Below are 40,975 nucleotides of genomic sequence, written 5' to 3' on the forward strand. Positions count from 1 at the left end.
GCCGTCATCATCTCGGTCACCCCGTGGCGCGAGATCAGCGCCGACCGCAGCCCGTTCGTCGCCATGTTCAGCCTCGCGGGGCTGGGTGTGGCCGCGTCTGTGGTCAACTTCGTGGTGCTCACGTCGGCGACCTCGTCGGCCAACTCCGGTATCTACTCCACCTCGCGAATGGTCTACGGCCTCGCGCAGGAAGGTGACGCGCCGTCGGCCTTCGGCAAGCTCACCTCGCGCCATGTGCCTGCCAACGCGCTGTTCCTGTCCGGGGTGTTCCTGCTCTCGGGTGTGGTGATGGTAGCCGTCGGTGGCTCGATCATCGAGGCGTTCACCATCGTCACCACCATCTCGTCGCTGTGCTTCATCTTCGTCTGGACGATCATCCTGACCAGCTACCTGGTGTATCGCCGGCGGCGTCCTCACCTGCACGAGGCGTCGAAGTTCAAGATGCCCGGTGGCATCGCGATGTGCTACGTGGTGCTGGCGTTCTTCGTGTTCCTGGTCTGGGCGTTCACCCAGAAGGCCGACACGCTGCACGCGCTGCTGGTCACGCCGGTGTGGTTCATCGTGCTCGGCATCGCCTGGACGGTGCTGCGGAGCAGGCCCCGCCACCTGGCACGGGAGGCCGCGTTCCGCGCCGAGCTGGAATCCCAGGACAACTCGGACGAGTGAGCCGACGCCATGGCCTTCGACCCGGACCTCGCTGACCGCATCCGCGAACTCGTCGCCGCCGAACGCGGCGTCGAGGAGAAGCGCATGTTCGGCGGACTGGCGTTCCTGATCAACGGCAACATGGCGATCGCGGCCAACCGCGGTGGCGGCCTGCTGGTACGGGTGCCTCCGGAGGACGCCGAGCAGTTGCTGAGCCGAGAACACGTCGAACTGATGGTGATGGGTGGACGCGAGATGCGCGGCTGGCTCCGCGTCGACCCGGCCGGGGTGCGCACCAAGCGGCAACTGCAGAGCTGGGTCGCGCGGGGCGTCGGTTTCGCCAAGGGCCTGCCACCCAAGTGACACCGCGTTTCCGCGACGCAGCAGCGGGTACGCGGACGGCATGGCCAAAGACGATCTGGTCCGGCGCCTGCTCGACACCGCCGGGACGACATACGCCGAGCAAGCCGGTATTCACCTGCGGGACAAGCCCATGCCACTGTTCGAACTGCTCGCGATGTGCATGCTCGCGAGCAAACCGATCGACGCCGGGATCGCGACACAAGCCGCCCGCGAACTGTTCAGCCGCGGGTTGCGCACGCCTCAGGCGGTGCTCGATGCCGACCGGCAGACGATGATCCAGGCGTTCGGCCGGGCCCACTACGCCCGCTACGACGAGAGTTCCGCAACCCGGATGTCCGCGATCGCGACCGCGGTGCGCGACGGGTACGGCGGAGACCTGCGTCGGCTCGCCGACAAGAGCGAGCACGACACGGGCGCGGCCAAGCGATTGCTGATGCGGTTCAAGGGAATCGGCGATACCGGCGCAGACATCTTCCTGCGCGAGGTGCAGGACACCTGGCCGTGGGTGCGCCCGTATTTCGATGATCGCGCGCTGGCCGCCGCGGCGGATCTCGGACTGCCCGCCAGCCCCGCGGCCCTGGGCCGGATGGCGCCGCGCGATACCGCGAAACTGGCCGCTGCCCTGATCCGGGTTTCGCTGGATTCCGGCCTGCAAGCCGAGCTGACAGACGGCGCGACGTCGACCGCATGACATAGCCAATCTGGCCGAACCGCACCGCCCCCGCCAGAATGGCCATTAACATAGGGCACGACGACGGGGGTGACCGGTTCATGCTGACCGCAGTACGCAAGATCTTGGGCTTTCAGATGACGATCGCCGAGTGGATCGGCACCGCGATCATCCTTGCCGTCCCCTACCTGGTCATCGGCGTGGCGTGGTCGGTGACCCACGTGGATCACCTGCACGGCATGGACCGCACCGACGCTGTCGTGTCGTTCCTCGGTTCCATCGTGTCGTGGCCGGTGCTGTTGTTCGCCAACGTCTGTATGACATGAAGGGATCCGCATCCATGCCTGTGGGCAACGACGTTCTCGCCACCCGGATCTCGGTGAAACGCCGCACCTCCCGGTGGGACGACTACCCGGTCAGTGTCGCCGACGCCATGGACTTCTGGGCCTTCGCGGCGGGCGCGGCCAACGTCATCATGCAACTGGCCCGCCCGGGCGTCGGGTACGGAGTGGTGGAAAGCCCGGTCGACTCGGGCAACCTCCTCAAGCATCCGTGGAAGCGGGCCCGCACCACGTTCAGTTATCTGGCCGTCGCCATCCTCGGCAGCCCCGAGGACCGCAAGGCATTCCGCGCCGCCGTCGACGTCGCGCACCGGCAGGTGCGATCAGGTCCGTCAAGCCCGGTGGCCTACAACGCCTTCGACCGGGACCTGCAGCTGTGGGTGGCGGCCTGCCTGTTCGTCGGGTTGGAGGACACCTACCAGCTGCTGCGCGGCGAGATGTCAGCCGAGCAGGCCGAGCAGTTCTACCAGTCCGCGGCGACGCTGGGCACCACACTGCAGGTCACCCAGGAGCAGTGGCCTGCCACCCGCGCCGAGTTCGACACTTACTGGGACACCGCCTGCGCGCACGTGGCCATCGACGACGTCGTGGGCGCCTACCTGCACGACCTGGTCGCCCTGAAGATGGTGAATCCACTGCTGCGCGTGCCGTTCCGGCCGTTGCTGCGGTTTCTCACCGCGGGTTTTCTGGCTCCGGTGTTCCGTGATGCGCTGGGGGTCGGCTGGGGACCGACGCGCCAGCGGCTGTTCGAGTGGCTGTTTCTGCTGGTCGCGTTCGGCAATCGGTTCCTGCCGGTGTTCCTCCGGCAGGGCGGAAGCTATCTGCTGCTCGCCGACGTGCGCCGCCGGGCCCGCTCCGGCCGGCCGCTGATCTGATGCTCCGCCGGGTCCTCGGCCGCCGGGTCAGCGTCGAGCAGTTGCTCGAAACCCTGATGTGGCTGGCCATCCCGTACCTGGTGGTCGGCCTTGGCTGGAGCTTCTTTCACGCCGAGCAGGTCGGGGCGATCGAGAAGGCGCTGCTGACGCGGCTTCCCGCGGGCGCGAACCTGGTGGCGTTCGGCGTGGAGACTGCGCTGTGGCCACTGTTGCCGTTCGCCGGCGACATCTGCGTGACGCCGTGAGCCGGCCGTCAGGCTATGGTTGCGCGTCGTGAGACGTTGTGCGGTCCTGATTGCGGCAGCTGCGGCCCTGGCCGGGTGTACGTCCGGCACAGTCGTCAACACCGGCGAGGCACCCCCGCAAACCGCCACAAGCACTTCCACGCCCGTGCCGCAGTACGGCACCGCGAACCTGGTCGACAGCTCGGCTTACGCCACCGAGGTCAACGGCCGCACCGGCTACTACTTCAGCACTCCCAGCGGACGCTGGCGCTGCGCGATCCTGCCCCGCGACAAGGCGGGCTGCCAGTCGGCAAGCGGATTGTCGACCATCTCCGTCCCCGGCGCGCCGACCGCCGTACCCGACGGCAGCGGCGGAACCAGCGCGCCCAACGCGGTTGCCGTCGACCGTGACCACGACGCCGGATTCATCGCGCTGACCGAACCCGATTTCTCGGTCGACGGCGCCAAGCCGCTGCCGTTCGGCAAAGTGCTTGCGGTGGCAGGTTTTCGGTGCAACGTGCAGCAATCGTCCGGCGTGTCGTGCGTGCGGGAGCTGACGGGCAAAGGATTCACGTTCTCGGGCGACGCGTTCGTCCCGCAGTACACCGACGTCCCGTGACTACCGTGGAGACCGCGGACGCGAGGAGCAGGTATGGCCATGATCCGGATCGGCACGTCGGGCTGGTCGTATGACCACTGGACCGACGTGCTGTACCCGACCGGGACGCCGGTCTCGGCCCGGCTGGCCCGCTACACCGAGGAATTCGACACGGTCGAACTCAATGCCAGCTTCTACCGCTGGCCCCGCGACACCACGTTCGCCGGATGGCACCAGCGGCTGCCCGCCGGATTCACCATGTCGGTCAAAGCCCACCGCGGCTTGACCCACTTCCGCCGGCTGCGCTCCCCCGAACCGTGGATCGAGCGGTTCGACCGCTGCTGGACGGCGCTGGGCGACCGTGCCGAAGCCCTGCTGGTCCAGACCCATCCGGCTCTCGAACGGGACGACGACCTGCTCGCCGGATTCCTCTCGCAGCTGCCCGCGCGTATCCCCGCGGCGATGGAACTACGGCACCCGTCGTGGCATGAACCCGCGGTCTATGAGCTGCTGGAGCGGTTCGGCGCGGCGTATGTGGTGATGAACGGACCGGGGTTGCGGTGTGAACCACGCACCACCGGTCACCTGGCCTACGTCCGGCTGCACGGACCCGCCGACGCCACGATGTACGCCGGCTCCTATCCCGATGACGAACTGGCCCAATGGGCCGAGAGGATCCGCGCATGGGATGCCGAGGGCCACCGCGTCGTCGTGTACTTCAACAACGATCTCGGCGGTCATGCAGTGCGCAATGCCCGAACCCTCAAGCGGCTACTCGCGGCACGAGTACGCTGAGTTGGCATGACTCAGTCTGCGTCACAGTCATCCAGGTTCGTGATCGTCGGCGGTGGCCTGGCCGGCGCAAAAGCTGCTGAAGCACTGCGGGACAAAGACTTTGGCGGCCATGTCACCCTGTTCGCCGCCGAGGAGCCGCTGCCCTACGAGCGCCCGCCGCTGTCCAAGGAATTCCTGGCAGGCAAGAAGGCGCTCACCGATTTCACCGTCCACGACGCCGACTGGTACCGCGACCACAACATCGACCTGCGGCCGGGCACCACGATCACCGCCATCAATCCCAGCGACCACACCGTCAGCCTGCCCGACGACAGCACCGTCGCCTACGACAAGCTGCTGCTGGCCACCGGGTCCGCGGCGCGGCGCCCACCCATCCCCGGCAGCGACGCGGAAGGCGTGCACTACCTGCGCACCATCGACAACGCCACGGCGTTGCGCGACACGCTGACCGAGGGCGCGTCGCTGGCCATTGTCGGCGCCGGCTGGATCGGGCTTGAGGTCGCCGCAGGCGCTCGGGAACGCGGTGTCAACGTCACCGTCGTCGAGTCGGCCCGGCTGCCGCTGCTGGGTTCCCTCGGCGCCGAGGTCGGCGAGGTGTTCGCGCAGCTGCACCGCGATCACGGGGTCGACCTGCGACTGAACGAATCGGTGCAGGAGATCACCGTGGCCGACGGACGCGCGACCGGTCTGCGGTTGGGTGACGGGTCCACCGTGGCAGCCGATGCCGTGTTGGTCGCGGTCGGCGCCGCGCCCAACATCACGCTGGCCGAGCAGGCAGGGTTGACCATCGCCGACGGCGGCGTGCAGGTCGACGCGACGCTGCGCAGCAGCGATCCCGACATCTACGCCGTCGGCGACATCGCCGCCGCCCAGCACCCGCTGCTGGACACCCGCATCCGCACCGAACACTGGGCCAACGCCCTCAAGCAGCCCGCCACCGCGGTCGCGGGCCTGCTCGGCAAGCCTGCCGAATACACCGAGCTGCCGTACTTCTTCACCGACCAGTACAACCTCGGCATGGAGTACGTGGGACACGCCCCCGAATACCACCAGGTGGTGTTCCGCGGGGACGTCGCCAAGCTCGAGTTCGTCGCCTTCTGGCTGTCGGCGGAGAACCGGGTGCTGGCAGGCATGAACGTCAACGTGTGGGACGTGCTCGACGACATCAAGACCTTGATCCGGTCACGGGCCCAGGTCGACCCGCAACACCTGGCCGATCCGCAGCGGTCACTGGCATCCGGTTAACTGGTCCCCGAGACCATTTCGACGGCTGGGCCCGAACTCGGCGCACCGCGCGGTGCGCCGCGCGGGCCAGGGCCCCGGCGCGAGCCGATCCCGGCAGGAAGGTGACACCCCCGGTGAGTGTGAGCCCCGACGAGCTGACCGGCACCGAGCAGGCAGTTCTGCTGGTGTTGATGGCAGAGTCCCGCCCGGTAGCCAACCCGGAACTGGAACGGCTCGGCCCGAAGCTCGACAAGCCGGGCCGCGACCGGCTCAACCGCCTCGGCCTGATCGAGACCACCGCCGGACGACCCCTGGTGCACGAGCTCACCGACGCGGGCTGGGCGGTGGCCCGTGAGCTGTTCGGCGCCGACGCCCCGCCGCGATCCCAGGGCCAGGGCCGCGCGCTCTACACGCTGCTGCACGCCCTGCGGCGCTACTTCGACCACGCCGACCTGGTGCCCGCCGACGTGTTCCTGCCGCCGGACGACGGCGCACCGGAGGTACCCGCACGCGCCGAGCCCGACGGTGTCGAAGACCGGCTGCGTGCGGCGTACACGCGGCTGGCCGCCCGGCCCGGCGGCTGGGTCAGCCTGCTGCGGCTGCGCGAGGAGGTTCCCGACGTCACACGCGCGACCGTCGATGCCGCACTGATCAGCCTCTACCAACAACCCGGCGTCAGCCTGATCCCGGAGGAGAACCAGAAGGTGCTCACCCCCGCCGACCGCACCGCCGCCGTGTCCATCGGCGATCAGCACAAGCACCTGATCGCGATCGAGTCCTGATGGAGTTGCAACACCGCGAAGCACTCAGCGCCCTCCGCCTGACCTGGGCACCCACCGCCGACGATCTCTGGCACTCGCAAGGTTCGCTGCACGTCGGCGGACTTCACGACCGACCGATGGCCGACGTGATGGCGGCGTTCGGCGGTGCCCAGCGCGAAGCCGATTCCAGCCCGCTCGGCGTGGTGGTCCGAGGCCCCGCCGGGTCGGGCAAGACGCATCTGCTCGGCCAGGTACGCGAACAGGTGCAGCTGGCCGGCGGGTACTTCTTCCTCGTCGAACTGCTCGATGCGGCCGGCTTCTGGCAGTCTGCCCGGTCAGGCATCCTGGAGAGCCTGGGCCGTCCCGGCGGCGAACGCGACACCCAGCTCAAGGATCTGCTGTGGGAGCTGTCGTCGGTCGCCCACATCTCGCGAGCCAATCGTCGGGCCACCATCGGCGACGATGAGCTGACCCCCGAGATCCTCAGCGACTTCGTCAACGCCCTGCACAAGGCGCGCCGCGAGACCGTGCGCCGCACCCACCACACCGTGCGGGCGCTGGTGCTGCTGGCCGCCGCCGACCTGGAGCTGCAGGACATGGGCGAGGCGTATCTCACCGGTAACGACAGCTCAGGACGCGACGAACGCGCAGTGTGGGGCCTGCCCGCGCCGACGCTGACCGCGCAGGAATCCGTGCGCGACATCTCCCGGATCATCGCGCTGGCCGGCCCCGCGGTGCTGGCCCTTGACCAGATCGACACGCTGCTGGCGCAGGCCGTCGAGCGCACCGACATCGACGCGGACGTGCCGTCTCCGGAGAAGCGGAAGGCCGCCGAGGCGGGCAACCGCGACCTCGAGCACGTCGCGCACGGGCTGATGGCGATCCGCCAGACGATGCGCAGGACCGTGTCGGTGGTCGCGTGCCTGCCCGCGGCGTGGGAGGCCATCCAGGACCGGGCCACCGCGACAGTCCACGACCGCTTCCGCACCACCGCGCTGCTGCAGGGCCTGCCCACGCCCGACGTCGGCCGCGCCATCCTGGAACGGCGCTTCACCGCCAGTTATCGGGCCGTGGGGTTCGCTCCGCCGTATCCGAGCTGGCCGATCCTCCCGTCGGCGTTCGATGACGCCACCCAGTACACGCCGCGGCAGTTGCTCAAGCGGGCCGACGCCCACGTGCGGCGCTGCCTTGAGCGCGACACGGTCGAGGAGCTGGCCCGGTTGACCGGTGAGGTGGCCGAGGCGCACGAACCGTCGAGTGGGGATGCGCCGCGCGGCGACACCGGCGAACTCGACCGCCGGTTCGCCGAGTACCGCAGGCGCGCGGTGCCCGCGGCCGCCCTCGATCCCGACGGCGAGGACACCACGATGCCGGGCCTGCTGACCGCGGCACTGGAAGCGTGGATCACCGAACACGGCGAGAGCGAGCAGACGTTCCGGCCCGACCCGCCACCCGGCTCCCGAGTGGTGCTGCACGCCCGGTTGCGCCAGAGCCTTGATGCCAGCACCGACGACGAACGGCACTGGGCGTTTCGGGCCATCGCATCGGGCAACGCCGTCGCGGTGCTCAACAGGATTCGCAAAGCTTGCGAGGCAACGGGTTTGAGCAGCGACCGGGCCGACCGGCGCCGGCTGTTCCTGCTGCGCAACACCGCGTGGCCCAACGGCGCCAAGACGGCCGCGATGCTCGCCGAGTTCGAAGCGGCAGGAGGCAAGGTGCTGCCGCTCAGCGAAGACGATCTGCGCACCATGACCGCGCTACGTGATCTGATCGACGACAACCACCCCGACCTGCCGGAGTGGCTACGTCAGCGCAGACCCGGGCACGGCATCGCGGTGTTACGCGCCGCGCTCGGCGATCAGGCCGGTGAGGCGCCGCCGCCCATCCCGGCACCCGAGACTGCCGCCGCCAGGCCGATCCCCGCCCCCGTCGAGGTACCATCCGTCCCCGTCGAGCACTCCCCCACAGCCATCACGCTCGGCGTGGATGCCGTTTCGGGACAATCGGTTTCGGTCGACGTGGCGGCGCTGCGCAAGCACACCGCCATCTTCGCCGGCTCCGGGTCGGGCAAGACGGTCCTGATCCGCCGCCTGGTCGAGGAATGCGCGCTGCGGGGTGTGTCGTCGATCGTGCTCGACCCCAACAACGATCTGTCTCGGCTGGGCAGCCGCTGGCCGGAACCGCCGCCGGGCTGGAACCCCGCCGACGACGAGCGCGCCGAAGATTACTTCGACAACACGGAAGTGGTGGTCTGGACGCCGCGGCGGGCGAACGGCCGGCCGCTGAGCTTCCAGCCGCTGCCCGATTTCGCCAGCGTGCTCGATGACGAGGATGAGTTCGGCGACGCGGTCGAATCGGCGGTCGCCGCGCTCGAACCGCGGGCACTGATCTCCGGCAACACCGCCAAGGCCACTCAGTCACGGGCCGTGCTGCGGGAAGCGTTGCGGTACTACGGCGCTCAGCATTCGGTGACGCTCAGCGGCTTTCTCGACCTGCTCAGCAACCTGCCGCTTGAGGTCAGCGAGCTGGGCGAAGCCCGCAAACTGGCCGCCGCGCTGAGCCAGAACCTGCGGGCCGCGATCGTCAACGATCCGCTGTTCGGCGGGGCCGGGACAGCCGTGGATCCCGGAGCCCTGCTGACGCCGTCACCCGGTTATCGCGCCCGCGTCTCGGTGATCAGCATGGTGGGCCTGACCAGTGAGCAGCAGCGGGAAGGCTTCGTCAACCAGCTGCAGATGGCGTTGTTCGCGTGGATCAAGCGCAACCCTGCCGGCGACCGGCCGCTGGGCGGGCTGCTGGTGATGGACGAGGCCCAGAACTTCGCGCCGTCCAGCCACACCACGGCGTGCACCCACAGCACGCTCGCGTTGTCGTCGCAGGCCCGCAAATACGGGCTGGGCCTGGTATTCGCCACCCAGGCACCGCGCGGCCTGCACAATCACATTCCCGGCAACGCCACCACCCAGTTCTACGGCCTGCTCAATTCGCCGGCCCAGATCGCCGTGGCACGCGAGATGGCAAGGGTGAAGGGCGGTTTGGTGCCCGACATCAGCAAGCTGCGGTCGGGGAATTTCTACCTGGCCGCAGAAGGCGAGGCGTTCAACAAGATCCGCACGCCGTGGTGCCTGTCGTATCACCCGCAGAGTCCGCCGACCGCCGACGAAGTACTCGAACTGGCCCAGCGAGAACTGGCCGCCCGGTGACGCGTGCGGGGCCGGTCCACGTAGGACCGGCCCCGCCGCGCATCAAGGCTGCTTCTGGCCGGGGATACCTTCGTACGCGATGTCGCCGGTCTGCAGATTCTTGTTGGTGAGCTCGACGAGGCCGTCGAGGAACTTCTGCCGATCGGTCACCACATGCGCCAGTGCGACATCCACGTTCTCCTTGGTGATCGCGGGCATCACGTAGACCGGGTCGGTCTTCACGTTCTGCTTCTTCACCAACGCGTTGGCCACCGCCAGGCCCGCCGACAGCTCGACGGTGCCGTTCTGCAGTGAGGTGCCGATGAACTCACCGTTCTTCACCGCGTTCAGGCCGTCCTCGATGCCGTCGATCCCGACGATCGGCACCCCGTTGCGGCCTGCCTCCTTGAGCGCCTGCAGGGCACCCAGGCCCATGTCGTCGTTCTGCGATACCACGCCGTCAATCTGGTTGCCGAAGCTGGAGATCCAGTTCTTCATCTTGTTGACGGCCTGGTCGCGCTTCCAGTTGGCGGTGTCCTTGGCCAGCACCTTGATGCCTGGGTACTTGGCGAGCACCTGGTCGATCCCCTTGCCGCGGTTGATCTCACCGGATCCGCCGAGCGGCCCCTGCAGGACGACGATGTTGCCCTTGCCGCCGAGCTTGTCGGCCATCATCTGCATCTCCTGGGCACCGGCCGCGACATCGTCGGGTTGCACGTTGCCTGCCAGGTCCGGGCTCTGCAGCTCGGCGTTGACGGCCAGCAGCGGGATCCCCTTGGCCTTGGCGGCGGCGACCTGCGGTGCCAGCGAATCCGCCTGCACCGGAACGACGATGATGGCCTCGACGCCCTGGTTGATCAGCGAGTCGACCTGGCTGGCCTGTGTCGACACGTCGTCGTTGGCCGAATTCCACACGAGCTCGATGTCGTTGGCCTTGGCGTAGGTGTCCATCCCCTCTTTACCCGCGGTGATGAACGAGCTCATGTCGTACACCGTCACGCCGATGCGGTGGGTGGACTTGTTGGCGTTCGGGTCACCCGCACCGCATGCGGTCATGCCGAACCCGAGTACGCCGACCGACGCGATCACGCCCAGCTGCCTCGACAGTCTCATCTGGTTGTCTCACTCTCTACTTGATGGGTTGGTCTGCTGAGTCCTGCTGGGCCGGTCATGTTCGGCGCCGGGACGACCACACGTCGACGGCGACGGCCGCCACGATCAGCACGCCCTTGATCACGTCCTGCCAGTACGCAGGCACGACCAGGATGTCCAGGCCGTTGTTGAGCGTCTGAATCATCAACAGACCCAACGCCGTACCCCAGATCGTGCCGCGTCCACCCATCAGGCTGGCACCACCGATCACCACCGCGGCGATCGCGTCGAGTTCGTAGCCGCGGCCCAGGTTGGGCGGGCCGGAGATGACCCGCGAGGCGAGCATGACGCCGGACAGGCCGGCCAGCACACCGGAGAAGGCGTACACGCTGAACAACACGTTGCGGGCGTTGATGCCTGCGATCTCGGCGGCGTTGCGGTTGCCGCCCACGGCGTAGACCCGCATGCCGTAGGTGGTGCGCTTCATGATCACCGCCAGAGCGATGATGCCGACGATCATCAGCAGCACCGGGATCTGCAAGCCCAGGATCTTGGTGTTGGCGATCTTGCCGAACTCGGCGGGCAGCCCGTTGATCGGTGCCCCGCCGCCGATGACGTACGCCATGCCCGATCCGGCGGTCAGCGTGCCGAGGGTGGCGATGAACGGCGGAACGTTCAAGCGGGACACCAGAAGTCCGTTGACGCAGCCGACGGCGAGCCCGACGAGGATGGCCACCAGCACGGTCAGCCAGACCTGGCCTGGATTGGCCTTGGCGGTGGCGGCCGCCGCCATCGCCGAGACTGCGATGACACTGCCGACCGACAGGTCGATACCGCCGGTGAGGATCACCAGCGTCTGGCCGAGTGCGATCAGCGCGAATGGTGCCGCGGCCACCAGGATGGTGATCAGATTGTCCGGTGTGGCGAATCGCGCACTGCGGTAACTGAAGTACGCGATGACCAGCAGCATCACGATCACCATGGCGTAGCGCACGGCGATCCCGCCGAACCACTGCGGGGAGAACAGCCGCACGGGCTCGCCGGTGGTCGGCGAGGCCACCGTCGCGGCGGGCTCTTCGGATGTGGTCGTCACGATGCTTCCTCCTGCTCAGCGTGGTCTTCCCTGGCGGCGAGGGCGGTGGCCATCCGGAACACCGACTCCTGCACCTCGGGGTGGTCGAGGTCCTCGCGGTCGAGCTCGCCGACCAGCGCGCCGCCGCGCATCACGAACGCGCGGTGCGACAGGCCGACGACCTCGGGCATGTCCGAAGACGCCATCAGCACGGCCATGCCCTGTGCCGCGAATTCGGTGATGATGCGGTAGATCTCGCTGCGGGCGCCGACATCCACGCCGCGGGTGGGTTCGTCGAGCAGCAGCACGTTGACCTGGCCGGTGAGCCAGCGCGCCAGCACCACCTTCTGCTGGTTACCGCCGGAGAGCGTGCCGACCTCCTGTCCCAGCCCGCGGCTGCGCAGCCGTACCGACGACATCACCTCCGAGACGGCCGTAGTGCGGGCCTTGCCGCGCAGCCAGCCCGCCACGCTGAACGACGACATCCGCGGCAGCGTGCCGTTGTCCAGCACGCTCATCGACAGCACCGCGCCCGAGAGTTTGCGATCCTCGGGAACCATGGCCATCCCCGCGGTGATCGCCGCCGCAGGCTGATTGCGTTTGACGGCCTTGCCGCGCACCGTGACCTGTCCGGTGCTGCGCCTGGCCCCGAAGATGCCCTCCAGCAGTTCGGTCCGCCCAGCCCCGACAAGACCTGCGAGGCCGACGATCTCGCCGGCCTTGACGCTGAACGACACGGGCCCGGATGCGCCCTCGACGTGCAAGTCCCGAACCTCGAGCACGGTATCGGTGCCGGGCTCACCGCGATCGGGAAACAACGTGTCGAGTTCGCGGCCGATCATCGCGGTGACGATGTCGTCGTCGGAGACGTCGGCGATCGCCTTGTCGAGGATGAGCCCGCCGTCGCGCAGCACCACCACGCGGTCGGCGATGGCGCGGATCTCGGCCATCTTGTGGGTGGTGTAGACCATCGCGACACCCCGGTCACGGAGTTGCCGCACGATCTTGTACAGCCCCTCGACCTCACGCTCGGAGATGGCCGAGGTGGGCTCGTCGAGCATAACCACCTGGGCGCCTGTGCGAGCGGCCTTGACGATCTCCACGATCTGACGCAATCCGACGGGCAGGCTGCCCATCCGGGCCGTCGGCGGGATCGCCACGTCGAAAACCGCGAGGGTCTCCTTGGCCTCGGCGATCATCGCGCGCCGGTTGAGGAACGGCCCGCGCGTGAGTTCCCTTCCGACGAACAGGTTTTCGTAGACCGTCATGTCCTCGATCGAGGCCAGCTCCTGCGGCACGATGGCCACGCCGTTCTTGACCGCATCGCGGGTGCTGCCCGCCGTGAGGTGATTACCCTGCACCGACACGGTGCCGTGGTCGGCACTGTACTGGCCGGAGACGATCTTCATAAGCGTCGACTTGCCCGCCCCGTTCTCGCCGGACAGGGCCGTCACGGTGCCCGGTTCGAGCCGCAGGGTGATGCCCTTGAGCACCGGAACCCCGCCGAAACTCTTGCGGATGTCCGTGCATTCCAGCAGCGCCTGGCTCACGACGGCCCGCCCGCGCCGACGGTGACGAGCACCTTGACGTTCTCGGCGTCGGAAGAGGCCGTGAATGCCGCTGCGGCATCGGCCAGATCGAACTCCGCACTGATGATCTCGTCGACCGGGACGGCGCCCGACGCCAACAGGTCGAGCGCGGCCAGGAAATCCTCCCGCACGTACATGAGGTTGCCGATCAGCGCGAGCTCGCGGTCCTGGATCAGCCCCAGCGGCACCGGCGTCGCACCCTCGGCCACCCCGACGATCATCACGGCGCCGCCCTTGTCCACGAGGTCCACCGCCTGGGCCATCGAACTTTCCCGCGACACGCAGTCGATCACCACCGCGGCGGGCCCGCCCATGAGGCCCAGTGCGGTGTCGACGGCATCGGCGGTGGTGGGATCGAATGTGCCGATTGCGCCGAGCCTTTCGGCCCTGGCCCGCTTGGATTCCAGCAGGTCTGCGACGATCACGCGGGCACCGGCGTGGCGCGCGGCCAGCAGTGCGAACAGGCCGATGGGGCCCGCGCCGAGCACCACGACGGGCCGGCCGGCCAGATCACCGACCGCGGCCGCGGCTCGGCGCACGGTGTGCACCGGGGTGGCCAGCGGCTCGATCAGGATGGCGTGCCGATCATCGAGCCCGTCGGGCAGCGCCACCAGCCGGTCGGCGGCGATGGTGAACGAATCGGCCAGCGCACCAGGGGTTTGGCAGCCGAACACCAGCAGCTCCCGGCAGATGTTGTACCGGCCCTCGGCACACTGCGGGCACTTTCCGCAGGCCAGGTTCGGTTCGACGGCCACCCGGGTGCCGACCCAGCCGCCCTCGACACCGGGGCCCACCGCGTCGACGACCCCGACGGCTTCGTGGCCGGGCCGGTAGGGCAGCTCGATGAAGGGATGGCGGCCGCAGGCGGCGTGCAGATCGGACCCGCAGATGCCGACCACGGTGGTGCGGACCCTGACCTCACCGGGCCCCGGTACCGGCTCGGGGGTGATCTCCAGAGCCACGTCGTCGAGTGAGTTGACCACGACTCTCCGGTTGGATGCGCCGGTTTCTACCATGTGGTGTAGCCCCCGTCGGCCACCAGCACCGAGCCGGTGATGAACGACGCCGCGTCGCTGGCCAGGAACACCACACTGGGCGCGATCTCCTCGGGCAGCGCGTAGCGCAGTTGCGGGGTGTCATCGATCCAGTGCCGCTTGAACTCCGGCCGGTCGACGGGCGCCATATCGGTCTTGACGTAGCCGGGGGCCAGCGCATTGACCCGGATACCGAGCGGGGCCCATTCGGCGGCAAGCGATTTGGTGAGATGGTGCACGGCTGCCTTGGAGGCGTTGTAGGCCGGCTGCATCTGCGGCCGGTTCACGATGATGCCCGACATCGAGCCGATGTTCACGATCGAACCGGAGCCCCGCTCGCGCATGTGCGCGCCCACTGCGAGCGAACAGGCCCACAGCGCTTTGACGTTCAGGTCGAACACGTCGTCCCACTGCTGCTCGGTGACGTCCCACGACTCGGCGTGGTAGCAGGTTCCGGCATTGTTCACCAGGATGTCGATATGCCCAAGGGCGGCAATGGCTTCGGCTGTCATGCGCTCGACGTCGGCGGCCTTGGTGATGTCGGCGGTGATCGCATGCAGCTGATGACCCGCGGATGCGGTTTCAGCGACGACCTTCTCGTTACGCTCGGCGTTGCGGCCGGAGAACGCAACGCGCGCACCGGCTTCGGCGAGCCCGACGGCAAAAGCCTTGCCGAGGCCCTGGTTGCCGCCGGTCACCAGCGCGGTGCGGCCGGTCAGGTCGAACGGGGATGTCTTGCTCATGGCGGGTTTCTCACTCACTGCGGTCGGACGATGGACTTGAGGCTGGCCGGGTCGGTGTCGCTGTCGAGGGCTTCGCCGACGTGTTCGAGGTCGTAGCGACCGGTCACCATGGCGTCGAGGTCGACGGCTCCGCTGGCCGCCAGATGGATTGCGGCGGGCCAGGTATCGGTGTAGCGGAACACCCCGGTGACGTTGATCTCGAGGTTCTGGATATGGCTGACGGGCAGCGCGTACTCGTCGGCGCCCATGCCGACCAGCACCACGTGACCGGCCGGGCCGACGGCCTTGATACCGCTCACGACCGCGACCGGGACACCGGTGGCGTCGACGAACGCGTCGACCGGTTCGATGGCCGACACGTCGACGGCCGTCGGGTCGAGCACCTCGGTGGCGCCGAACTGCAACGCCTTCTCGCGGCGCGAGGCGACCAGATCGGTGACGACGATGCGGGCCGCACCGAACGCGCGTGCGGCCTGCGCGCAGATCACGCCGATGGGTCCCGCGCCTGCGATCAGGATCGACGAGCCGGGCACGACGTGCGCCTTGCGCATCGTGGCGATGGCGACCGACAGCGGCTCGAGCAGCGCGGCGGCCTCATCGGACACCGAGTCCGGTACGGCATGCGCCATGTCGTCGTCGATGGTGACGTAGCGGCAGAACGCGCCGTCGACGGGCGGCGTGGCGTAGAACTTCATCTCCGGGCACAGGTTGTACCGCCCGGCCAGGCACTGCTTGCAGCGGCGGCACGGATGCTGCGGCTCCACCGCGACGCGCTGGCCGACCCGGTCGGGATCGACGCCATCGCCGACGGCGACGATGCGCCCGGACAACTCGTGACCCAGGATCATCGGTTCCTCGACGACGAAATCGCCGATGCGGCCGTGCCGGTAGTAGTGCACGTCGGAGCCGCACACGCCGACCGCGGCGACCTCCACCAGCACCTCATGGGCTGCGGGTGACGGCACGGGCCGGTCTTCGATCTGCAGGGTGCCGACACCGGTCATCACGCTCGCGCGCATGGTTGTGGTCATCTGACTGTCTCCTCTCGGTGGTCCTGGTCGGGGGTGAGCAGCGCGTGCCCGCCGGAATCCAGAAGCGGCGAGCGGGCCACCTCGGCCCACCTGGCTCGAAGCGCGGTGAGGTCACGGCGGCGGCGCCGGGGTGCGACGCGTGCCCGTACCGGGGGTTGCCAGCGCTTGGCCAGGTCGACCAGTCCCGCGACGTTCATCTCCCCCGCTACCGCAGCCGCCTGGACACACGCCCCGCGGGCGGTCGCCTCATCGGCGTCGAGCACGGTCACTTCGTCAGCGAGCAGGTCGGCGAGCAGCTGCAGCGTCGCCGGCGAGCGGGTGCCGCCACCAACCGCGACGGCAGCGCCGCCGAGGTTGACGCTGCACTCGCGCAGGTGATCTCGCGCGTTCATCAGAGACAGCAGCGGACCTTCGACGAAGGCTCTGGCGAGTTCTTCGCGGGTGGTGTGACTGGTGACGTCGACGAGGCCGCCGCGCGCCTGCGGGCGGTCGGGTTTGCGCTCGCCGTCGAGAAACGGGACCAGCACCGGACCGGGCGTATCCCCGGCGGCCAGCGCGAGCTCGGCCAACCCGGCCAGGTCGGTGCCGAGCAGCCGGGCGGCGACCTCGCTGACCCGGGCCGCATTGAGAGTGCTGACCAAGGGGAGGTAACCGCCGGTCAGGTCGGCCACGCCGTCGACCATCCCGGTCGGATCGAAAACCGGTGCGCGCCGCGACGTCGCGACCACGCCGGAGGTGCCGATGCCGATGTACTGGTCACCGTCTTCGAGGCCGAGACCCAGATACGCCGCGTGCTGATCACCGCCGCCGGGCGCCACGGTGGTCCCGGCTTCGAGGCCCAGCGCTGCCGCGGCCGCCGCGGTGAGGGTGCCGGCAGGCTGGCACGGCGCGAGGACCGTCGGCAGCATCGCCGACCAGTCCCGCGGTCCGCCGGCCAGATCCAGATATCCCGGGATCCATTGCCCGGCATCGGTGTTGAAGTAACCGGTGCCTGACGCATCGGAACGGTCGGTGACCCGCGCGCCGGTCAGCCAGTAGGTCAGGTAGTCGTGCGGCAGCAGAAGAGTGGCGGCCCGATCGAGCGTGCCGGGCTCGTGCGCGGCCAACCATGCCAGTTTGGCGATGGTGAACGCCGCGGTCGGCAGTGAGCCGACACTGCGGATCCAGCGTCCGGACCCGATGCGTTCGATGAGCGCCGCGAGGTTCGGCGCTGCGGTGGTGTCGTTCCAGAGCTTGGCGGCGCGCAACGGTTCGCCGTGCGCGTCGAGCACTACCAGGCCGTGACACTGGGCGGCCACCGAGATGGACCGGATGGCCGGGGCGACCGGGCATGCGGCCAGTGCGGCGTGGGTCGCTTCGATGAACGCGCTGACCCAGTCCTGTGGATGCTGTTCACTGCAGGGCGGGAACGCGGGCGGGTGTGCGGCCGAGCCGGACCCCAGCAGCCGTCCGGTGGCCAGCTCGCGAATCTCGACCTTGCACGACTGCGTGGACGAATCCACGCCCAGCACAGCATCTTCGGTCATGCCAGCACCAAGGGATCGGCGGATTCCTGCGACAACACCGCACCGGCCGGGGCGACCGAATCGGTCTCGTCCTCGACGGTCATCCGCTGGTCGCCTCCGCTCATCTGATATTCATGACCCTCATCTGATCGACTGTGACTCGGATCATGCAGTGCTCTATGCTCATATGTCAATGCGGCTGCACATATGTGCATCGTGTCGGCCGCGCGAGTCCGGAAGGGGGGGCAAGCGTGGGGCCGGACGAGCTGTTCCAGCGGGCGATGATCGCCCGGCGCTACTACCTGGAGGGCCGCACCCGCATCCAGATCGCCGACGAACTCGGCATCTCGCGGTTCAAGGTGGCACGCGAGCTCGACGAGGCAGTCGCGTCGGGGATGGTGGAGATCAAGATCCACGACCCCGGCTCCATCGACGTGGCGCTGTCCTCGGCGCTGCAGAGCAGGTTCGGTTTGCAGCACGCCTATGCCGTCACCTCCGCCGACTCGGGCGACCGGGTCGAAGCCGTGACCCGGGCGACCGCCGAACTGCTGCAATCGATTCTGCGAGAGGGGGACGTGATCGGCGTCGACTGCGGCCGCACCCTGGCCCGCATCGCCGACCACCTCACCACACTGCCGGCCTGCGACGTCGTCCAGCTCACCGGCATGGCCGGCGCGATCACGCACAACGGCGCCGATCTGGTCCGGCGGATCAGCGAGGTCAGCGGCGGAACCCCGTGGCCGCTGTACGCACCGCTGGTGGTCTCCGACGCCCGTACCGCCGCCAGCCTGGCCGGCAACCAGCAGATCCAGGACACCTTCTCCCGCTACCCGCAGGTCAGCTGTGCGCTGGTGTCGGTCGGCGCATGGAGCCAGGGCGCCTCCCAGGTCTACGCATCGCTGTCGGACGACGAGGTCCGCGAGTTCACGGCGGGCGGTGTGTGCGCCGAGACATGTGCACTGCTGCTCGACGCCGACGGCCGCCGCCTGCCCGGCCTCGACGACCGGCGCATGGGCATCGACGAGACCACTCTGCGCGCCATCCCCACGGTCATCGCGCTGGCGACCGGCGCAGAGAAGATCGCCGCCACCCGCGCCGTGCTGCGCTCCGGGATGGTGTCGGCACTGGTCACCGATTCCGAGATCGCCGCCGCGATCCTCGGCTGAGCGCGCTCAGATCAAGTTCGCGGTGCCGTCGGCATGGACGGTGACCTTGGCGCCCGCGACGTCACCGGCCACCGTCGCAGCCGCATCGGACGAGTCGGTGATCAACGCAAGGGTGCGCGCGTCGTCGGGCGTCCGCACGGCCAGATAGGCCTTCTCGGGTGTGCCGTCACGCTGAAACGGCGTGGTCCACGATTCGACCGTCCCCACACCCGACCACTCGACCGCCAATCGGCGGACGGGCTCGCGGTCAACGGCGGATTGCACGTCCTCCCAACGGAATTCACGACTGGGCGGTTCGGTCCCGTAGACCCCGAAACTGTGCTTGGTCAGGTAACCACCGTTGGCGGTGATCAGGCCGCGCGTGCCCGGGCGGGCCACCAGTTGCTCGGCCATCGTCGCGATCGAATGCGTGACGTAGTTGTTCCACGGCCCGCCCGCGAAGGTCAGCCCGCCGGTGACGGTCAGCGGCCGCGCCGGATCCCCCAGCGGCAGACCGAGTTCGGCCGCGGCCACCTGCACCGCCGACGGGAAGCACGAGTACACATCGATCAGGTCGAGCTCGTCGACGCCGAGTCCTGCCAACTCGAGCACCCGGCGGCCACCGATGCGGATCGCCGGGGACCGGTAGAGTTCCGCGCGCTCCCCGATCGCGTACGTATCGTGCGCATCGGTCCCCGCGTACGGGAAAACCCAACGGTCCCTGGGAATCTGGAGATACTGCGCCTTCTCAACCGACGTGACGATCAGCGCCGCACCCTGATCCACCATGTTGTTGGAGTTCATCAACTTGGTATAGGGCCAGCTGATCATCCGGTTGTCCGGACCGGGTTCGGCGATCTGCTCGGCCGTGAACCGTTCGGTGGTCCAGGCGTGCGGATTACCTGCCGCCACCGTGCTGAATTGCGACCACAGTTCGCCGATGCGCCGCTGGTGGACATCCGGGGCCTCGCCCGCCGCGATCCGCACCGCCTGCTCGAACATCGGATACACGTACGCCGGGCGGTCGAGCATGATCCGGATCTCGGCGTCGCCTGCCATCGGCACGCCGTCGTCGCTGCCCGGCGCCAACGGCACCGATTCGTCCTGATGGGTCCAGTCGGGCTTGACACCGCGGGCCCGCAGACGGCTTCGCGTACGCCAGGTTTCGGCACCCGCGATCAGCACCGCATCGGCCCGCCCTGCCATCACGTCCCGGCTCGCCTCGTTGACCAGGGTCTGGGGCACGTTGCCGCCGATGCCGGTGTAGCGGGTGGACGCATTGCGGGCGCGAATCCGCTGCGCCAGCAACTGTCCCGGATCGCGATAGCGCCACGACAACAGGTTGACGATGCGGACGGAGTCCACGGCCTCCAGGACCCGCGGGTCGGCGGCGTTGCGGGCCGCGGCCACCATGAGGTCGACCGGTTCCCGCGCCGGATCCTCGTCGCGCTGATTGACCTGGCCGTACCCGACGAGTACCGGCGTCCTTGGGTCGGTGGGCATCGGTGCACCATATCCGGCTCGCGACGGCGACGATTCGCGACATTGCCGCCGCCGGCGTCAATAATTCTCACCCGCTGTTCACCGATCGGGGCCATGATGGGATAGATGACTGCACAGGCGCTCACCCCTACGCTGTCCGATGCCGAACTGACGCTTATCGATTCTTACTGGCGCGCCGCCAATTACCTGTCGGTCGGCCAGATCTACCTGCTGGACAACCCACTGCTGCGCGAACCACTGGTGGCCGACCACGTCAAACCCCGCCTGCTCGGCCATTGGGGCACGACGCCGGGACTGAACCTCATCTACGCCCACCTCAACCGCATCATCCGCGAGCGCGACTCCGACGTCATCTACATCACCGGGCCGGGTCACGGCGGCCCGGGACTGGTGGCCAACGCCTACCTGGAAGGCACGTACAGCGAGGTATACACGGGCATCGGAGAAGACGCCGACGGACTGCGAAAGCTGTTCCGGCAGTTCTCTTTTCCCGGCGGCATCCCCAGCCACGTCGCGGCCGAGACACCGGGTTCCATCCACGAGGGTGGCGAGCTGGGCTATGCGCTGGTGCACGCCTACGGCGCCGCCTTCGACAACCCTGATCTGGTGGTGGCCTGTGTGATCGGCGACGGTGAGGCCGAGACCGGACCACTGGCCGCCAGTTGGCATTCCAACAAGTTCCTCAACCCGGTGACCGACGGCGCGGTGCTGCCGATCCTGCATCTCAACGGCTACAAAATCGCGAATCCGACTGTGCTTGCCCGCATTCCGGCCGAGGAACTCTACGCCCTGCTCTACGGGTACGGCTACCGCCCCATCACGGTCGCCGGTGACGATCCGGCAAACGTGCACCAGCAGCTGGCCACGGCCTTCGACGAGGCCTTCGACCAGATCGCCGCGATCCAGCGCGCTGCCCGACTCGACGGCGAACCCGGCCGCCCGCTGTGGCCCATGATCGTGCTGCGCACCCCCAAGGGCTGGACCGGCCCGAGCGAGGTCGACGGCAAACAGGTCGAGGGCACCTGGCGCTCGCATCAGGTACCGCTGTCGGAAACCCGCACCAATCCCGAGCACCTCGCCCAACTCGACGAGTGGCTGCGCAGCTATCGCCCCGAGGAGCTGTTCGACGACACCGGGGCATTGCGGGAAGAGCTCCGGGCCGCCGCACCCACGGGCGGGCGGCGCATGAGCGCCAACCCGCATGCCAACGGCGGATTGCTGCTGCGTGACCTCGACCTGCCGACCTTCACCGACTACGCCGTCACCGTCGACCAGCCGGCGGCCGGCACCACGGAGGCGACCCGGGTTCTGGGCGCGTTCCTGCGCGACGTCATCGCCCGCAACCCCGACCGGTTCCGGCTGATGGGCCCCGACGAAACCGCGTCCAACCGGCTGGCGTCGGTGTTCGAATCGACCGACCGCGCCTGGCAGGCCGAGATCGAACCCGGCGACGACCACCTGGCGCCCGACGGCCGGGTGATGGAGGTGCTCTCCGAACACCTGTGCCAGGGCTGGCTCGAGGGCTATCTACTGACGGGCCGCCACGGCCTGTTCAACTGCTACGAGGCGTTCGTACACATCGTCGACTCGATGCTCAACCAGCACGCCAAATGGCTGTTCAGCAGTTCGCACCTGCCGTGGCGGCGTCCCATCGCGTCGCTGAACTACCTGCTGACCTCGCATGTCTGGCGCCAAGACCACAACGGCGCGTCACACCAGGACCCAGGGTTCATCGATCACGTGGCCAACAAGCGGCCCGAGGTGGTGCGGGTGTACCTGCCGCCGGACGCCAACACCCTGCTGTCGGTCGCCGACCACTGCCTGCGCAGCCGCGACTACGTCAACGTCATCGTGGCGGGCAAGCAACCGGCGCTGAACTACCTGACCATGGACGAGGCCATCGCCCACTGCACGCGAGGGCTGGGCATCTGGGAATGGGCCAGCACCGGATCCGACGAACCCGACGTGGTGCTGGCCTGTGCCGGTGACATCCCGACGCTGGAGACCCTTGCCGCGGCCGACATCCTGCGCCACCGGCTCCCCGACCTGAAGGTCCGGGTGGTCAATGTCGTCGACATCATGCGGCTGCAACCCGAGTCCGAGCATCCGCACGGCATGTCCGAACGCGAATTCGATTCGGTCTTCACCACCGACAAGCCCGTCATCTTCGCCTACCACGGCTACCCGTGGCTGATCCACCGGTTGGCGTACCGGCACGCCAACCACGACCAACTGCACGTCCGCGGATTCAAGGAACGGGGCACCACGACGACACCGTTCGACATGGTCATGCTCAACGACCTGGACCGGTTCCACCTCGTGATGGACGTCATCGACCGGGTCGATGGGTTGTCCAGCCGCGCCGCCGGGCTGCGACAGGAGATGGTCGACGCCCGGCTGGCCGCCCGCAGCTACACGCGCGAACACGGAGAAGACGATCCGGCGATCTCCGGCTGGACCTGGGAACGGATGTGACCTGGGGCATTGCGTAGCGCCCGTATGATGGGCAAGTTATGTCTGACCACGCCGCGGTAGCCGAGCATCCCCTGGTGGGCCAGCTGTCGGCGTTGCATCACTTCCGTATCTACGCCGATATCGGTGTCGTGGTCGTGGTGTTGACGCTGACGAATGTGATCGCACACTTCACCACACCGTGGGCCAGTGTCGCGACCGTGCCCGCTGCGGCGCTCGGATTGCTGGCCCTGGTGCGGGCCCGCGGCCTGGGATGGGCCGAGCTCGGTCTGAGCCGCGAGCACTGGCGATCAGGCGCCGGTTACGCGCTGGCGGCGGTCGCCCTGGTGCTGACGGTAATCGCGATCGGCGCCCTGTTGCCGTGGACGCGGCCGATGTTCATGAACAACCACTACGCGACCATCTCGGGCGCACTGATCGCATCGATGGTCATCATCCCCTTGCAGACGGTGATTCCCGAGGAACTGGCCTTCCGTGGCGTTCTGCACGGCGCGCTCGACCGGGCCTGGGGTTTCCGTGGTGTCGCCGCTGGCGGTTCGCTGCTGTTCGGCCTGTGGCACATCGCCAGCTCCCTGGGCTTGACCAGCGGCAATGTGGGATTCACCCGGCTGCTCGGCGGCGGGTTCTTCGGCATGGTGGCCGGGGTCGTGATGGCCGTGGTGGCCACCGGCGTCGCCGGATTCGTGTTCACCTGGCTGCGCCGGCGCAGTGGCAGCCTGCTCGCGCCGATCGCCCTGCATTGGTCATTGAACGGCCTCGGTGCATTGGCCGCAGCGGTCGTCTGGCACCTGTCGACCTGAGCTCGCGGCAGCTCAACTCGCGCCTCCGGCGCGGCAGCTCAACTCGCGCCTCCGGCGCGGCAGCTCAACTCGCGCCTCCAGCGCGGCGGCGCGCCCGGAACTCGCGGTTCTTCAGCTTGTTGCCACAGTCGGCCATATCGCACCAGATGCCGCCGTGGTTGCGGGATCTGTCGTAGAACGCCCACGCGCATTCATCGTTGGCGCATGCCTTGAGCCGTGACCAACTGCCGTCGCGCTGAGCGTCGCGCATCACCACCAGCAGCTCGATGAGACGCTCGCGCAGGCTGTCTCCGGACGCGGACAGTGTGACCTGCCCCTCGGCGTCCAACCCGGCCTGCGCAGGGGCTCCTTCGGCAACTTCACGCAGGGCCCGCAGAGCGCGCGGCCCGGGTGCAGCGCCTCCGGCGTTGTGAATCAGTAGCGCCCGCAGCGCTTCCCGAACCTCGCGGAGGAACACCAATTCGTCGGCGGTCGGGCTGGCGCCCGCTTTCAGCAGACCGTTGTCGATCAGCCAGGGGGCGGCATCGTCGGCGCGCGCCAGCCGGTCCGGGCCGTCGGGCAGTTCGACGGTGTTGACCAGAGCTTGAACCCGGGCAAGGGGCCAGGGTGCGGGTTTCGTCTCGTCCTCCGCGGGCCACCGCACACGCGAATCGCCCGGCGTACGCGAATCGACCCGCGCACGCGAGGAGCGCACATCGACCTGAGTCATGGCACCACGGTACCGCAGAGTGACCGGTTAAATCAGTTGACCAGTCACTCATGACCGGCGTAGCGTTTTTACCAGTCACGCTTTTCCAGACCCGATATTGAGCAAACTACGAGGTAGCCGCCATGACCGACAACCGATTTTCTGCGCCGTCAGTCCCCACCCACACGCCCGCCGCAGATCCGTCGACCATCGCACAGCCCTCGACCCGGGCCCGCCTGCTCGCGCGCCTCAACGCGGGAAAGCTGGATGCGATGTTGGCCGTGGGGGCTCCGACCCCGGCAGGCAGTGCGATCGCCGTGCGTGCGGCCCGCCTGACGTCGATCCCCGAACGCGAGGAATTGGCCCGGGTTCTGCGCGAGATCGTCGAGCAGGCCAGCGCTGACGTGAACGCGTGGTCCGCGCGAGTCCCGTTGCACTACACCAACGTCGCCGCCGCAGCGGACGTCGTCGACGCAATCAGGTTGCGGCTGCACGCGCCGCTCCCGGTCAGCGCCCGTGGCATGGCGCGGTTGAACCGGGTGCTGACCGACGGCTGCGGTCCGCTGTACGAGAACGGGCGCGGCGATCTGGCCGGGCGACTCGGCGCAGCGCTGGCCGCGATGTAGGTCCGTCAGGGCACGAGGACCGCCGCGCCGGCAATCCGTCCTGCGCTCAGATCGGCCAGCGCATGGTCAGCACGATCCATCGCATACCGCGGCGTGGTGACCTCCACCCGGTGCGTGCCGACAAACGCCAGGAACTCTCGAGCGTCGTCGCGGGTGTTGGCCGTCACCGACCGGATTTCGCGCTCTTGGAACAGATGCCGTTGATAGTTCAGAGCGGGAACGTCGGTCAGGTGAATGCCGGCGATGGCGAGCACCCCGCCACGATCGAGCGCTTCGAGCGCGGGGAGCACCAACTCCCCCACCGGCGCGAAGAGGATGGCGGCGTCCAGCGGCTCCGGCGGACGGTCGGCGCTGCCCTGCACCGACGCGGCACCGAGCGCCGTGGCGAGCTCGCGGGCCCGCTCACCGCGCGTCATGACATGCACGGTCGCACCCTGAGCGATCGCAACCTGGGCGGTCAGATGCGCACTGCCTCCGAAGCCGTAGATGCCCAGCCGTCCGCCGGCCGGCAGATCGGTTCGCCGTAGCGCGCGGTACCCGATGATGCCGGCACACAGCAGCGGTGCGAGTTCGGAATCGGAATAGCCCTCAGGCAACCGGTGAACGAACGAGGCCGGGGCAGTGGCGAATTCGGCGTACCCACCGTCGGCGTCCCACCCGGTGTATTGCGAACGGGGACACAGGTTCTCCCGCCCGCGGCGGCAGTACCCACACTGGCCGCAGGTGTGTCGTAACCAGGCCACCCCGACGCGGTCGCCGGGCGCATAGCTGTCGTCGACATCGGGGCCGACCCTCACCACCTCGGCAACGACCTCGTGCCCGGGTATGACCCGAGGGCGGTGCACCGGCAGATCACCCTCGGCGATGTGCAGATCGGTGCGACACACGCCGCAGGCCCGTACCGCGACAAGCAGCTCACCTGGTGACGGCTCCGGGACCGGAACCGTCACTCGCTGAAGCGGATTGGTGCTCACCGGGCCCGGGCTGGCAACCTGCCAGGCGGCCATACTCCCACTGGGCATGCGGCGGGCCGATCAGTTGCCTCTGCGCACCAATCCGACAATCCAGAGCAGGATCACCGAGCCCAGGATCGCCGTGAACAGAGTGAACCACCAGCCACCGGCGGCCGTGTTGAGGAAGAAGCTCAAGAGGAACCCGCCGATCAACGCACCGATGATTCCGATGACGATGTTCATCAAGATGCCCGAACCGCCACCCTTGACGATCTTGCCCGCGATCCAGCCGGCAAGCGCACCGATGATGATGTAGCCGATCCAGCCAACACTGGTCAGCGTCGTGGAGCGGGCCAGGAACTCAGTCGTCGCCATTACATCCATTGCAGATCTCCTGCCTGTCGCCGGCTCAGCCCAGCGGGGCCCGCGGGGCCTCTCCTAGATGTACCCATCGAACGTAACAATTGATCTGACGAATTGGGAACGATCAGCCGACGATCGCCGTCGCGATGGTGTCAGCGCACTCGCGTACCTGCCGACGAGCAAATCGTTATCACATTGTCGGCGTGTCGCTGCACGACTATTCTCTGTCTCATCTGGCAACTCGCTGTGGATCAGGTCCGGCGCCGCGCGGATGCGACGCCCCGAGAGTGCGGAAGGTCGCGGTGTGCAGCACAGATGCGTCAGGTGGGCGACGTGGGTCACGCGCCCGGCTCGACCCGGTAAGGCCGCCGGGGTCGCCGTACAGCAATCTCACACAAGCCACTCCCGTCACACCAGCACCACCCGCCACAGTGCGTCGCCAGCAAACACATTCCGCGGGTTCGACGAGGAGACGACGATGAAAGCTCTCATTGGACTGGCAGTCACCGCACTGGCGGCGAGTGGCATCGCACTGGCGACAGCTGCGCCGGCCGGCGCCGGGTGCCAAGGCGGCTGGACGCCATGGGGCGGCGGCACGACCTGTGACGGACCGATCTCCCAGGACGGCACGTTCCAGCGGTGCGTGACGGCCGGAGCGATGGGCTTCGGCGGCACCAACTGCTACCTGATGAACGTCAACGACCTTGCAGGCAACGTGCCGTACGTCGGCCCATAGCCACGTAGGCCCGGCAAAACCGCCGAGCCTACGTGGCTGTTACCCGGAGCGTGGCCGTCACGACGGCGGCATCATCTCCGGCGGAGCGTTGGTGACCGGAACCGGGACACCAAGGGCCGGCCGCCCCGGCGGGGCGTTGGGCGCAGGCGGTGCGTTCGGATCGGCCGGCGGCGCAGCGGGGGCGTTCGGATCCGGCGCCGGCGCGGCCGGCGGCGTCCACGGGCGGATCGAATTTGCCAGGGCCACAGCGGCGTTCTTGTCCACCGGGTGGGTGGCGGAGCCGAGCCAGACCACGAACCACCGTTCGGGGGTGCGCTGGCCGCGGGGCGCGCCCGCGGGCGTCGGATTGCCGACCACACCGGCCCAGATCTGACCGTTGGGCTTGTTGGCGTCGGTGAACTTCACCTCGTAATACGAAGCGGCGCCGGGCAATCCGTTCGCGTTGAGCGGCACGGTCTCCTGGTTGACCCGGGTACCGGGGAACGGCATGAAGAACTCACCCATGTCCGAGGCCAACCGGACCGCGGCCTTGCCGTTGTCGGCCTCGGCACCCGCGAACAGCTTCAGGTCCAGCCGACCGAGCAGGACGCTCGTGTCGTTGGGCGGCTCGGGCGTGCCCTCCGGCGGAATCTTGGTCAGCAGCGCCTGCCCGTACGACAGCTGGGTGGCATCGGAAACTTTCCAACCCGCGGGCAGGAGATAGCTGAATCCACCCGCAGCGTTGTCGATGCGGCCGGGCTCGGGTGCGGGCGGTGCGGGAGGCGCAGGTGGTGCGTTCGGATCAGCCGGCGCCGGAGCAGGCGCATCGGCTTGGGGAGGGGCGCCGGGCGCCGCCGGCGCTGCGGGTGCCGGTGGTGCTGCTGGTGCGGGCGCAGGAGCCGCGTTCGGATCGGCGGGAGGCGCAGGCAGGAAGGTGTTGCCGGGCGGCGGGGGCGGCGGCTCGGGATCCGCATGCGCGATCGCGGGCAGCGCCACGGCCACCGCGGTCACGCTGGTCACCGCGGCCAACGCCAGTTTTTTCGACAGGCCTCTACGTCGAGGAGACATCGCGTCCGACTCGTCCATGGGGAAGAAACTACCGTGTTACCGCCGTGACGCAAGTGTGAGTTGCTCTTAGAGTGCTTAACTGAGAGATTGCTGGCTACAGCAAAACCCTTGGTGCGACGCATATCGAAGATTGCTGGCACGACAAGGTCGGAGCCGCCACGCCCGGCCCGGCAATCGGGCCCCGCGGGCGGCAATCTCACCGGTTATCGCCCGTGCTGTGGGCACTGTTACGGCGCGGGATGGACCGCAACCTCCTGCGCCTTGACGGTGAAGTAGACCTGCTCCCCCGGCGCCAACCGCAGCTGTGCGGCCGACTCCGCGGTGATGTCGGCCGCTAATCCCGGCGCGCCGTCCGGTTGCTCGTCCGCGCGCACCCGAATGCCCGGCCCGCGGCTGTCGAGTTCGGCGACGGTGACGGCGATGGTGTTGCGCGGGCTGCCGTGCGGCTCGTCGCGATAAACGGCTACGGCCGACGGCGCGAACACCGCGACCGCCGGAGCTCCGGCGACCACGTCCTCGGCAGGCATGCCGTGCCAGCTGACGCCCCACGCCGTCGTGAGGCCGCCCGCACCGTCGGCGATACCGGCGACGAGGTTGACACCCGCGAGGTGGGCCGCGAAACGGCTCTTCGGCACCGCCAATACCGCTGCGGTCGAACCACTTTCGACGATACGACCGGATTCCAGCACCACCACCCGGTCGGCCAGTGTCAAGACATCGAGCAGGTCGTGGGTGATCAATACCGCGCACCGGCCGTCTGCCGTCAACACCCGGCGCAGCACTTTGCGCATCGCGCCCGCCACCGCGATGTCGAGGCCCGCCATCGGCTCGTCCAGCAGGAGCACATCGGGCTCTGCCGCCAGTGCCCGCGCCAACGCGACCCGCTGAGCCTGACCTCCGGAGAGCTGACGCGGCGTCCGGCCGGCCAGATCGCTCGCGTCGACCTCGGCCAACCAGCGGTGCGCACAGTCGCGGGCGGCCGCGCGAGTCATGCGGCCCCGGCTGCGTGGGCCGAACGCGACGTTCGCCCCCACGCTCAGATGCGGAAACAACAGCGGGTTCTGCAGCATCAACCCCACGCGGCGCGCGTGGGGCGGCACCCGGATACCGGTCTCCGTGTCGGTGACCAGCCGATCGCCGATCCGGACACGGCCCACCTCAGGAGCCACCAGACCGGCGATGACGTGCAACGTCGTCGACTTCCCCGCGCCGTTGGGTCCGAGCACCGCCAGTACCTCGCCGGGCTGGACCGCGAACTCGAGATCGAGCCCACGGCGCTCGAGCACGGCATGCACAGCCAATCCCGTCATGCCCACGCTCCCGAACGCAGCCGACGGCCGCCGAGCCCGACCACGACGACTGCGGCCACCACGACGAGTACCACCGACAACGCCACTGCGGCGTCGGCATCGCTCTCGCGTTGCAGATAGATCTCCAACGGCAGGGTCCTGGTGACGCCCTGACGCGAACCCGCGAACGTCAGGGTCGCGCCGAACTCCCCCAGCGCGCGGGCAAAGGCCAGCACCGCGCCGGACAACAGCCCGGGGGCCAGCAAGGGCAGCGTCACCCGCCACCAGACCGTGCTGGGCCGCGCACCCAGGGTCGCCGCCACCACCTCGAATTCGGCACCCGCGGTACGTGCCGCCCCCTCCAGCGAGATCACCAGGAACGGCAGCGAGACGAAGGTCTGCGCGAGCACGACCGCCGTCGTCGTGAAGGCGATGTGCACCCCGCCGGCCTCCAGATACCGGCCGATGAGGCCGAGCCGGCCGAACGCATACAGCAGCGCGATGCCGCCCACCACCGGCGGGAGCACCAACGGCAGGAGGATCAGCGGTCGGGTCAGGCGCACGAACCTGCCGTCGCTGCGTGCCAGCACCAAACCCAGCGGGACACCGAGCAGGACGCACAGCAGCGTGCTCGCGGCCGCGGTCTTGACACTCAGCAGCAGCGCGGCCGTGGACGAATCACTGACGATGAGCGTCCAGAACCGGGCCCAGTCGACCTTCACGACCACGGCGACCAGCGGCAGCACGACGAAGACCGCGCCGAGGGCGGCAGGCAGATAGATCCACCGGGGCAGGCCGGGCGGTGCGCTCACGACCGGGGCACACCGGTGCTGATCCGAGACATGGCACAAACCGTAGGCGAACTAATAGCCAGATTGATGCGCGTCAAGTTTCGTCAGATAGCTACCGTCCAGTAACATCGTCGGGTGATCGCCCCCGCCCGGGTGGCGATCCCCAGGTACATGGAGGTACATCATGGCGGAGGTGCTGGTCACCGGCGGCGATACCGAGCTTGGTCGCGTCATCGCGGCGGGCTTCAAAGATGCCGGCCACAACGTGGTTATCGCCGGCAGTCGCCGTGACGACTTAGAGGTCGCCGCCAAGGAACTCGAGGTCGAATCGATCGTCTTCGACAACACCGACGCGGCCAGCCTCGAGCAGGCCCGCCGCCTGTTCCCGCACCACATCGACACCCTGGTCAACGTTCCGGCTCCGCGTTGGGACGCCAAGGACCCGCGCACCTTCACGCTGGCCGATCACGCCGCCGCCTGGCGCAACGCACTCGACACCACCGTGGTATCCGCCGCTCTGACCGTGCAGATCATCGGCGATCACCTGCGGTCGGGCGGCACCATCGTCAACGTCATCACCGAAAGCCCCCGTGCAGGCAGCGCCGACGCCGCGGTCAAGGCCGCGTTGGCCGACTGGACCGCCGGGCAGGCCGCCTACTTCGGCACCCGCGGCATCACCGTCAACGCCATCGCCCCCGGCCGGAGCGCCGAACCCGGCTACGCCGGGCTGAGCAGCACGCCGCCGTCGGTCGCCGACGAGGTGGCGCGGCTCGCGGTGTTCCTGACCACGCCTGCCGCCCGCCACATCACCGGCGAGACCATGCACGTCGGCCAAGGCGCGTTGGCAAGCTTCGCCTGAAATATTCCGCCGTTCACCCGGAGCTAAACGGGGTTGCCGCTCCGCTTAGTTGCTGGTTACGTGAAGGCGTGACCATAAAACTCGGCCTCCAGATCCCGAACTTCTCCTACGGCACAGGCGTTTCTGAACTCTTCCCGACCGTCATCGCGCAGGCCTCCGAAGCCGAGAACGCAGGCTTCGACTCGGTTTTCGTGATGGACCACTTCTATCAACTGCCCGGCCTGGGCACCCCCGACCAGCCGATGCTGGAGGCCTATACCGCCCTGGGGGCGCTGGCCAGCGCGACCGAGCGCGTCCAGCTCGGCACCCTGGTCACCGGCAACACCTACCGCAACCCGACCCTGCTGGCCAAGGCCATCACCACGCTCGACGTGGTCAGCCAGGGCCGCGCGATCCTGGGCATCGGCACCGGCTGGTTCGAGCTCGAGCACGACCAACTCGGCTTCGAGTTCGGCACGTTCACCGAACGCTTCAACAAGCTCGACGAAGCACTGCAGATCATCATCCCGATGATCGAGGGCAAGCGCCCGACCTTCAGCGGCAAGTACTACAAAACCGTCGAGGCCATGGCCAATCCCCGGTTCCGCGACCACATTCCGCTGATGATCGGTGGCAGCGGCGAGAAGAAGACCATCCCGCTTGCGGCCCGGCACTTCGACCACCTGAACCTCATCACGAACTTCGACGAACTGCCCCACAAGCTCGCCGTCGTCAAGCAGGAGTGCGAGAAGATCGGCCGCGACCCGGCGACACTGGAGACCAGCATGCTGGTGATCGCCCTGATCGGTGACCAGGTGAGCGCCGACGCGGTGCCCGACGACTTCAAGCAGCGGGCCGCGGTCGGCACGCCCGAGCAGGTGGCCGAGCAACTGCAGGCCAAAGTGTTCGACGCTGGGGTGGACGGGGTGATCCTGAGCCCGGTCACGATGGGCGGCTACGTCCCCGGTGGCATCACGGGAGTGGGCGAAGCGCTCAAACCGCTGATATCGGGGTAAACAAACAGTGCGATGAGCCATCTCACCGCGCTGGCAGGAATCCTGCCGACTACCCTGTCAGTTGGTATTGAACAGGCATACGTCTGCGAGGAGCAACGAATGAGCCACCCCGGAGCCAAGGCAACGGATCGGCATAAGGTCGTCATCATCGGATCGGGCTTTGGCGGGCTGAACGCCGCCCAAACGCTCAAGAACGCCGATGTCGACGTCAAGTTGATCGCCCGCACCACGCATCACCTGTTCCAGCCGCTGCTGTACCAGGTGGCCACCGGCATCATCTCCGAAGGTGAGATCGCCCCTCCGACGCGGCTGATCCTGCGCAAGCAGCGCAATGCGCAGGTTCTGCTCGGCGACGTCACGCACATCGACCTGGAGAAGCAGACCGTCGACTCGGTCCTGCTCGGACACACCTACTCGACGCCCTACGACAGCCTGATCATCGCCGCGGGCGCAGGCCAGTCCTACTTCGGCAATGACCACTTCGCCGAGTGGGCACCGGGGATGAAGTCGATCGACGACGCTCTTGAGTTGCGTGGCCGCATCTTGGGTGCGTTCGAGCAGGCCGAGCGGTCGAGTGACCCCGAACGTCGCAAGAAGCTGCTCACATTCGTCGTCGTCGGCGCAGGCCCCACCGGTGTCGAGATGGCCGGCCAGATCCAGGAGCTCGCCGACCAGACGCTGCGGGGCAGCTTCCGCCATATCGACCCCACCGAGGCGCACGTCATCCTGCTCGACGCCGCGCCGGCCGTGCTGCCGCCCATGGGTGAAAAACTCGGCAAGCGTGCCAAGGACCGGCTGGAGAAGATGGGCGTGGAGATCCAGCTCAACGCCATGGTGACCGACGTCGACCACAACGGCATCACCGTCAAAGACAAGGACGGCACGCTGCGCCGGATCGAATCGGCGTGCAAGGTGTGGTCTGCCGGCGTCTCGGCCAGCCCACTCGGTAAGGACCTCGCCGCGCAGTGCGGCGTGGAATTGGACCGCGCAGGCCGGGTCAAGGTGCTTCCCGACCTGACCATCCCGGGACACCCCAACGTGTTCGTGGTCGGCGACATGGCGGCGGTGGACGGCGTGCCGGGTATGGCACAGGGCGCCATCCAGGGCGGAAAGTACGCCGCCAAGCTGATCAAGCGGGAAGTCAGCGGCACCAGCCCGAAGATCCGCACCCCGTTCAAGTACTTCGACAAGGGCTCGATGGCCACGGTGTCGAAGTGGAATGCGGTGGCCAAGGTCGGCAAGCTGGAGTTCAGCGGCTTCATCGCGTGGCTGGCCTGGCTGGGCTTGCACCTCATCTACCTGGTGGGCTTCAAGACCAAGATCGCGACCCTGCTGTCGTGGGCGGTGACGTTCCTGAGCCGCCAGCGCGGCCAGCTCACCATCACCGAGCAGCAGGCCTACGCCAGGACCAGGATCGAGGAACTCGAGGAGATCGCGGCCTCGGTCAAGGAAACCGAGAAAGCCGCGTCCTAGCGCCTAGCCGGCAGGCAGCCGGTCACCCTGCCAGGTGGCCAGGCTGCCGCCGCGCGCGAGTTCCAGCACCGTGCCGTCCGTCTCGAAAGACCGCGCGGGATAACGCAATTCGCTGATGCATGCGCGCGGTTCGGCAAGTGCGTCGTCACCGACGGCCCCGCTGCCCAGTTCGACGCGGTGTCGCAGCAGCGGCGTCGCACCGACATCGGCGGACAGCGTCCCCGACCAGAATCCGTCGCGTTCCCCCCATCGGCCGATCTGTACGCGTTCCCGCAAGCGCAGCCGCGCGGTGTCCGCGAGCCGGATCCGCACGTCGGTGCCGTGGCTGGATCCGCCGGCGACGACCGTCGGTTGCGGATCGAGATCGAGGTCGCCTGCGTTCTCGATGTCCCACCACGCGGTCGAATGGTCGCTGCCCGCACCGGGCAGGGTCACCGCGGCCGCGACGGTACGGAGGCGCAGCCGCGCACCGGGCTCGACCACCAACCGCACCTTCAGCGAGTCACCGCCGAGCGGCGTGGCCGCCGTCGACACCAGATGCACGGTGTCCGGTTCGGTGTGCCTGCCCGCAATGCCGTCACCGCCCTCGATCCGCGCCAGCCGGCCTGGTCGCGCGACGACGAGGATGCACGCCCGCATCACACCGTCGGTGCGTGTGCGAGCGCCAACTGGTCCCGCACCCAGGTCAGCACCGGACCGGCCGACGGGTCGTCGGTGAGCGAGATCAGCACGGTCGGGCGGTCCTCGCGGACTCTGGCGGCGTCGGAACGCATGACCTCGAGATCGGCCCCGACCATTGGGGCGAGATCGGTCTTGTTGACCACCAACAGATCCGAGAAGGTCACCCCCGGGCCGCCCTTGCGCGGAACCTTGTCGCCGCCTGCGACGTCGACGACGAAGATCTGGACGTCCACCAGACCCGACGAGAACGTCGCGGTGAGATTGTCGCCGCCGGACTCGACAAGGATCAGGTCGAGACCGGGATTGGTGTCGATCAGATCGTCGATGGCGTCGAGGTTGGCGGTGATGTCGTCGCGGATCGCGGTGTGCGGGCATCCGCCGGTCTGCACGGCGGCGATCCGCTCGTCGGGCAGGACCGCGTGTCTGCGCAGGAAATCCGCGTCCTCGGTGGTGTAGATGTCGTTGGTCAGCACGGCCAGCGACAGCTCCTCGCGCAGCTGCCGGCACAACGCGGCCACCAGTGCGGTCTTGCCGGAACCGACCGGCCCGCCGATGCCGATGCGCAACGGCTCGCCCGGCTGTCGCACCCGCTTGGGCCGCGGCGGATGTGCATGCGGTTCACCGTCGATGAGATGTGGTGGCATGGTTGAGATTTCCCCTCTCAGGAGACGAACAGAGGTCGCTCACGCTCTGCGTGTTGCTGGGCAAGCACATCCAGGAGCGGATCGGACAGATCGGCCAGGCCCGCGACAGCCGACGCGGCGGTGGTCTCACACAGCCCGGACAGTGCGAAAGTCAGCGCCGCGACATCACCGGGGTCCAGCGCGAGCAGTCGTTGGGCGGCGGTGGCCGATCCGGTCATCGTGGTGTAGACGACCGCGAGCGCTGTCTGCACAGGTGTCAGATCCGCTGCGGCGCCGACAGATCCGGCAGCGACGGCGAGATGCGGTCGGACACCGAGGGCGTCCCAATGGTGCTCGGGCCACACCCGCCGGGCCAACCGGACCAGTCCCCGCCCCTGGGCGCGCGATGCCGCGCGGGACGCCGGAGCCGGTGTACGGGCGTCGGTTTCGGCGTCGCCCGCAGCAGCGTCGAGCACACCGGTACGGACTGCGACAGCCAGCGAGGCCGTCACCAAACCATGGGTGCGGATACGCCGCACGAGATACGCCCGCACCGAGCCGACGTCGCTGAGCAACCCGCGGGCCACGGCCTCCTCGACACCACCGGAATGCACGTGCCCGCCGGTGGGCAGGCGGGAATCCGCGAGCGTCAACAGCGTTGCCAGACCGGTCATTTCCGCACGCCCGATCAGAACAGGAAGTAGCGCTGGGCCATCGGCAGTTCGGCCGCGGGCTGCTCCTGCCACACCTCGCCGTCGATGCGCACCGTGAACGTGTCGGGATCCACCTCGATGCGCGGCAACGCATCGTTGAGCGGCATGTGCGCTTTGCCGATCCGCCGAACATTCTTGACAGCGACCAGCTTTCGCCGGACATCCAGCCGCTCTCCCAGTCCGTCCGCGATGGCCTGGGGTGCGACGAAGTGCAGTGACGTGGCAGCCGCGGCCGCGGGGGCAGCGCCGAACATGGGCCGCGGCAGGACCGGTTGCGGTGTCGGAATCGAGGCGTTGGCATCGCCCATCGCCGCCCAGGCGATCATCCCGCCCTTGAGCACGGCGTGCGGCCGGACCCCGAAGAAGGCCGGCTCCCACAACACCAGATCGGCGAGCTTGCCCACCTCGACCGAGCCGATCTCGTCATCCATCCCATGCGCGATCGCCGGGCAGATGGTGTATTTCGCGACGTAGCGGCGGACCCGGAGGTTGTCGGCGGCGCCGTCGCCTTCCAGCGGCCCGCGCCGCCGCTTCATCACATGCGCGGTCTGCCAGGTGCGCAGCACCACTTCGCCGACGCGGCCCATGGCCTGCGCGTCGCTGCCGATCATCGAGATGGCGCCGATGTCGTGCAGCAGATCCTCGGCAGCGATGGTCGAGGGACGGATGCGGCTTTCCGCGAACGCCAGATCCTCGGGCACGCTGGGGTTGAGGTGGTGGCAGACCATCAGCATGTCGAGGTGCTCGTCGAGGGTGTTGACGGTGTGTGGCCGCGTCGGATTGGTGGAGCTGGGCAGCACATTGGGGTGACCGGCGACGGTGATGATGTCGGGTGCGTGCCCGCCGCCCGCGCCCTCGGTGTGGTACGCGTGGATGGCGCGGCCCTTGATCGCGGCCAGCGTGTCCTCCACGAAACCGGCTTCGTTGAGGGTGTCGGTGTGGATGTTGACCTGCACGCCCGCGGCATCGGCCACCGTGAGGCAGGCGTCGATGGCCGCCGGCGTGGTGCCCCAATCCTCGTGGAGCTTGAAACCCGCTGCGCCGCTGCGCAGTTGCTCCCACATCGCCTCGGCGCTGACGGTGTTGCCCTTGCCCAGCAGCGCCACGTTGAGAGGCCAGCCGTCGAGTGCCTCGAGCATGCGAGCCAGATGCCAGGCGCCCGGTGTGACCGTGGTGGCCTTGCTGCCCTCGGCCGGGCCGGTGCCGCCCGCGATGATCGTGGTGATGCCGCCGCCGAGGGCCTCGGCCATGATCTGCGGGCAGATCAGATGCACATGACAGTCGATGGCACCCGCGGTGAGGATGCGCCCGTTGCCCGCGATGATCTCGGTGGACGGGCCGACCACCAGGTCCGGATGGACCCCGGACATGATGTCGGGGTTCCCGGCCTTGCCGATGGCGGCGATGCGACCGTCACGGATACCGATGTCGGCCTTGATGATTCCCCAGTGGTCGATGATCACCACGCCCGTGATGACGGTGTCCGGTGCGCCTTCGGCCCGCGTGACGCGGGCCTGGCCCATCGACTCGCGCAGCACCTTGCCGCCCCCGAACACCGCTTCGTCACCGGCCAATCCCGGCCCGCCGCTGCGGTCTTCGGTGATCTCGACGAACAACTCGGTGTCGGCCAGCCGGATGCGGTCCCCGGTCGTCGGCCCGAACAGCGCGGCGTAACGCGCCCGGCTCAGCTCACTCATGAGGTTGGGTCCAATCGTCCCGGCGGATTGAGACTGATGCCGTACACCTCGCGGGAACCGGCCAGCGGCACCAGTGAGACACGCTGCAGCACACCGGGTTCGAAGCGAACCGCGGTACCGGCCGGAATGTCGAGGCGATGGCCGTAGGCCGCCTCACGGTCGAAATCCAGCGCGGCGTTGGCCTGCGGCAGATGCACGTGGCTGCCGACCTGGACCGGGCGATCCCCGGTGTTGACGACGTCGACGGTGCGGCGCACGGCGTCGGCGTTGATGGTGATTGGTCCGTCGCCGAAGACGATCTCTCCCGGGATCATCGTCAGCCGATCGGGTGGTGGACGGTGACCAGCTTGGTGCCGTCCGGGAAAGTGGCCTCCACCTGGACTTCGTCGAGCATCTCCGGCACGCCCTCCATCACCTCGTCGCGGCTGAGTACAGTGCGGCCACTGACCATGAGCTCGGCGACCGTGCGCCCGTCGCGCGCACCTTCCAGCAGGTGATCGGTGATCACCGCAACAGCTTCGGGATGATTGAGCCGCAGCCCGCGGGCTTGTCTGCGCCGAGCCAGTTCGGCGGCATACGACAGCAGCAGCCGTTCGGTCTCGTGCGGGGTCAATCGCATAGAGCGCGATCCTGCCACGGCGGGAGCGAGTCAGCAGCGCACGCGCTTTCCGGCTACTCCGTCGGGAGGTTCTGCAGCCGCACCTGGCCGCGGGCCACGAGCTTGTCGTTCTCGTCGGTGATGGTGATCAGCCACAGCTGCTGGCGGCGGCCCCTGTGAATCGGCGTGGAAACCGCTGTGACAGTGCCGGATCCGATTGCCCGCAGAAAGTCGGTGTTGTTGTTGACGCCGACGACGGTTCCCCCGCCGTGCTCGGAGAGCCAGACATGCGCTGACACGCTTGCCAGGCTCTCGACGATCGCGCAGTAGACGCCACCGTGCATGATCCCCCACGGCTGCAGCAGCTCGTCGGTGATGGTCAGCTGCGCCCGGCCGCCGTCGGGACTCAGTTCGACGTACTTGAGGCCGATTACGTTGTCGAATCCCTTGCCGAGGTCCTCGGGCACATCTGTGGTCACAGTCCTCGTGTCTACACGGCCGATCGCCGTAAAGAAGCGGGCGGGTCCCGCGCAATACGCGCGGGACCCGCCCTTCGAGTGGACCGGGGGTCTCTGCAGCCCTCAGGACTCCGGCGCGGTCCGTTAGCTCGTCCTCGAATAATAGGCAAGGCTGTCCTAATTAAGCAAGACCTTCCCTGCCCGCCCCGCGCCCCGAACCGGCAGGCCGAACCCTGCCAGCGCGTCGAGCACCGCCTGACCACGTCGCATGCTGACAAACTCACTGCAACCGGACAGCAGTGGCACCTGCGTGGCGGCGGAGACAACCGCGGCACCGACCATGTGCCACATGGCCACCGTTGATATGGCCCCGCCACTGATCTCTACCAATTGGTCGAACAACGGCGCCAGCGCCCGGTGACTGCGATGGGCGACCCAGGTGGTGAGCGCGGCCTCGTTGGGCAGCGCCACGATGCCGTCGCGGGCCGCGTCGGCGATGCGGGAGGGCCTGCCGCGGAAATGGATGTCGTCGGGCAGGGCCCGCAAGACCGGGTCGACCACTCCCACCCAGTCGATGGACCCCTCCGAGTCGACATGCACCCAGAGGTTCTCCAGGCCGGTGTCCCAGGCCCGCCCCTCCAAGACCAGCAGCGGCACCACGCGGCCGATGACGACGTGCGCGAGCGTTGCGGCAAGCTGCTGGGCCACCGCAGCCCGGTTGCCGGTTTCCGCGACGGCCGCGTCGAACATGCCCCGCAGCCGGCCGGCGCCGATGGCCTCTTCCAACGGCCACCACCGGCGCCGAGACAGGTCGCGCATCACGGCCACGCCGTAGACACGTGGGCACTCCGGATACAGCTCGCGCAGCTTTCGGCTCGATTCGTGCAGCGGCAGCGTCCGCCTGATGGCCATCCCCGCGATCAGGGGATCGTCGACCACGACCGTCATGACACCTCCCAAGGCTCCCGATTGAGTTAGGTTAGCCTTACTATAGCTACGCGCCGGATGGGTGCCAGCCGGTGTGACTGGTTTCACAAGGCCTGGCGAACATGCGCTGACCTTGGGCTAACCGGCGCTGGCAGGGCATCCGCCGACCGCCACATAATCGATACGACGCGCGGTAGTACCGCCGTAGTACGCTGGCCTTACTGCTCAGGAAGTGAACGGAACATGGCGAAACTGACGCGCCTCGGGGAGCTCGAGCGCGAGGTGATGGACCACCTGTGGTCCGCACCCGAACCCCAAACGGTTCGCCAAGTCCACGAGGCGCTGGCCGCCCGCCGCGACTTGGCCTATACGACGATCATGACCGTGCTGCAACGACTCGCGAAGAAGAACTTGGTCGTACAGCACCGCGATGATCGGGCGCATCGCTATGCGCCCACGCACGGCCGCGACGAGCTGGTCGCCGGCCTCATGGTCGACGCCCTCGACCAGGCCGCGGACTCCGGCAGCCGCCAGGCCGCACTCGTTCATTTCGTCGAGCGGGTCGGTGCGGATGAGGCCGAAGCCCTGCGGCGGGCTCTCGCCGAACTGGAGAGCAAGGACCGAATTCCGCCACCGGCTGGCCATTCCAGCATCTCCTGAGAGAGACTTACGGCGTGTCCGCGCTGGCCTTCACACTCGTGGCGCTGGCCCTGGTGGGGCCGGTGCCCGCGATGTTGGCACGAGCATCCTGGCCTCTGCGGGCCCCCCGCGCGGCAATCGTGTTGTGGCAGTCCATCGCCCTGGCCGCCGTGCTGTCGGCGTTCTCGGCCGGAATCGCCATCGCGAGCAGGCTGTTCGTGCCCGGCCCGGACGGCCGCCCGACGGCCACCATCACCGGCGAGATCGCCGCACTGAGCCTGCCTCTCTGGCTGACCTACGTCGTGGTGTTCACGGTCACGCTGTTCATCGGTGCCCGGCTGTGCCTCGCCGTCGTGCAGGTGGCCATCGCCACCCGGCGCAGGCGCGCGCATCACCGCATGATGGTCGATCTGCTCGGTAAGTCCCGCGAGGGGCTGCCGCACCACGTCTGTACCCCCGCGGGAATCAACGTCCCGCTCGCCCGCGGTGGCCTGCGAATCCTCGACGTAGCCCAACCGCTGGCCTACTGCCTGCCCGGTGTGCGCAGCCGCGTCGTGGTCAGCGAAGGCACCTTGACCACCCTGTCCGACAGTGAGATCGCCGCGATCATCACCCATGAACGAGCACATCTGCGGGCCCGCCACGATCTGGTGCTCGAGATGTTCACCGCGGTGCACGCCGCATTCCCCCGGTTCGTCCGCAGCGCCAGCGCGCTCGACGCGGTCCGGCTACTGATCGAACTACTGGCCGACGACGCCGCCGTACGGACCGCCGGGCCCACGCCGCTGGCGCGCGCCCTGGTCGCGTGTGCCTCGGGCCGCACCCCGTCGGGTGCCATGGCCGCGGGCGGCCCGACGACGGTGATCCGCGTGCGCCGCCTCGGCGGAAAACCCAACAGCGTCGCGCTCGCGGTGACCGCCTATCTGGCCGCGGTCGCCGTGCTCGTCGTCCCCACGGTCGCCGTGGCCGTCCCTTGGCTGACCGAGCTGCGCCGCCTGTTCAGCAGTTGGGCCGGTTAGGCGCGGATGCGCTGCCGGTGGAAAAGCGTTTTGCGATAAAGCGTTTTGCGGTAACAACTATCGAAAGGCTGCTGGATGACGAACACGGGTAGGACCGGGACGGCTCAAATCGGGGTGACGGGTCTGGCGGTGATGG

General features: G+C 68.3%; 43 protein-coding genes. 21 read left to right on the plus strand and 22 right to left on the minus strand.

All coding sequences use genetic code 11. The features are described 5' to 3' along the window. The 11 genes from A5784_RS18530 to A5784_RS18580 all read left to right on the plus strand — a co-directional run. Positions 1 to 666 (plus strand): amino acid permease (locus tag A5784_RS18530; RefSeq protein WP_156750647.1); only part of this gene is annotated, 666 nt, incomplete at its 5' end. A gap of 9 nt (positions 667 to 675) precedes the next feature. Then, positions 676 to 1,008 (plus strand): TfoX/Sxy family protein, encoded by a 333-nt coding sequence (locus A5784_RS18535; protein WP_064946368.1) that lies wholly within the window; start codon positions 676 to 678, stop codon positions 1,006 to 1,008. A gap of 40 nt (positions 1,009 to 1,048) precedes the next feature. Beyond that, on the plus strand, positions 1,049 to 1,699 hold the full coding sequence (locus A5784_RS18540) for an HhH-GDP family DNA glycosylase (protein ID WP_064946369.1): 651 nt from the start codon (positions 1,049 to 1,051) through the stop codon (positions 1,697 to 1,699). Positions 1,700 to 1,779: 80 nt separating this feature from the next. Then, a complete protein-coding gene (locus tag A5784_RS18545; protein WP_064946405.1) occupies positions 1,780 to 2,004 on the plus strand; it encodes a hypothetical protein in 225 nt (74 codons plus the stop codon). Between the two features lie 14 nt (positions 2,005 to 2,018). Further along, positions 2,019 to 2,894: an oxygenase MpaB family protein gene (locus tag A5784_RS18550; protein ID WP_064946406.1), complete on the plus strand. Its 876-nt coding sequence runs from the start codon at positions 2,019 to 2,021 to the stop codon at positions 2,892 to 2,894. Then, a complete protein-coding gene (locus A5784_RS18555; RefSeq protein ID WP_064946370.1) occupies positions 2,894 to 3,139 on the plus strand; it encodes a hypothetical protein in 246 nt (81 codons plus the stop codon). The genes A5784_RS18550 and A5784_RS18555 overlap by 1 nt, the downstream gene beginning before the upstream one ends. Positions 3,140 to 3,167: 28 nt before the next feature. Then, complete coding sequence (locus A5784_RS18560) at positions 3,168 to 3,737, plus strand: hypothetical protein (RefSeq protein ID WP_064946371.1); 570 nt, start codon at positions 3,168 to 3,170, stop codon at positions 3,735 to 3,737. A 39-nt stretch (positions 3,738 to 3,776) separates the two neighbouring features. Then, positions 3,777 to 4,511: a DUF72 domain-containing protein gene (locus A5784_RS18565; protein ID WP_064946407.1), complete on the plus strand. Its 735-nt coding sequence runs from the start codon at positions 3,777 to 3,779 to the stop codon at positions 4,509 to 4,511. A gap of 6 nt (positions 4,512 to 4,517) precedes the next feature. Continuing rightward, entirely contained in the window at positions 4,518 to 5,756 is a 1,239-nt protein-coding gene (locus tag A5784_RS18570; RefSeq protein WP_064946372.1) for an NAD(P)/FAD-dependent oxidoreductase, read from the plus strand. Between the two features lie 113 nt (positions 5,757 to 5,869). Further along, entirely contained in the window at positions 5,870 to 6,517 is a 648-nt protein-coding gene (locus A5784_RS18575) for a hypothetical protein (protein ID WP_064946373.1), read from the plus strand. After that, positions 6,517 to 9,699 carry a helicase HerA domain-containing protein gene (locus A5784_RS18580; RefSeq protein ID WP_064946374.1) on the plus strand — a complete coding sequence of 1,061 codons (3,183 nt, stop codon included), beginning with the start codon at positions 6,517 to 6,519 and terminating at the stop codon, positions 9,697 to 9,699. Before A5784_RS18575 ends, A5784_RS18580 begins: the two co-directional genes overlap by 1 nt. 42 nt (positions 9,700 to 9,741) lie before the next feature. Here the strand turns inward: A5784_RS18580 and A5784_RS18585 are convergent, their stop codons facing one another. Genes A5784_RS18585 through A5784_RS18615 form a run of 7 tightly spaced genes read right to left on the minus strand, consistent with a single transcriptional unit; the run spans position 9,742 to position 17,765 of the window. Next, complete coding sequence (locus A5784_RS18585; RefSeq protein ID WP_064946375.1) at positions 9,742 to 10,791, minus strand: substrate-binding domain-containing protein; 1,050 nt, start codon at positions 10,789 to 10,791, stop codon at positions 9,742 to 9,744. 55 nt (positions 10,792 to 10,846) lie between these two features. Then, a complete protein-coding gene (locus A5784_RS18590; protein ID WP_232006128.1) occupies positions 10,847 to 11,863 on the minus strand; it encodes an ABC transporter permease in 1,017 nt (338 codons plus the stop codon). Beyond that, positions 11,860 to 13,392, minus strand: coding sequence for a sugar ABC transporter ATP-binding protein (locus A5784_RS18595; RefSeq protein ID WP_064946377.1), 1,533 nt, complete (start codon positions 13,390 to 13,392; stop codon positions 11,860 to 11,862). The genes A5784_RS18590 and A5784_RS18595 overlap by 4 nt, the downstream gene beginning before the upstream one ends. Next, positions 13,389 to 14,447 (minus strand): zinc-dependent alcohol dehydrogenase, encoded by a 1,059-nt coding sequence (locus A5784_RS18600; protein WP_064946378.1) that lies wholly within the window; start codon positions 14,445 to 14,447, stop codon positions 13,389 to 13,391. The genes A5784_RS18595 and A5784_RS18600 overlap by 4 nt, the downstream gene beginning before the upstream one ends. Further along, the gene (locus A5784_RS18605) at positions 14,441 to 15,208 is read right to left on the minus strand and encodes an SDR family NAD(P)-dependent oxidoreductase (protein ID WP_064946379.1); all 768 of its coding nucleotides are present in this window, start codon (positions 15,206 to 15,208) and stop codon (positions 14,441 to 14,443) included. Before A5784_RS18605 ends, A5784_RS18600 begins: the two co-directional genes overlap by 7 nt. 14 nt (positions 15,209 to 15,222) lie before the next feature. Beyond that, positions 15,223 to 16,239, minus strand: a complete 1,017-nt coding sequence (locus A5784_RS18610) for an NAD(P)-dependent alcohol dehydrogenase (RefSeq protein WP_064946380.1) — start codon at positions 16,237 to 16,239, stop codon at positions 15,223 to 15,225. Further along, on the minus strand, positions 16,236 to 17,765 hold the full coding sequence (locus tag A5784_RS18615) for an FGGY family carbohydrate kinase (protein WP_064946381.1): 1,530 nt from the start codon (positions 17,763 to 17,765) through the stop codon (positions 16,236 to 16,238). The genes A5784_RS18610 and A5784_RS18615 overlap by 4 nt, the downstream gene beginning before the upstream one ends. Before the next feature lie 230 nt (positions 17,766 to 17,995). Here A5784_RS18615 and A5784_RS18620 point away from each other — a divergent pair, with 230 nt between their 5' ends. Beyond that, positions 17,996 to 18,910 (plus strand): sugar-binding transcriptional regulator, encoded by a 915-nt coding sequence (locus A5784_RS18620; protein WP_064946382.1) that lies wholly within the window; start codon positions 17,996 to 17,998, stop codon positions 18,908 to 18,910. Between the two features lie 6 nt (positions 18,911 to 18,916). Here A5784_RS18620 and A5784_RS18625 read toward each other — a convergent pair whose 3' ends face one another. Beyond that, positions 18,917 to 20,392, minus strand: coding sequence for an acetyl-CoA acetyltransferase (locus A5784_RS18625; RefSeq protein WP_064946383.1), 1,476 nt, complete (start codon positions 20,390 to 20,392; stop codon positions 18,917 to 18,919). 105 nt (positions 20,393 to 20,497) lie between these two features. Between A5784_RS18625 and A5784_RS18630 the strand changes: the two genes are divergently transcribed. Together A5784_RS18630 and A5784_RS18635 are read left to right on the plus strand one after the other, a co-directional pair. Then, positions 20,498 to 22,867 (plus strand): phosphoketolase family protein, encoded by a 2,370-nt coding sequence (locus A5784_RS18630; RefSeq protein ID WP_064946384.1) that lies wholly within the window; start codon positions 20,498 to 20,500, stop codon positions 22,865 to 22,867. A 38-nt stretch (positions 22,868 to 22,905) separates the two neighbouring features. Then, complete coding sequence (locus A5784_RS18635) at positions 22,906 to 23,664, plus strand: CPBP family intramembrane glutamic endopeptidase (protein ID WP_064946385.1); 759 nt, start codon at positions 22,906 to 22,908, stop codon at positions 23,662 to 23,664. Between the two features lie 64 nt (positions 23,665 to 23,728). Here the strand turns inward: A5784_RS18635 and A5784_RS18640 are convergent, their stop codons facing one another. Beyond that, positions 23,729 to 24,373, minus strand: coding sequence for a CGNR zinc finger domain-containing protein (locus A5784_RS18640; protein WP_082944929.1), 645 nt, complete (start codon positions 24,371 to 24,373; stop codon positions 23,729 to 23,731). A 122-nt stretch (positions 24,374 to 24,495) separates the two neighbouring features. On the opposite strand from A5784_RS18640, the gene A5784_RS18645 reads away from it, so the two are divergent. Then, positions 24,496 to 24,978 carry a hypothetical protein gene (locus tag A5784_RS18645; RefSeq protein WP_064946386.1) on the plus strand — a complete coding sequence of 161 codons (483 nt, stop codon included), beginning with the start codon at positions 24,496 to 24,498 and terminating at the stop codon, positions 24,976 to 24,978. Positions 24,979 to 24,983: 5 nt separating this feature from the next. Here the strand turns inward: A5784_RS18645 and A5784_RS18650 are convergent, their stop codons facing one another. Both A5784_RS18650 and A5784_RS18655 read right to left on the minus strand, forming a co-directional pair. After that, complete coding sequence (locus A5784_RS18650) at positions 24,984 to 26,000, minus strand: zinc-binding alcohol dehydrogenase family protein (protein ID WP_156750648.1); 1,017 nt, start codon at positions 25,998 to 26,000, stop codon at positions 24,984 to 24,986. Between the two features lie 12 nt (positions 26,001 to 26,012). Continuing rightward, entirely contained in the window at positions 26,013 to 26,315 is a 303-nt protein-coding gene (locus tag A5784_RS18655; protein WP_064946388.1) for a GlsB/YeaQ/YmgE family stress response membrane protein, read from the minus strand. A 457-nt stretch (positions 26,316 to 26,772) separates the two neighbouring features. Between A5784_RS18655 and A5784_RS18660 the strand changes: the two genes are divergently transcribed. Then, a complete protein-coding gene (locus A5784_RS18660) occupies positions 26,773 to 27,030 on the plus strand; it encodes a CDGP domain-containing protein (protein ID WP_064946389.1) in 258 nt (85 codons plus the stop codon). Positions 27,031 to 27,087: 57 nt separating this feature from the next. Here A5784_RS18660 and A5784_RS18665 read toward each other — a convergent pair whose 3' ends face one another. The 3 genes from A5784_RS18665 to A5784_RS18675 form a co-directional block, all read right to left on the minus strand. Continuing rightward, the gene (locus tag A5784_RS18665; RefSeq protein WP_064946390.1) at positions 27,088 to 28,095 is read right to left on the minus strand and encodes an alanine and proline-rich secreted protein Apa; all 1,008 of its coding nucleotides are present in this window, start codon (positions 28,093 to 28,095) and stop codon (positions 27,088 to 27,090) included. Positions 28,096 to 28,304: 209 nt separating this feature from the next. Continuing rightward, positions 28,305 to 29,387, minus strand: a complete 1,083-nt coding sequence (locus A5784_RS18670; protein WP_064946409.1) for a sulfate/molybdate ABC transporter ATP-binding protein — start codon at positions 29,385 to 29,387, stop codon at positions 28,305 to 28,307. Continuing rightward, positions 29,384 to 30,178, minus strand: a complete 795-nt coding sequence (locus A5784_RS18675) for an ABC transporter permease (protein ID WP_064946391.1) — start codon at positions 30,176 to 30,178, stop codon at positions 29,384 to 29,386. The genes A5784_RS18670 and A5784_RS18675 overlap by 4 nt, the downstream gene beginning before the upstream one ends. A gap of 163 nt (positions 30,179 to 30,341) precedes the next feature. Here A5784_RS18675 and A5784_RS18680 point away from each other — a divergent pair, with 163 nt between their 5' ends. The 3 genes from A5784_RS18680 to A5784_RS18690 all read left to right on the plus strand — a co-directional run bounded on the left by A5784_RS18680 (position 30,342) and on the right by A5784_RS18690 (position 33,484). Then, complete coding sequence (locus tag A5784_RS18680; RefSeq protein WP_064946392.1) at positions 30,342 to 31,016, plus strand: SDR family oxidoreductase; 675 nt, start codon at positions 30,342 to 30,344, stop codon at positions 31,014 to 31,016. Positions 31,017 to 31,084: 68 nt separating this feature from the next. After that, positions 31,085 to 32,011, plus strand: coding sequence for an LLM class F420-dependent oxidoreductase (locus A5784_RS18685; RefSeq protein ID WP_064946393.1), 927 nt, complete (start codon positions 31,085 to 31,087; stop codon positions 32,009 to 32,011). Positions 32,012 to 32,110: 99 nt separating this feature from the next. Next, positions 32,111 to 33,484: an NAD(P)/FAD-dependent oxidoreductase gene (locus A5784_RS18690; RefSeq protein ID WP_064946394.1), complete on the plus strand. Its 1,374-nt coding sequence runs from the start codon at positions 32,111 to 32,113 to the stop codon at positions 33,482 to 33,484. Between the two features lie 3 nt (positions 33,485 to 33,487). Here A5784_RS18690 and A5784_RS18695 read toward each other — a convergent pair whose 3' ends face one another. The 8 genes from A5784_RS18695 to A5784_RS18730 form a co-directional block, all read right to left on the minus strand. Continuing rightward, a complete protein-coding gene (locus A5784_RS18695; RefSeq protein WP_064946395.1) occupies positions 33,488 to 34,123 on the minus strand; it encodes an urease accessory protein UreD in 636 nt (211 codons plus the stop codon). Next, positions 34,123 to 34,809, minus strand: a complete 687-nt coding sequence (ureG, locus tag A5784_RS18700) for an urease accessory protein UreG (RefSeq protein WP_064946396.1) — start codon at positions 34,807 to 34,809, stop codon at positions 34,123 to 34,125. Before ureG ends, A5784_RS18695 begins: the two co-directional genes overlap by 1 nt. A 17-nt stretch (positions 34,810 to 34,826) precedes the next feature. Further along, on the minus strand, positions 34,827 to 35,462 hold the full coding sequence (locus A5784_RS18705; RefSeq protein ID WP_064946397.1) for an urease accessory protein UreF: 636 nt from the start codon (positions 35,460 to 35,462) through the stop codon (positions 34,827 to 34,829). A gap of 14 nt (positions 35,463 to 35,476) precedes the next feature. Beyond that, the gene (locus A5784_RS18710) at positions 35,477 to 37,198 is read right to left on the minus strand and encodes an urease subunit alpha (protein WP_064946398.1); all 1,722 of its coding nucleotides are present in this window, start codon (positions 37,196 to 37,198) and stop codon (positions 35,477 to 35,479) included. Continuing rightward, entirely contained in the window at positions 37,195 to 37,512 is a 318-nt protein-coding gene (locus A5784_RS18715) for an urease subunit beta (RefSeq protein ID WP_064946399.1), read from the minus strand. Before A5784_RS18715 ends, A5784_RS18710 begins: the two co-directional genes overlap by 4 nt. 2 nt (positions 37,513 to 37,514) lie before the next feature. Then, positions 37,515 to 37,817, minus strand: a complete 303-nt coding sequence (locus A5784_RS18720) for an urease subunit gamma (RefSeq protein WP_064946400.1) — start codon at positions 37,815 to 37,817, stop codon at positions 37,515 to 37,517. A 53-nt stretch (positions 37,818 to 37,870) separates the two neighbouring features. Beyond that, positions 37,871 to 38,275, minus strand: coding sequence for a PaaI family thioesterase (locus A5784_RS18725; RefSeq protein WP_064946401.1), 405 nt, complete (start codon positions 38,273 to 38,275; stop codon positions 37,871 to 37,873). 156 nt (positions 38,276 to 38,431) lie between these two features. After that, the gene (locus A5784_RS18730) at positions 38,432 to 39,202 is read right to left on the minus strand and encodes a hypothetical protein (protein WP_064946402.1); all 771 of its coding nucleotides are present in this window, start codon (positions 39,200 to 39,202) and stop codon (positions 38,432 to 38,434) included. A gap of 222 nt (positions 39,203 to 39,424) precedes the next feature. Here A5784_RS18730 and A5784_RS18735 point away from each other — a divergent pair, with 222 nt between their 5' ends. Both A5784_RS18735 and A5784_RS18740 read left to right on the plus strand, forming a co-directional pair. Continuing rightward, complete coding sequence (locus A5784_RS18735; protein WP_064946403.1) at positions 39,425 to 39,841, plus strand: BlaI/MecI/CopY family transcriptional regulator; 417 nt, start codon at positions 39,425 to 39,427, stop codon at positions 39,839 to 39,841. Positions 39,842 to 39,855: 14 nt separating this feature from the next. After that, a complete protein-coding gene (locus A5784_RS18740; protein ID WP_064946404.1) occupies positions 39,856 to 40,839 on the plus strand; it encodes a M56 family metallopeptidase in 984 nt (327 codons plus the stop codon). Positions 40,840 to 40,975: the final 136 nt, after the last annotated feature.

The organism is Mycobacterium sp. 852013-50091_SCH5140682, assembly GCF_001665685.1.
GTDB lineage: Bacteria > Actinomycetota > Actinomycetes > Mycobacteriales > Mycobacteriaceae > Mycobacterium.

Coding starts and splice junctions, on each gene's coding strand:
- A5784_RS18535 (WP_064946368.1), top strand. CDS start 676: ATGGCCTTCGACCCGGACCTCGCTGACCGCATCCGCGAACTCGTCGCC.
- A5784_RS18540 (WP_064946369.1), top strand. CDS start 1,049: ATGGCCAAAGACGATCTGGTCCGGCGCCTGCTCGACACCGCCGGGACG.
- A5784_RS18545 (WP_064946405.1), top strand. CDS start 1,780: ATGCTGACCGCAGTACGCAAGATCTTGGGCTTTCAGATGACGATCGCC.
- A5784_RS18550 (WP_064946406.1), top strand. CDS start 2,019: ATGCCTGTGGGCAACGACGTTCTCGCCACCCGGATCTCGGTGAAACGC.
- A5784_RS18555 (WP_064946370.1), top strand. CDS start 2,894: ATGCTCCGCCGGGTCCTCGGCCGCCGGGTCAGCGTCGAGCAGTTGCTC.
- A5784_RS18565 (WP_064946407.1), top strand. CDS start 3,777: ATGATCCGGATCGGCACGTCGGGCTGGTCGTATGACCACTGGACCGAC.
- A5784_RS18570 (WP_064946372.1), top strand. CDS start 4,518: ATGACTCAGTCTGCGTCACAGTCATCCAGGTTCGTGATCGTCGGCGGT.
- A5784_RS18580 (WP_064946374.1), top strand. CDS start 6,517: ATGGAGTTGCAACACCGCGAAGCACTCAGCGCCCTCCGCCTGACCTGG.
- A5784_RS18585 (WP_064946375.1), bottom strand. CDS start 10,791: ATGAGACTGTCGAGGCAGCTGGGCGTGATCGCGTCGGTCGGCGTACTC.
- A5784_RS18600 (WP_064946378.1), bottom strand. CDS start 14,447: ATGGTAGAAACCGGCGCATCCAACCGGAGAGTCGTGGTCAACTCACTC.
- A5784_RS18605 (WP_064946379.1), bottom strand. CDS start 15,208: ATGAGCAAGACATCCCCGTTCGACCTGACCGGCCGCACCGCGCTGGTG.
- A5784_RS18610 (WP_064946380.1), bottom strand. CDS start 16,239: ATGACCACAACCATGCGCGCGAGCGTGATGACCGGTGTCGGCACCCTG.
- A5784_RS18615 (WP_064946381.1), bottom strand. CDS start 17,765: ATGACCGAAGATGCTGTGCTGGGCGTGGATTCGTCCACGCAGTCGTGC.
- A5784_RS18625 (WP_064946383.1), bottom strand. CDS start 20,392: ATGCCCACCGACCCAAGGACGCCGGTACTCGTCGGGTACGGCCAGGTC.
- A5784_RS18630 (WP_064946384.1), top strand. CDS start 20,498: ATGACTGCACAGGCGCTCACCCCTACGCTGTCCGATGCCGAACTGACG.
- A5784_RS18635 (WP_064946385.1), top strand. CDS start 22,906: ATGTCTGACCACGCCGCGGTAGCCGAGCATCCCCTGGTGGGCCAGCTG.
- A5784_RS18640 (WP_082944929.1), bottom strand. CDS start 24,373: ATGACTCAGGTCGATGTGCGCTCCTCGCGTGCGCGGGTCGATTCGCGT.
- A5784_RS18645 (WP_064946386.1), top strand. CDS start 24,496: ATGACCGACAACCGATTTTCTGCGCCGTCAGTCCCCACCCACACGCCC.
- A5784_RS18650 (WP_156750648.1), bottom strand. CDS start 26,000: ATGCCCAGTGGGAGTATGGCCGCCTGGCAGGTTGCCAGCCCGGGCCCG.
- A5784_RS18655 (WP_064946388.1), bottom strand. CDS start 26,315: ATGGATGTAATGGCGACGACTGAGTTCCTGGCCCGCTCCACGACGCTG.
- A5784_RS18660 (WP_064946389.1), top strand. CDS start 26,773: ATGAAAGCTCTCATTGGACTGGCAGTCACCGCACTGGCGGCGAGTGGC.
- A5784_RS18665 (WP_064946390.1), bottom strand. CDS start 28,095: ATGGACGAGTCGGACGCGATGTCTCCTCGACGTAGAGGCCTGTCGAAA.
- A5784_RS18670 (WP_064946409.1), bottom strand. CDS start 29,387: ATGACGGGATTGGCTGTGCATGCCGTGCTCGAGCGCCGTGGGCTCGAT.
- A5784_RS18680 (WP_064946392.1), top strand. CDS start 30,342: ATGGCGGAGGTGCTGGTCACCGGCGGCGATACCGAGCTTGGTCGCGTC.
- A5784_RS18690 (WP_064946394.1), top strand. CDS start 32,111: ATGAGCCACCCCGGAGCCAAGGCAACGGATCGGCATAAGGTCGTCATC.
- A5784_RS18695 (WP_064946395.1), bottom strand. CDS start 34,123: ATGCGGGCGTGCATCCTCGTCGTCGCGCGACCAGGCCGGCTGGCGCGG.
- ureG (WP_064946396.1), bottom strand. CDS start 34,809: ATGCCACCACATCTCATCGACGGTGAACCGCATGCACATCCGCCGCGG.
- A5784_RS18705 (WP_064946397.1), bottom strand. CDS start 35,462: ATGACCGGTCTGGCAACGCTGTTGACGCTCGCGGATTCCCGCCTGCCC.
- A5784_RS18710 (WP_064946398.1), bottom strand. CDS start 37,198: ATGAGTGAGCTGAGCCGGGCGCGTTACGCCGCGCTGTTCGGGCCGACG.
- A5784_RS18715 (WP_064946399.1), bottom strand. CDS start 37,512: ATGATCCCGGGAGAGATCGTCTTCGGCGACGGACCAATCACCATCAAC.
- A5784_RS18720 (WP_064946400.1), bottom strand. CDS start 37,817: ATGCGATTGACCCCGCACGAGACCGAACGGCTGCTGCTGTCGTATGCC.
- A5784_RS18730 (WP_064946402.1), bottom strand. CDS start 39,202: ATGACGGTCGTGGTCGACGATCCCCTGATCGCGGGGATGGCCATCAGG.
- A5784_RS18735 (WP_064946403.1), top strand. CDS start 39,425: ATGGCGAAACTGACGCGCCTCGGGGAGCTCGAGCGCGAGGTGATGGAC.